Source organism: Alsobacter sp. R-9, from assembly GCF_054612375.1.
Window position 1 is genome coordinate 1 of sequence record NZ_JBTSWJ010000017.1, and the last position, 55,451, is coordinate 55,451.

The window sequence follows — 55,451 nt, forward strand, 5'->3', positions numbered from 1 at the left end:
TACGACAAACTCGCACGCAACTACCTCGCAGGCGCACTCATCGCCGCCACTTGTGCTTACTGGATCAATTGAGTCCGGACCCTAGGGCGTCAGCCGCCCCGCTTCAGCATGGCGACGAAGAAGCCATCCGTGCCGGTTCGCCGGGGCGTGAGCTGAAGTGCGTGCCCGCGAGGTGATCGGTGGGCCGCCAGCGCCGGCAGGCGGGCCGCGCCGGCGACCTCATCCGGAGACAGCAGCGAAAAGCCGCCGTTCCGGCCGAGGAAGGCACCGACAGCGTCGTCGTTCTCGCGGGGAAGAATGGAACAGGTGATGTAGGCGATCCGCCCGCCCGGCCTTACCAGCGGCGCGGCGCGGTCGAGCACCGTCGCCTGGTCCGCGACGCGGCCGTCGAGGCTCGACGGCCGCACGCGCCATTTGGCGTCGGGGCTGCGACGCCACGTTCCCGTTCCGGTGCACGGCGCGTCGACGACGACGAGGTCGGCCCTGCCGGCGACGTCGGACAGGGGCTCCTCCCCCCGCTCACGCGGCGTCCGCACGTCGACGATGCTCACGCCCGCGCGCTCAAGGCGTTCCCAGATGTTGGCGAGGCGGCGCCGGTCGCTGTCCGTGGCGTAGAGCGTCCCCTCGTTGCGCATCGCGGCCGCGAGCTCCAGCGTCTTGCCGCCGCCGCCGGCGCAAAGGTCGACCACCGTCATGCCGGGTGCGGCGCCGCAGAGAAGGCCCGCGAGCTGTGACCCTTCGTCCTGGATCTCGACGAAACCTCGCCGGTAGGCCGGTTCGGCGGTGACGGGCGGCGGGCGACCGTCGTCGGGCACTGCGATGCGCAGCCCCAGCGGCGAGAGCGGCGTCTCCACGGCGCCCAGCGGCGCGAGTTCGGCCTTGGCGGTCGCGCGATCCGCCTTGAGCGTGTTCACCCGCAGGTCCACCGGGGCGCGCTCCGCCAGGGCGCGGCCTTCCGCGACGCGGCCTTCGCCGAAGCCGTCGGCGAGAAGAGGGTCGAGCCATTCGGGATAGTCGCCCGCCACCCAGGCCGGGGCATCCGCGAGAATGGTGGCGGGATCCCGAGCCAGAGCAGCCTCCTCCGCGGCGGACAGGGGTTCCGACGCGAACCGCTCGCCGGAGAAGAGCGGCGCCATGCGATCCCGCGGCCATCCGCGCGCGAGCCGCAAGGCTCCGATCAGCGTGGCCCGCGGCCCTTCGGCCCCCATCAGCCACGCGGCCGAGGCCCGGCGGCGCAGGGTGTCGTAGACGAGGCTGCCGATGGCGGCCCGGTCGCCGGACCCGGCGAACCGGTGCGCGAGGCCCCAGTCCTTCAGCGCGTCGGCGGCCGGCCGGCGGCGCGTCTCGATGTCGGCGAGCACCTCGATGGCAGCGGAAATCCGGGCGGCGGGCGTCAAGGGCGGCTTCTCCGACCGGTCAGGGTAAGGACAGCGCGAGGACGATGGCTAGCGACATCCCCGCCGACGCCGCGACACCCACGAGGACGAGGCGGTAGCGCGGGATCACGAGAACCTGCGTCCGCGCAGGCCAGACGAGCGGCAACGCTCACATCCTCGTCGGGTAGTTCGGGCTCTCGCGGGTGATCGTGACGTCGTGCACGTGGCTCTCGCGCAGACCGGCCGAGGTGATGCGCACGAACTCCGCCTTCTGCCGGAACTCCGGCAGCGTGCGGGCGCCGACATAGCCCATGGCGGCGCGCAGGCCGCCGGCGAGCTGGTGCAGCACGGTCCCGACGGGGCCCTTGTACGGCACCTGGCCCTCGATGCCCTCGGGCACCAGCTTCAGCGTGTCCTTGATGTCCTGCTGGAAGTAGCGGTCGGCCGAGCCGCGGGCCATCGCACCGACGGAGCCCATGCCGCGATACGCCTTGTAGGAGCGGCCCTGGTAGAGGAACACCTCGCCCGGGCTCTCGTCCGTGCCGGCCAGCAGCGAGCCGATCATCGCGCATTCCGCCCCTGCGGCCAGAGCCTTGGCGAGATCTCCTGAGAACTTGATTCCGCCGTCGGCGATGACCGGCGTGCCCGTGGCGGCCGCAGCCTCCGCCGAGTCCATCACTGCCGTGAGCTGCGGCACGCCGACACCGGCGACGATGCGCGTGGTGCAGATGGAGCCCGGGCCGATGCCGATCTTCACGGCGTCGGCGCCGGCGTCGATGAGGGCGCGGGTCCCCGCCGCCGTCGCCACGTTGCCGGCGATCACCTGAACGGCGTTCGACAACTTCTTGATGCGGCCCACGGATTCCAGCACGCGCTGCGAGTGTCCGTGGGCGGTGTCGACGACGATGACGTCGCATCCGGCGTCGATCAGGAGTTCGGAGCGGAGGAAGCCCTGCTCGCCCACCGTGGTCGCGGCGGCCACGAGCAGGCGGCCGGCCGTGTCCTTGGAGGCGTTGGGGTGGGCGACCTGCTTCTCCATGTCCTTCACGGTGATCAGGCCGATGCAGCGATAGTGGTCGTCGACGACGAGCAGCTTCTCGATCCGGAACTGGTGAAGGAGGCGCTTGGCCTCGTCCTGGCTCACGCCCTCGCGAACCGTGACGAGCCGGTCCTTCGTCATCAGCTCGGAGACGGGCTGCTGCGGGTTGGTGGCGAAGCGCACGTCGCGGTTGGTGAGGATGCCGACGAGCTTGCCGGGGCGTCCGGCCGGGCCGCGCTCCACCACGGGAATGCCCGAGATGCCGTTGCGCTTCATCAGGGTCAGCGCGTCGTCCAGGGTCTCGTCCGGGTGGATGGTGAGCGGGTTCACCACCATGCCGCTCTCGAACTTCTTCACCGCCTTCACCTCGGCCGCCTGTTCCTCCGGCGAAAGGTTGCGGTGGATGACGCCGATGCCGCCGGCCTGCGCCATGGCGATCGCGAGGCGGGCCTCGGTCACCGTGTCCATGGCCGAGGAAACGATGGGCAGGTTCAGCGAGATCGACCGCGTCAGGCGCGTGCGGACGTCGACGTCCGACGGCATGACCTCGGAATGGCCGGGCTGCAGCAGCACGTCGTCGAAGGTGAGCGCCTCGCGGATGGGCATCGCCAACTCCTTGTCGCTCCAACGAGGGAGCCATAAAGCCAAGGCGCCGGAGCCTGAAGGCCCGGCGCCCGCATCAATGGGTTGGCGCGTGCTGTTATCACGAACGCGGTCGAGTCGAAAGCGGCCCGGCCGCACAGGGCTGCTCCGCGCCGGGGGCGGAGCCGGAGCACGATTCGTCAGTCGTCGCGGGTCTCGTCCGCCGCCTTGCGTCCCCGGAACCCCGTAGCCAGCACGTAGAGCTCGGCGGAGTCGGCGCGGCTCGCGGCCGGCTTGACGTGCCGGACAACGGCGAAGTCGCGCTTGAGGTCGGCGAGCAGTTGCCCCTCGGTGCCGCCCTGCAGCACCTTGGCGACGAAGGCACCGCCCGGCGCCAGAACGTCACGGGCGAACTCGGCCGCGAGTTCGGCCAGCGCGATGATCTTCAGGTGGTCGGTCTTCTTGTGGCCGGTGGCGTTCGCCGCCATGTCGGACATCACCACGTCGGCGGGGCCGCCGAGCATCTCCGTGAGCCGGGCCGGCGCATCCTCCGCGAGGAAATCCATCACCGTGAACTCGACGCCGGGCAGCGGGTCGATGTCGAGCAGGTCGATGCCGATCACCCGCCCCTGCCCTTCCGCGGACTTCACCTTGGCGGCGGCGACCTGCGACCACCCGCCCGGCGCGGCGCCGAGGTCGACGACCTTCTGCCCCGGCCGGAACAGGCGGAACTTCTCGTCCATCTCGATCAGCTTGTAGGCGGCGCGCGACTTGTATCCCTCGCGCTTGGCGCGGGCGACGTAAGGGTCGTTGAGCTGGCGCTCCAGCCAGCGCGTCTGCGAGACGGTGCGCTTGCGCGCCGTCTTGACCCGCTGCTTCAGCGAGCGTCCGCCCTCTCGCCCCGATCCGCCGGTCGGCCCGCTCATGGCGCGCTCCCCCGGCGAGGGCTCCAGGTGCCATCCTCGCTCATCAGTTGCATCAGGATTCCTTCCCGCAAGCCGCGGTCGGCGATCCGAAGGCGGTCGGACGGGAACGCGCGGCGGATCGCCTCCAGGATCGCGCAACCCGCCAGCACGAGGTCGGCGCGTTCCGGGCCGATGCACGGGTTTGCCGCCCGCTGGCGAAAACTCATGTCGAGCAAACGCTCCAGCACCTCGCCGACATCCTCGTCCTCCATCCAGAGGCCGTCGACCCGCCGCCTGTCGTAGCGGGGCAGGCCGAGATGCACGCCGGCGATGGTCGTGACGGTTCCGGACGTGCCGAGCAGGTGGAATCGCCCGCAGGCCTGCACCCCGTCGAGTCGCTCGACGAACTCGGCCAGGAGTCCCTCGACCTCGCGGACCATCCCCTCGAACGACGCCCGCGTCACCTCGACGCCGCCATGGCGTTCGGCCAGCGTCACGACGCCGACCGGCAGCGACGTCCAGGTCCTGACGCGCTCGGACGGTCGCGCGCCACCGCGCGGGCGTTCCAGCCAGACGAGTTCGGACGACCCGCCACCGATGTCGAAGAGCAGGACGCCGTCCGCCTGGGGGTCGGCCAGACCCGCGCAGCCGGCCACCGCGAGATGGGCCTCCGTCTCGCGGTCGACGATCTCGAGGTCCAGTCCGGTTTCGTCCCGGACCCGGGCGATGAACGCCTCGCCGTTGACCGCGGCCCTGCACGCCTCGGTGGCGATCAGGCGCGAGCGCGTGACGCCCCTCGCCTGCATCTTGCCGCGGCACACCCTCAGCGCGTCGATCGTGCGGTCGATGGCCCCGTCCCGCAGGACGTTCGACGCGCCGAGTCCCTCGCCAAGCCTCACGATCCGCGAGAAGGCGTCGACGACCCGGAACCCCTCCGAGGAGGGGCGCGCCACCAGCAGCCGGCAATTGTTCGTGCCGAGGTCCAGGGCCGCGTAGGTGGGGCCGTGGGCACGACGCTCCGGCCGTCGGATCCGCTGCGGGCCGGCGTCGTGGGTTCCGTTGCTCACCTCAGGCGCGGCCCGTGCGGACGTCTCGTCCAGGACCGGAGTCGCCTCGGCGGCATGGTCGTCGACCGGCGACACGAAAGCCTCTCGTACTGTTCGGGGAAAGCTTATCAACCCCGTCACCCGAATGCCAAGCTTGGCGGCAGCGCGAAGGCGGGCCGGGAACGGACCCGGTCAGGCCGCGTTGGCACTCCCGCACCTGGAAGACGGGAGTTTCAACATGCGTTTCATGATCATCCTCGCCACCGGACTGGCCTTCGCCTCGCCGGCCGCCGCCTCGGTCGCGGCACCGGGAACGGCGCGGCCCGGCCTCGCCCCGGTGACGACCACCAAGGCCCAGGTCATCATCCGCGAGCGACGCGGCTGGGACGACCGCGACCACCGGCGTTACGAGCGGCGCTATCGTCGCGGGTGGGACGGGACGACGGGGCAGATCTGCCGCGAGCGGGTCACCTACCGCCTGAACCGGTTCGGCGAGCGCGTGCGGCGTGTCGTGCGGGTGTGCCGCTAGGCTCAGTCGGCCGAGGGCTTCCCGGTCCTCATCCGCTTGACGTCGGAGCGGCGGCTCTTGCTCTCGAGCCGCCGCTTCTGCGACCCCAGCGTCGGCCGCGTCGGCCGGCGGACCTTGGGCCGCACGGCGGCCTTCCGAAGCAGTTCGAACAGCCTCTCTCGCGCATCCTGCCGGTTGCGGTCCTGCGTGCGGAACTGCTGGGCGATGATCACGATGACGCCGTCGGCCGTCATCCGGCTGCCGGCGAGGCCGCGCAACCGCTCCTTGACGTCGTCGGGAAGCCCGGGCGACGCCAGCGCGTCGAAGCGAAGCTGGACCGCCGTCTCGACCTTGTTCACGTTCTGGCCGCCGGGACCAGACGCGCGCACGAAGGTTTCTTCGAGTTCGCGCTCGTCGATCACGATGCGGGGAGCGACGCGGATCAAGGCACCCTCCCCGCCCCTGCGGCGTCACATCACGATGACGCGCGTCCCCACGCCGACGCGGTTGTAGAGGTCGATCGCATCCACGTTCCGCATCCGGATGCAGCCAGAGGAGGCGGCGCGACCGATCGTCTCCGGCTCATTGGTGCCGTGGATGCGGTACAGCGTGTCGTGGCCGTTCTGGTAGAGGTAGAGGGCGCGGGCGCCGAGCGGATTGTCCGGCCCGCCCTTGGTGGGACGCACGTGCGGCCAGCGCTTCACCATTTCCGCCGGCGGCGTCCAGTTGGGCCACTCGGCCTTGCGCGCGATCTCCGCGACGCCGGTCCAGCCATAGGCCTCGTCGCCGGTGGCGACGCCGTAGCGGATCGCCTTCCCGCCGGGTTCCACGAGGTAGAGGAACTTGTTGCGCGTATCGACGATGACCGTGCCCGGCTTCTCGGAGGTCTGGTAATCGACGCGGTAGCGCTCGAACGGGAGGTGGACGTCGAACGTCGGCACGAGCGCCATGTACTCGACGTCGCGTGCGCTCATCTGCGGGCCGGGCACCGGCTCGTACTTGCAACCCGCGGCCGTCAGGCCGGCGACGAAGGCGAGGGTGAGCGCGGCGAATCGCATGCCAAATCCGTTCTTCGCAACAGGAGCGTCAGGACACTCAACGTCGAGATGGTTAATGTGAGGCTAAGGCCTCGAGTTGCGGGCCTTGACGAAGCCGGCGGCCCCGCTTTAGGCGCCGCCATGATCGACGTCAATGCTGCCGGGAACCATTGGCGAATGGACGCATCCCGTCACTTCGTCGACAATCATCGTCCCGAACCAGAAACGCCGGGCCGGAAACGCAGTGTCAACGCTCTACATCTCGCACCCCTGCTTCGTCCGCCACCAGACGCCGCCGGGCCACCCCGAGCGGCCGGACCGGATCCGGGTCGTGGAGCGCATTCTCGAGCATGAGCGATTCCAGCCGCTCGCCCGCGAGGCTTCGCCGATCGTCGATCCCGCCGCCGTCCTGCGGGCCCACCCGGAGAGCTATGTCCGCGCGCTCGAGGAGGCAGCGCCCGCCGAGGGTCTTATCCAGCTCGATGCCGACACGACCATGTCGGCGGGAACGCTCGAGGCCGCGCAGAGGGCCTCCGGCGGCGCGGTGCTGGCTGTCGACGAGGTCATGACAGGCAAGGTCGCGAACGCGTTCTCCGCCGCGCGCCCGCCGGGGCACCACGCCGAACGGGCAACGGCGATGGGCTTCTGCTTCTTCAACCACGCGGCGGTCGCCGCACGCCACGCCCAGGCCGTGCACGGCGCAGAGCGGGTGGCGATCGTCGACTGGGACGTCCACCACGGCAACGGCACGCAGGACATCTTCTGGTCCGACCCCTCGGTGATGTACTGCTCCACCCACGAGATGCCGCTCTATCCCGGCACCGGGGCGTCGAGAGAGACGGGCGAGCACAACACGGTGGTCAACGCGCCTCTGCGCGCCGGCGACGGCAGCCACGAATTCCGGGAAGCATTCGAGGTGGCGATCCTGCCGCGGGTGGAGGCGTTCCGTCCGGACCTCATCATCATCTCGGCTGGATTCGACGCCCATGTGCGCGATCCGCTGGCGAACCTCAATCTCGTCGAGGCGGACTTCTCCTGGGCGACGGCCCAGTTGATGGACATCGCCGACAAGTCCTGCAACGGGCGAATCGTCTCGCTGATGGAAGGCGGCTACGACCTCGAGGGGTTGGCGCGCTCCGTCGCGGCCCACGTCATGACCCTGATGCGCGGCGGCTGAGGCGCCCGGACCACGCTCCCGCGACCGCACGGCCTCCCATCGCGCCCCACCGCGCGCTGATCCCAACGCTCCGCTCTCGCTGCGTGAGGCGCGCCCGTCACACGGGCGGCGCCTGCGTTTTCCGAACCTTGCTGCACCGCAGCACCGCTCTCCCGAGGCGCCCTGCGACAGTGGCGCGGTGGGACCCATCATGAATTGAGTTGCGCCCCTCAGAGTTGCGCCTATCATGCGGCCAACGACAACCTGGGGAGGATGGCCCATGAGGCTGATCAGGACGCTTGCGGCCGCGACCGCCGTGACTCTCGCCGGTCTGACCGGCGCCCTCGCGCAGACCACGGTGAAGTGGCTGCACATCGAGGTGAACCCCAACCACGTGAAGTTGTGGGAGGAAGCCGCCCGTGCCTACGAGGCGAAGAATCCGGGCGTGAAGATCGAGATGTCGTTCCTGGAGAACGAAGCCTACAAGGCGAAGGCTCCGACGCTCCTGCAGTCCAAGGACCGGCCGCACATCATCTACAGCTGGGCGGGCGGCGTCCTGCAGTCGCAGGTCGAGGCCGGCGTCATCGAGGACATCACCGAGGCGACGAAGGGGTTCACGGACACCCTGCCCCCGGCGGCCGTCAACGCGTTCAAGGTCGACGGGAAGCTCTACGGCATCCCGATGAACGTGTCGCAGGTCGGGTTCATGTACAACAAGGAGCTCTTCGCCAAGGCCGGTGTGGATGCGACCAAGATCAAGACCTGGGACGATTTCCTCGCCGCGGTGAAGCAGATCAAGGCCGCCGGCATCACGCCGATCATGGTCGGCGGTGCCGACAAGTGGCCGCTGCACTTCTACTGGACGCATCTCGCCGTCCGCCTCGGCGGCAAGAACGGCATCGTCTCGGCCATGAAGGGCGAGAACGGCGGCTTCGAGTCGGAGACGTACGTGAAGTCGGCAGAGCTCTACAAGCAACTCGTCGACCTGCAGCCGTTCCAGAACGGCTTCCTCGGCTTCAAGAACCCGCAGGCGGTCGGCGCGTTCGGCGACGGCAAGGCGGCGATGATCCTCGCCATCAGCAGCTTCTACCACACGCAGAAGGCGCTGGCGGCGGACAAGGTCGGCCTGACCGACGACAAGATCGGCTGGTTCGACTTCCCGACCGTTCCCGGCGGCAAGGGCGAGCCCACCGACACGCTCGGCGGCATCAACGGCTGGCTGGTGACGAAGGGATCGCCGAAGGAAGCGGTCGACTTCCTGAAGACGCTGGTTTCACCGGAGGTCCAGACCAAGGCCGCCGCTGCCAACTTCATCATCCCGGTCGCCAAGGGTTCGGAAGCCGGCATCGTCAGCCCGTTCATGAAGAACATCTCGGCGAACCTCGCGAAGTCCGGCTACCACCAGAACTTCTACGACCAGGCTCTCGGCCCGAACGTCGGCCGCGTGATCAACGACGCCTCGGCCGAGATCGCCGGCGGAAGCATGACGCCCAAGCAGGCCGCCAAGGCCGTCAACGACGCCTGGAAGCAGGGCAACTGACCAGCCCCTTCCCCTCCCACGCCGGGCCGCCCCCACCACGGGCGGCCCGGCACGCCTTCACGAACCCGGACGCCTGATGGCCACCACATCGATCAGCCTGCGACGGCGGGACGGCGCCTTCACGGCCGTCATCCTGTTCCTGCCGCCGGCACTCCTCCTGTTCACGATCTTCGTGGTCATGCCGATCGTGGAGGCGGCCTGGTATTCCGGCTTCAACTGGAACGGCTTCGGCACGCCCACGCGCTGGGTGGGCTGGAACAACTACCTCGCCGTGTTCGACACGCGGGCCTTCCACCTGGCTCTGCGCAACAACGGCCTCATCATCCTCGTCTCGCTGCTCGTCCAGCTCCCGCTGGCGCTGACGCTGGCCATCCTGCTGGCGGACCGCTTCACCGGGGCGGTGGCGCTGCGCATGCTCTTCTTCCTGCCCTACGTGCTGGCGGAGATCGCCACCGGCCTGATCTTCAGCTTCGTCTACGACGGCGACTACGGGCTGCTCGCTGCCATCTACCGGTTGTTCGGGGCGGAGGCGCCACACCTGCTCGCGAGCGCCGACACCTCGATGCTCGCCATCCTGATCGTCGTCGTGTGGAAGTACTTCGGCTTCCACATGATGCTGTTCATCGCGGCGCTGCAGGGCATGGACCGCAACCTCGTGGAGGCGGCGCGCATCGACGGCGCCTCGCGCTGGCAGGTGCTGCGCTTCGTCGTGATCCCCCTGCTCTATCCGACGATCCGGCTCTCGGTGTTCTTCGCCATCGTCGGCTCGCTGCAGCTCTTCGATCTCGTCATGCCGCTGACGCGCGGCGGCCCGGCCGACAGCTCGCAGACGATGGTCAGCTTCCTCTACACGCACGGCGTGATGCGCATGCGGGTGGGCTTCGGCAGCGCCATCGGCGTGATCCTGTTCGTCATCTGCGCCACCTTCGCCTTCACCTACAAGCGCTGGATGATGCGCGATGAATAGCGCCTCCGAAGCCGGGTCCCGCGCCGACCTGACGACCCTCTACAAGGGCCTGTTCCTGACGGCGGTCGTCGTCTTCGTCGCGGTGCCGCTCATCGCCACCGTGCTCGGCGGGTTCAAGAGCCTGGGCGAGTTGCGCTCCAATCCCTTCGGCCTGCCGCAGGTGTGGGAGTGGTCGAACTACGCCGACATCCTTTTCTCGCAGCGCTACTGGCAGCTGCTGCGCAACTCGACGATCATCGCCACGCTCAGCGTGATCCTGACGCTCATCGTCGCCTCCATGGCGGCGTTCGTCTTCGCCCACATCCAGTTCTTCGGCAGCCGGATGCTCCTGTCGTACATCACGATGGGACTGCTGTTCCCGGCTTCCACAGCGATCCTGCCGCTGTTCATCCGTGTCCGCGACTTCGGCCTGCTCGACACCTACCTGGGCGTGGTGCTGCCGCAGGCGGCCTTCAGCCTCGCGATGAGCATCCTGCTGCTGCGGCGGTTCTTCAAGGACCTGCCGGAGGAACTGCTGGAGGCCGCGCTCGTCGACGGCTGCAGCTACCTCAACTTCTTCCGCTACGTGACGCTGCCGCTGTCGCGGCCGATCCTCGCCACCGTCGGCACCATCGCCTTCGTCAACAGCTGGAACGCCTATCTCCTGCCGCTGGTGATGCTGAACACCGATAGCCTCTACCCCTGGCCGCTGGGGATCATGGTCTACCAGGGCGAGTTCTCGGCCGAGTGGAACCTGATCCTCGCCTTCATCACCCTCACCATCCTGCCCACCATCATCCTCTTCCTCTTCGCGCAGAAGCACATCGTCGCGGGCCTCACGGCCGGCGCCGTGAAGGGCTGAGCGCGGGAGCACCCGGAGACACAAACCATGAGAAAAGTCGGCTTCGGCGTCATCGGCTGCGGCGTCATCAGCACCGCCTACCTCACCGCGGCCAAGGCGTTTCCGCACCTCGAGCTCAAGGGCGTCGCCGACATGCGCTCCGATGCCGCCCGCAAGAAGGGCGAGGAGTTCGGCGTGCCCGGCATGCGCGTGGACGACCTGCTGAAGCGCGACGACGTCGAGATCGTGCTGAACCTCACCGTCCCGCTGGCCCACACAGACATCAGCATGGCCGTGCTGCGGGCCGGAAAGCACGTCTATTCGGAGAAGCCGCTCGGCGTGAACGTCGGCGAGGCGCGCAAGGTCATGGACCTCGCGGCGGAGAAGGGCCTGCGGGTCGGCTGCGCTCCGGACACGTTCCTGGGCGGCGGCCACCAGACCGCCCGGCGCCTGATCGACGAGGGCGTCATCGGCACGCCGATCGCCGGCAGCGCCTTCTTCATGTGCCCTGGCCACGAGCGCTGGCACCCGGCGCCGGGCTTCTACTACCTGCGCGGCGGCGGGCCGATGCTCGACATGGGTCCCTACTACATCACCGATCTCGTCCAGTTGCTCGGCCCGGTGGCGAGCGTGATGGGCTCGACCTCCCGGTTGCGGAAGGAGCGCCTCATCACCTCCGAGCCGATGAAGGGGACGATGATCCCGGTGGAGGTGGACACCCACGTCGCCGGGACGCTGGAATTCGAGAGCGGTGCGATCGTCTCCATCGCGATGAGCTTCGACGTGCCCAAGCACCGGCACACGCCCATCGAGATCTACGGCTCCGGCGGCTCCATCTGCGTGCCCGATCCCAACCGCTTCGGCGGCGAAGTGAGCGTCGCCAAGCCCGGCGGCGAATGGGAGACGGTGGAGCTCAGCCACGGCTATGCCGACGGCAACTACCGCTCGCTGGGGCTTGCCGACATGGCCGCCGGCATCGTCTCCGGCCGGCCGCACCGCGCCAGCGGCGCCCTCGCCTTCCACGCGCTCGAGGTGATGGAAGCCTTCCAGCGCTCCTCCGACGAAGGCCGCCGCGTCGCCATCGAGAGCCGCGTCGAGCGGCCCGCCATCATGCCCGCCGGCCTCGCCACCGGCCAGATCGACTGAGAAAAGGAGCCTCACCCATGCGCAAGGCCATGATCGTCTATGGCGGCTGGGCGGGCCACGACCCCGACCTGTGCGCCTCCATCGTCCGCGGCTGGCTGAAGGCCGCGGGTTTCGACGTGCGGATGGAGACGCAGACCTCCGCCTTCCTCGACCCGGACCTGCCGAACTACTCGCTGGTGGTGCCGATCTACACGATGTCGAAGATCGAGAAGCCCGAGGCGGCTGCGCTGTGCGCGGCGGTCGCCTCCGGCGTCGGTCTCGGCGGCCACCATGGCGGCATGTGCGACGCCTTCCGCGACGCGGTCGACTACCAGTTCATGTGCGGCGGGCAGTGGGTCGCCCACCCGGGCAACATCATCGACTACCGGGTGAACGTGACGAAGCCGGACGACCCGATCATGCAGGGCATCGCCGACTTCGACTACCGCTCCGAGCAGTACTACATGCACGTCGACCCCGCTAACGAGGTGCTGGCGACGACGACCTTCACCGGCGACCACGCGGAGTGGATCGACGGCGTGGTGATGCCGGTCGTCTGGAAGAAGCGCTTCGGCAAGGGCCGCGTCTTCTACTGCTCGCTCGGCCACCGGGCCTACGAGCTCGACGTGCCCGAGATGAAGACGATGATGCAGCGCGGGCTGCTCTGGGCCGCCCGCTGAGGCGAGCACCGGCGCGGCCCGGGCCGCGCCGGCCTTCTCAGGCCTCGACCGGCTCCGTGCCGGCGATCTCGATGCCGAAGCCGGCGAGACCGACGTAGTTTCGCGACCGGGACGACAGATTCACGATGGAGGACACGCCGAGGTCGCGCAGAATCTGCGCGCCGAGGCCGACCTCGCGCCACTGCTGCTGGCGGACGCCCTCCGCGGAATCGTCATCTCCGAGGCCCTGGACCGGGACGCCGGCGGTGCCGTCGCGCAGGTAGACGAGCACGCCGCGGCCGGCGGCGCGGAAGCGGGCGAGCGCCGCCTGCAGCGTCTTGCCGCCGCCGATCGTGTCGGCGATCACGTTGGCCCGGTGCAGGCGCGTGAGCACCTCCCGCCCGTCGCCGATCTCGCCATGGACGAAGGCGAAGTGGTGCACGCTGTCGAACGGCGTGGTGTAGGCATAGCCCGTCAGTTCGCCCGCCTCGGTGCGCACCGGGAACGTGGCGACGCGCTCGACGAGCTTCTCGCGGGCCTGACGGTAGGCGATGAGGTCGGCGACCGAGATGCGGACGAGGCCGTGGGTCTTCGCGAAGGCCTCGATCTGCTCGCCCTTCATGACCGTGCCGTCGTCGTTGGCGAGTTCGCAGATCACGCCGACCGGTGGAAGGCCGGCGAGGCGGCAGAGGTCCACCGCCGCCTCGGTGTGGCCCGAGCGCATGAGGACGCCGCCGTCGCGGGCGATGAGCGGGAAGACGTGTCCCGGCCGGACGAAGTCCGAGGCGCCCATGTTGCCGTTGGCGAGCGCCCGCACGGTGTTCGAGCGCTGCTCGGCGGAGATGCCGGTGGTGAGCCCGTGCTTGACGTCCACCGACACCGTGAAGGCCGTGCCGAGCGGCGCGTCGTTGGCGGCCACCATGGGCGCGAGGTTGAGGCGCCGGGCCTCCCCTGTCGTCACCGGGGCGCAGACGATGCCGCAGGTGTTGCGGATGATGAAGGCCATCTTCTCCGGCGTGCACAGGGACGCGGCGCAGATGAGGTCGCCCTCGTTCTCGCGGTCGTCGTCGTCGGTGACGATGATGATTTCGCCCTTGCGCAGTGCGTCGATGGCGCGGGTCACGGTGTGCGGCACGGCTCGGTCCCCCGTGGCGGCCGACCCGGCACTGGCCGTGTCGAGCCCGATGAAGTCGTTGGGCGTGACGGCTCCCCCCGTCTCGCGGCTGATGAGCTCGGCGGTCTCGCGCGACATCCACGCCGCGTCGCTGTTGCACAGCGCCGTCACGGCCGCCGGCGACAGCCCGATCCGCCGCGCAAAGGCGACGCGGGACAGTCCCTGCTGCTGGAGCCACTCCGCCAGTCTCATGCGGGGGTCTTAGCAGAGCAGATCGAATTCAGCCATACTGAAAGAACGTGGCTGACATTCTTGAGCATTCAGCGCCGCTGAATGTCGATGTCAGCCGACCTGCGCCCGGTGGCGGAGCCAGTGGTCCGCGAGCACGCAGGCCACCATCGCCTCCCCCACGGGCACGGCGCGGATGCCGACGCAGGGGTCGTGGCGGCCCTTGGTCATCACGTCCGTCTCGTGGCCCGCCTTGTCGATGCTGCGGCGCGGCGTGAGGATCGAGGACGTCGGCTTCACCGCGAAGCGCGCCACCACGGCCTGCCCCGTCGAGATGCCGCCGAGGATGCCGCCGGCGTGGTTGCTGAGGAACAGCGGCCTGCCGTCGTTGCCCATGCGGATCTCGTCGGCGTTCTCCTCGCCGGTCAGTTCCGCCGCCGCGAAGCCGGCGCCGATCTCGACGCCCTTCACGGCGTTGATGCTCATCAGCGCGGCAGCGAGGTCGGAGTCGAGCTTCCCGTAGATCGGCGCGCCGAGGCCCGCGGGGACGTTTTCCGCCACCACCTCGATGACGGCGCCGATCGACGATCCCGACTTGCGGATGCCGTCGAGATAATCGGCGAAGAAGGCCGCCGCCTCGGCGTCAGGGCAGAAGAACGGGTTGCGGCCCACCTCGTCCCAGTCCCACCGGCTGCGGTCGATCCGGTGCGGTCCCATCTGCACCAGCGCCCCCCGCACGACCACGCCCGGCATGACCTTGCGGGCGATGGCCCCGGCGGCGACGCGGGCCGCCGTCTCGCGCGCCGAGGACCGCCCGCCGCCGCGGTAGTCGCGGATGCCGTACTTCGCCTCGTAGGTGAAGTCGGCGTGTCCCGGCCGGAACGTGTCGCGGATCTCCGAGTAGTCCTTGGAGCGCTGGTCGACGTTCTCGATCATCAGGGCGATCGGCGTGCCCGTCGTCAGCGGACCGCCGGTCCGCTCGTCCTCGAACACGCCGGAGAGGATGCGCACCTGGTCCGGCTCGCGCCTCTGCGTCGTGAAGCGTGACTGGCCCGGCCGGCGCCGGTCGAGCTCGGCCTGGATGTCGGCCTCCGTCAGCGGAATGCGCGGGGGGCAGCCGTCCACCACACAGCCCAGCGCCGGCCCATGGCTCTCGCCGAACGTGGTGACACGGAAAAGGTGGCCGAAGCTGTTGTGCGACATGATGGTGACCGGACAGGAGTGCCGCCACTTGCGGCGAAAGCGCCCTGCCGGTCAAGCCGCTACTGGACCGTGATCTCGTAGGTATAAGTCAGCGCATTCATCGGTGCGTGCTCGTAGGGCTGCCAGGGGATGTCGACGCTCAGCCGATCGCTCCCCTTGAACCCCTTCTTCGGCGTGTAGACAAACACGAGGAACTGCTGCTCGGTGCCCTGACACCGTCCCTGCGACGCCTTTCCCCGCTGCACCTCGATGCGAAGGTCGCCGTTGACGGGCTTCTCCCGTGGCCTGGCGTCGGGCAGGCCGACACTGAGGCAGGTGCTGACCACGTAACCGCCGAACGACCCGACGACGCTCGGGCGGTTGGCGGGAACGGTCTTGGCGACCGTCTCGGCCAGGGCTGGGGACGCGGAAACGCTGACCGCCGCGACGAGCGGGAAAATCCTGAAAGACATGGATGAAACCTCGTGCCTGAAATGACCCGAGCGTTCATCCGATGAGGGAGCTTCTCAAGTCCGCAGAAGGACTTATGCATCAAGAGTTGCGAAACCGATTCACGGCTGTCGCCAAAAGTTGAGGGGCCGGCGACTGCCGACCCCCGTTGGTCTCTCCTGCTTGCCGGGCCGCTCAGGCCGCGTGGCGGGACAGGGGCACGACGTTGCTCGCCGCCGGCACGGGCATCGCCGTGGCGGCCGCATCGGCCTGGGCCTGCGGCACCGCGGGCGCCCCCACCCAGGCGGTGCCGGCCGGCAGCGACTCGCCCTTCATGACGAGGGTGAGCGGGCCGAGGCGGGCGAAGTCACCGACATGGGTGTCGTAGAGCACGGTGGAGGCGGCACCGATGGTGACGCCGCGGCCCACCCGCACCCGGCCGACCTTCATGACCCGATCCTCGTAGAGGTGCGTCTGGAGGGACGACATCTCGTTCATGGCCACGAAGTCGCCGATCTCGACGCAGTCGAACTCGGTGAGGTCGGTCATGCCGAGGTAGCAGCCCTTGCCGACCTTCACGCCGAAGAGGCGCAGGACCCAGGCGAGCATCGGCGTGCCGCGCAGGTGGTCGAGGAGCACCTTGCCCGCGAGGCCCCAGTACATCACGGCGACGGCCTCGGTGCGCAGCGCCCACCACGACCACATCGGCTTCATCGTCGGGACGTAGCGGCCCATCAGTGCCCACTTCACGCCGACCACGACCAGCGTCATGGCGACCGAGATGGCGACGCCGGCGGCGAGGAACAGGGCCGCGAAGGTCAGCCACTCCCGGTTCTCGACGGACGGAAGGAAGAGTTCCACCGCCAGCGTGCCGAAGGTGATGAACAGCATGGTGGGCAGCGAGAGGTTGAAGGCCTCGAACACCGCGCGGCCCACGCGCTTGAGCTTCGACGGCGCGTAGGTCCAGTTGGCGGCGATGCCGTCGACCTTCTGGCGCGTCGGCAGCTGGATCGGCGGCGAACCGAACCACGTGTCGCCAGCCTGGATCACGTCGTTGGCCGGGGGCTTCGACTTGATGCCGATGAGGCTGCCGTCGGGGATCGAGGCGCCGGCCGGCACCACGGCGTCGTTGCCGACGAACACGCGGGCGCCGGTGCGCACCGGATGGAGGGTCATCCAGCCGTCGCGGATCTCCTCGTCGCCCAGCACCACCTCGTCGGCGATGAAGCACTTCTCGCCGATCTCGGTGAGGTCGTAGCGCCCGGCGAGGTTGGACGAGATCTCGGCGTCCTTGCCGATCTTCGCGCCCATCAGGCGGTACCAGTTGCGCATGTAGACGGTGGCGTAGAGCGACGACAGCGTGTCGAGCGTGACCTCGGTCGCCAGCGCCACGATCCACTTGCGGACGTAGAACCAGCTGTGGACCGAGTACGTCCCGGCCCGCACCCGCGGCAGGACCGTCCAGCGCACCGCGGCGATGAGCAGCACGGTGATGGCGATGAGGGCCATCGCGGTCGGCCACGCGAGCAGCGGCAGGTAGGTCAGGTAGCTGGCGTCGGAGACCGTCGCGATGATCGCGTCGATCTGGTCGAAGACGTAGAAGGCCGGGAAGATCGGCAGCAGGCTGACCGGCGGCAGCAGCAGCAGCGCCAGCACGTAGACGGCGGCCTGCAGGCGGCGCTTCGCCTGGGAAGCCGGCAGCGGGATGGCGAGCTGGTCACGGTCCACCATGCCGACGCGCCGCGCCGGCGAGCCGTCCCACTTCTCCCATGCGCCGACCGTGACGCCGGGCCCCACCGCCGTGAGGTCGGCGAGTTCCGCGCCGCGGCCGATGGTCGCGCCGTGGCACACCACGCAGGAGGTGCCGACGTAGGCCCGCGCGCCGATCTCGACCGGGCCGATCACCAGTTCGTTGCCGATGACCTCGGCCGTGGACAGCGCCACCTTGCCGCCGATCGAGGCGCCCTCGCCGATGGTGACGAGGTCCAGCGCGCCGGACTCGATCTCGCAGACGATGGCGTCGTCGCCGACCCGCGCGCCCAGCGCCCGCAGGTAGGCGCGCATCACCGGGGTGCCCTGGAACCACTTCATGTGGGTCAGGCCGAGAACGCGGGTCACCAGCCACCAGCGGTAGTAGTAGGCGCCCCAGAGCGGATAGCGGCCCGGCTTCGTACGGCCGAGCAGGATCCACTTGGTCGCGATGGCGATGGCGACGGTGGCGACGTTGATGCCCATGTAGACGCCGAGCAGCAGCGCCACCTCGGACCAGAACGACCAGCCCTCGCCCACCAGCAGCATGTAGGTGACGAAGACGCCCAGCCACTGGGCGGTCATGAGGCCGAGGATGAAGGGAAGCGCCGCCGCCTGCGCGACGCCGCACCAGAAGCGGCGGGAGACGGGCGGCGGCGTGAAGGCGAGGTCCTCGGCGGCCGGCGCCTCGATCGCGAGGCGGGCGTCGAGCCGGGCGGCCATGGCCCGCAGCGTGCGCGCGCCGTAGACGTCCTGCAGCGTGATGCCGGCGAGCGCCGGCGTCTGGCGGACGGCCGAGATGAAGCACGCGGCGATGAGCGAATGGCCGCCGAGGTCGGTGAAGAAATCGGCCTCGAACGGCAGGGCCTGGCCCGGGAACACGGTTTGCGCGGCCGCGAGCAGCAGCGCCTCGGTCTCGCTGCGGGGAGCCTCCTGCTCGCCCGCCCCGTCGACGGGAGCGGCCAGCGTCATCGCCTTCAGGGCCTTGCGGTCGATCTTGCCGGACACGAGGCGCGGCAGCGTCTCCATGACCTCGAAGCGCGAGGGCACCATGTAGGGCGGCATCTGCTCGGCGAGGGCCGCGCGAAGCGCCCCGCGGTCGAGCTGGGCCGCGCCGGGCTCCGGAACGACGAAGGCGACGAGGCGGTCGAGGCCGTCGTCCTGGCGCAGCACGACGGCCGCCTGTCCGATGCCCGGCAGCGCGTCGAGGCGGGTTTCGATCTCGCCGAGCTCGACGCGGAAGCCGCGGATCTTCACCTGGTCGTCGATGCGGCCGTGGAAGACGATGTTGCCGGCGGGGTCGATGCTCACCGCGTCGCCCGAGCGGTAGAGCACGGGGTCCCCGCCCTCCCCGCCGAACGGGTTGGCGATGAACTTCTCCGCGGTGAGCTCGGGGCGCTTCAGGTAACCCTGCGCGACGCCGGGGCCTCCGATCAGCAGTTCACCCTGCTCGCCAGGGGCCGCGAGGGTCATGTCCTCGCGCACCACGTAGCAGGAGTAGTTCGGGACGGGGCCGCCGATGGTCACCGTTTCACCCGCGACCACCTCGCAGGCCGTGGCGACGACCGTGGCCTCGGTCGGGCCGTAGGTGTTGAAGATGCGCCGGCCCGGACGGGCCCAGCGCTGGACCACGGACGGGGGCAGCGCCTCGCCGCCGAGCAGGATCAGGCGCAGGCTCGGAACGTCGCGCGGGAACAGCGACAGGAGCGTCGGCACCATGTCGACGGCAGTGATCCCGGCCTCGGCGATCACATCGGCGAGCCGGTCCGTGTCGGCGAGCACCTCCGGCGTCGCCACCCAGAGGGTCGCGCCGACGAGGTAGGGGATCCAGATCTCCTCCATCGACAGGTCGAAGGCGACGGAGGCGCTCTGGAACATCACGTCGTCCGGCCCGAGGCCGTAGAGCGCGTTGCCGGAGCGCAGGTAATGGCAGATGTTGCGATGGCTGACGACGATGCCCTTGGGCGTGCCGGTCGAGCCGGACGTGTAGATCAGGTAGGCCGGGTGGTCCGGCGTCAGCCCGGCGGCGCGCACGTCGGGCGCGGGACCGGGACGGGCGGCCGTCGCCTCCACGAGGGCTTCGAGGCCCGTCTCGTCGAGCCGGGGCAGCAGGTCGGCGCTGGTCAGGATGAAGCGCCCCCCGGCGTCGCCAAGGCAGGTCACGATGCGCTCGACCGGGGTCTCGGCGTCGAAGGGCAGCCATGCGGCCCCGGACATCGTGATGCCCACCTGGGCGGTCAGCAGGTCGGCTCCGCGGCGCATCCAGAGGCCGACGACGTCACCGGGGCCGATGCCGCGGGCGGAGAGGCCGGCGGCGATGGCGCCGGCGCGGGCGGCCATGGCCGCGTAGGTGACGCGCTCGTCGCCGCAGATCAGGGCGACGTGGTCTGCGCGCGCAGCCGCTGTGGCGGAGAACAGTTCAGGCAGCGTCTCGTCGCGGAGCAGGTCCGGCCGTTTCGCCCCCCGCAGGATGGTCGCGGGACGAGCCGCCTTGATGATCTGGTTCATGGACCCACTCTTCCGGCCGGACGTCCCGCGCGGCAGGTCTCTGCCGCATCCCGTCGTCCGCCCGCCCCCTCGTCGGCCGACGGCACCCCCACGGCGCCGCGGCGCGCCCCCGCGCTGCATGGCTGGTGGTTTGCCAGTCGGGAACTGAACCGTGCATGAACATCCGGCGCAGCCGGCGTTCAGGTCCAGGAATAGCGCCCGTTCTCGAAGAGGAGGATGCGGCCCTGCCAGATGTCGGCACCCGACACGCGCTCGGGCGGCAGGTCGCAGAGCAGGCGCATCAGCGCCCGGGCGACGCCCCCGTGCGACACGACGACGGCCTCGGCCGGCGCGGTGGCGACCCAGGCGCCGATGCGATCCGTCAGGCGCTCGTAGCTTTCCCCGCCGGGGGCGACGAAGCGCCACTTGTCGGCCTCGCGCTGGCGGGCGAGTTCCGGCTGCTCGCGGCGGACTTCCTTCCAGGTCTTGCCCTCGAGGATGCCGAAGGACAGTTCCTTGATCTGGGGGTCGAGATCATAGCCGTCGCGCGGCAGGCCAGCGGCTGCGCGGGCGATCTCGGCCGTTTCGCGCGTGCGCCCGAGCGGGCTGACGATCCACGGAAGGGAACCGGCGTCCGAACGCAGGGAGGCGAGGCGCTTGCCCGCAAGCGCGGCCTGCTCGCGGCCGCGGTCGTTGATGGGAATGTCCTGCTGTCCCTGGAGCCGCCCCTCGGCGTTCCAGTCGGTCTCCCCGTGACGGATGAAGAACAGCCGCGGACCGCGGGCCTCTCCCACGGATCAGCCCTTGTCGAGGTGCAGGTCCGGCGCGTCGGGGTTCTTCATGCCTACGACGTGGTAGCCGGCGTCGACATGGATCACCTCGCCCGTGGTGCCGCGGCCCATGTCGGAGAGCAGGAAGACGGCGCTGTCGCCGACCTCCTCGATCGTGACCGTGCGGCGCAGGGGTGCGTTGTACTCGTTCCAGCGCAGGATGTAGCGGAAGTCGCCGATCCCGGACGCCGCGAGCGTCTTGATCGGGCCGGCGGAAATGGCGTTGACGCGGATGGCCTGCGGGCCCAGGTCGGCCGCGAGGTAGCGGACGGAGGCCTCGAGGGCGGCCTTGGCCACGCCCATGACGTTGTAGTGCGGCATCCACTTCTCGGCGCCGTAATACGTCAGCGTCAGCAGCGAGCCGCCATCCGTCATCAACTTCTCCGCGCGCTGGGCGACGGCGGTGAAGGAATAGCAGGAAATCAGCAGCGACTTGGTGAAGTTGCCCTCGCTGGTTTCGACGTAGCGGCCCGTCAGTTCGTCCTTGTCCGAGAAGGCGATGCAGTGGACGACGAAGTCGAGCTTGCCCCAGAGCTTCTGGACCTCGGCGAACACGGCGTCGATGCTGGCGCCGTCGGTGACGTCGCAATGGCCCACGACGTGCGCGCCAAGTTCAGCCGCCAGAGGCCTGACGCGCTTCTCGAGAGCCTCGCCCTGGTAGGTGAAGGCCAGTTCGGCGCCGTGCAGGTGCGCGGCACGGGCAATGCCCCACGCGATCGAGCGATTGTTCGCCACGCCCATCACGAGCCCGCGCTTGCCGGCCAGCAGGGATGACGTGAGCTGAGGGGTATCGGGCATCGGGGGTCCGTCGGTTGCGCTGGCGTCCGCCTGTTTCGCCCTCAATAGCCGAAGGGCTGAGTCACGGGAAGCACGATTGCGCCCACTTTTCGCCCCCCTCCCCCGGAATGATTCGCAAGGGCCGGTGTTTCCCATCCCGGGAAGCGCTGGTCGATGATGTCGTGCTCGGGTACATTGCGGGCTGTCGGGGTGGGGACCGCGAGGTCCGCTGCGCGACGCGTGCCAGGGTTCTCCATGTCGGACCTTCGCCACCAGATCGGCGACGAGATCCCCCGCCTCCGGCGTTTCGCGCGAGCCCTGACGCGGGACCGCGAGACGGCGGACGATCTCGTGCAGGACACGCTCGTGCGCGCCCTGCGCTCGGAAGCGCGCTGGGCCGGGACCAACCTCAGGGTCTGGCTGTTCGCCATTCTCGCCAATCTCAACAAGAACCGGCTGCGCGGGTTGGCCCGCCGGCGCGACGATGCCGGACTCGATGCGATCGACGAAGCCGAGCGCGTGCCGGCGACGACCGGGGAAAGCCGCGACATCGTCCGCGCGCTCGATTCCCTGTCGGGTGAACACCGGGAGGTCCTGCTGCTGGTGGCGGTCGAGGGGCTCAGCTACGACGAGTGCGCCCGGGCGCTCGACATTCCCATCGGCACTGTCATGTCGCGCCTGTCGCGTGCGCGCGCTCTCATGCGGGACCGGCTCTCCGGCCAGGGGCCGCAACTGCGGGTGATCAAGTGAGCGGCCGGCCCCACGAGCACGAGCTGCACGCGCTCGCGGACGGCCAGTTGCCGGACGAGCGGCGCGACGCCGTCGAATCGTGGCTTGCGTCCCATCCGGAGGACGCGGCCGAAGTCCAGGCCTGGCGGACCCAGAACGACGCCCTGCGCCGGGCCTTCGACGGCGTTCTCGCCGAGACCGTGCCGCCCCGCCTCGATCCGACCCGGATTGCACGCTCCCTCTCGTGGCGGACGAGCCGGCGCCTGCCCCTGGTCGCATCCATCGCGTTCCTCGCGGGGGTCGGGATCGGGGCCCTCGGGCTGTCCCTCGCGCTGGTGGCGCACCCCGTCCAGACGGCGTCCGAGGACCCCTCCGCCACCCTCGCGATGCTGTCGGCGGACGCCTACCGCGTCTTCGCCCCGGAGGTGAGGCACCCGGTGGAGGTGCCGCGGACGGAGGAGGCGCACCTCGTTCAGTGGCTGTCCAAGCGGCTCGGATACACGCTGGGCCTGCCCGACCTCGCCCCGGAGGGCTTCCACCTCGTCGGCGGACGGCTTCTGTCCAATGCGCCCGGCGCCGCAGGCCTGATCATGTTCGAGAGCGAGGACGGCAAGCGCATCACGGTCTACTGCAGCAGGGTGCAGGGCGGCCGCGACACCGCCTTCCGGTGGCGGGAGGCGGACGGGATCGGCACCTTCTACTGGGTCGACGACCAGGTGGGCTTCGCGGTGTCCGGCCCGCTGGAGAAGGACAGGCTGCTGCGGCTGTCGCGCCTGATCTTCGAGGCCATGGAACGTCACGCATCGGCCCCGATCTGAGGGCGTCTGCCCAAGCCTTGGGCAGCGATGCTGCAGTGCAGCGCTGTCATGAATTGGACGGATGCCTTGGCGTCTGGCTGGTGCTATAAGCCGCCCGCGCGCAAGAGGGTCGGGCGCGTCCGGTTCCGGCCCAGCAGACGTCCATGACCTCCACAGAGCCAACCTCCCCCGGTCCGGGCGAAACGCCCCCGCCGGCCCCCGAAGCCGCCGGGGCCGCCGCCTCCGCTGCGGGCGGCAAGACCGCCGCGACGGCAGGCCAGGGTCATGGACAGGGCGGCGACCACCACGGGCACGGGTCGTCCAGCCTTTTCGCGCTCACCCTCGGCTCGATCGGCGTCGTGTACGGCGACATCGGGACGAGCCCCCTCTACGCCTTCCGCGAGGCCCTGATCGCGGCGTCCGGGGAGCACGGCCACCACACGGACGGCATTCCCGCCGTCCCGCGCGAGGCTGTGCTGGGCGTGCTGTCGCTCATCGTGTGGGCGCTGGTCCTCGTCGTCACCGTGAAATACGTGATCATCCTGCTGCGTGCCGACAACAACGGCGAAGGCGGGACGCTCTCCCTCATGGCGCTCGCCCAGCGGGTGCTGGGTCGCAACAAGGCGTGGATCGTCGCGCTCGGCATCGTCGGCGCCGCCATGTTCTACGGCGACAGCGTGATCACGCCGGCGATCTCGGTGCTCTCCGCCGTGGAGGGCCTCAAGCTCGTCACCCCGCGCTTCGAGGGCTACGTGATCCCGATCACGGTGGGCATCCTCGTGGTGCTGTTCGCCGTGCAGAGCCGCGGCACGGCCAAGGTCGCGGCCTTCTTCGGCCCCGTCATGGCGGCGTGGTTCGTGCTGCTGGCCGTCGGCGGGCTCCTGCACGTCAGCGACGACCCGGGCGTCGTGATGGCGCTCAACCCCATCTACGGCCTGATGTTCCTCGTCGAGCACAAGATCATCGGCCTCGTCACGCTCGGCGCCGTCTTCCTCGCCGTCACCGGGGGCGAGGCGCTCTATGCCGACCTCGGCCACTTCGGCCGCCGGCCGATCCAGATGGCGTGGCTCGGCCTCGTCCTGCCCTCGCTGGTGATCAACTATTTCGGCCAGGGCGCGCTGGTCCTCGCCAATCCCGGCAAGATCGACAACCCGTTCTTCCAGCTCTACCCGGACTGGGCCCTGATCCCGATGGTGGGCATGGCGACGGCCGCCACGGTGATCGCCAGCCAGGCGGTGATCACCGGCGCCTTCTCGCTCACCCGGCAGGCGGTGCAACTCGGCCTGCTGCCGCGCATCGACATCCGCTTCACGTCGGAGACGCATTCCGGGCAGATCTACATCCCGCGCATCAACACGCTGCTGCTGATCGGCGTGCTGATCCTGGTGTTCCTGTTCCGCTCGTCGGGCTCGCTCGCCTCCGCCTACGGCATCGCCGTGACGACGACGATGGTGGTGGACGCGACGCTGGCCTTCGTCGTCATCTGGCGGCTGTGGGGCTGGAAGCCTTGGGCAGCGGCACTCCTCGTCATCCCCTTCCTGCTCATCGACGCGACCTTCCTCGCCTCGAACCTTCTGAAGCTGTTCGACGGCGCCTGGGCCCCGCTGCTCTTCGCCTCGTTCCTGATCCTGCTGATGTTCACGTGGCGGCGCGGCACCCGCATCCTCGCCGAGAAGACGCGGCGCGCCGAGGTGCCTCTCGACATGCTGGTGCGCAACCTCGAGAAGAAACCGCCGCACCGCGTGCAGGGAACGGCCGTGTTCCTCACGAGCGACCCGGACTACGCTCCCACGGCCCTGCTCCACAACCTGAAGCACAACAAGATCCTGCACGAGAAGAACGTGATCCTCACGGTGGCCACGGCGGACACGCCGCGCGTGCCGGAGGACGAGCGCATCTCGATCCTGCCGGTGAGCGACCACTTCTCGCGGGTGAAGATGAAGTTCGGCTACATGGAGAGCCCGAACGTGCCGCGCGGCCTCGCCATCGCGCGCAAGCTCGGCTGGACGTTCGACATCATGTCGACGTCGTTCTTCGTGTCGCGCCGCTCGATCAAGCCGGCCGCCCAGTCCGGCATGCCGCTATGGCAGGACAAGCTGTTCATCGCCCTGGCGCGCAACGCCAGCGACGCCACGGACTTCTTCCAGATCCCGACCGGCCGCGTCGTGGAAGTGGGAACGCAGGTCACCGTCTGACGGTGGCGGGAGGGTCGTCGGGCGCTCCCGCGACCCTCCTGCCCTGCGAGGTCTTCCGCTCAGAGGTCCTTGCGCGGATCCCAGCCGGGCTTCGTCGCGGCCCAGTCCTTCACCAGGTCCTCGAGACCCTTGTCGGCGTCCGGCGGCAGCACGACGTCGAGCGTCACGAGCAGGTCGCCCCTTTGCGAGCCCGCCGGCATGCCCTTGCCGCGCAGCCTGAGCGTGCGTCCCGTCGATGAATTGGCAGGGATGGTCAGCTCGACCACGCCTTCCAGCGTGGGAACGCGCACCTTCGCGCCCAGGACCGCCTCGTCGAGGCGCACGGGAAGCCGCAATCGCAGGTCGTTTCCTTCGACGGCGAACCGCCGGTCCGGCCGGACGCGGACGGTGACCAGCACGTCGCCGGGAGGCCCGCCGCCCGGAGCGGGATGCCCCTGCCCCTTCAGGCGGATCGTCTTCCCGTCGGTGATGCCCGCCGGCACCGCCGCCTCGACATCGCGACCGTCCGGCAGGGTGATGCGCAGCGTCGTGCCCTTCACCGCTTCCTGGAGCGTGATCATCGCCTCGGCGCGCACGTCCGCGCCGCCCCGGGCCCGACGGGTGCCCCCGCGGCCGCCGAGATCGCTGCCGAAGAAGTCGGCGAAGATGTCACCGGCATCGAAACCGGGGCCGCCCCGGCCCTGCCGGAAGCCACCGGCGTTGTCGAAGCCGAAATGGAAGTTCTCGAAACCGCCGCGCGGGCCACCGCCGCGCCCGCCGGCGCCGAAGCCCTCGAAGCCCGTGAAACGGGGCTTGCCCTCGGCATCGATCTCGCCGGCGTCGAACTTCTTGCGCTTGTCGGCGTCGCCGAGGATCTCGTAGGCGTTGTTGATCTCGGAGAACTTCTCGCGCGCCTTGGGATCGTCCTTGTTGCGGTCGGGGTGCCATGTCTTGGCAAGGCGCCGGTACGCCTTCTTGACGTCGGCCTCGCTGGCCGAGCGCCCCACCCCCAGCACGTCGTACGGATCACGCATGCGTCCCATCCTCTCGTGGCGCGTGACCTAGCACGCGCCATGCCGGCCCGCCCCATGGCACAGGGTGCCCGCGGAGCGAATCCGGGCTTCTTCCGTCATGTGGTACGCCTGTTGCCGTTTCGCAACGGTGTTGTGCGGCGGTGTCAGGCCGTCTCGGGCTTGATCTTGCGCAGTTGCCACGGACCCGCACCCGTGCGGCATGCGAAGCCGGACATCTGCTGCGGGCCCGCGTCGAGCGAGACGTTGGCCTTGAAGAAGCGGCACACTTCGTCCTGCCGCACGAAGGCCTCGCCCACGGCGAGGAAGCTTCCGTTCCGGCCCGTCGACGGATTGGTCCAGCGGGCCGGGACAGTGGTGCGGCGCAGGGGATCGAGCGCCGTCGACATGGCGTCCTCGGCGAAGACGAGATCCTCGCCGCTGAGATCGGCCGAGAGGACCGGCAGCGGCGCGGCGACGATGCTGCCCGTCGTCTCGGGCTCGGCCAGCGGCCCGATCGGGAAGGTCATGGAGCAGGCGGAGAGCGAGAGACCCGACAGGACGGCAAGGACGGAAGCTCCAGCCATGCGCCAGACGCATCGTGGCGCGACACCAGTGCTTCCTTCGGCGCGCGTCTGTCCCATATAACGGCGTCGATCCCTGTGGCGGTGCAGGTGGCTGCACTCTCTTGAACGGGTGGATCGCATTAATGGCTTGGAAGCGTTAATGGCTGGTGACTTCACCGGGTCCGAGGACCCGTTCGCGCTGTGGGAGGAGTGGTTCGCGCAGGCGAAGGACTCCGAGCCCAACGACCCCAACGCCATGGCGCTCTCGACCGTCGACGCCGATGGCCTTCCCGACGTGCGGATGGTGCTGCTGAAGGGCGCCGACCGTGACGGGTTCGTCTTCTACACGAACACCCAGTCGGCCAAGGGACAGGAACTGGCGGCCAATCCGAAGGCCGCGGTGGTGTTCCACTGGAAGAGCCTGCGCAGGCAGGTGCGGGTGCGCGGCCCGGTGCAGCAGGTGAGCGCCGAGGAGGCTGACGCCTATTTCCAGAGCCGGCCGCGCGACAGCCGGATCGGCGCATGGGCGAGCCAGCAGTCGCGCCCGCTGGAAAGCCGCTTCGCGCTGGAGAAGGCCGTCGCCACCTATGCCGCGAAGTACGCCATCGGCGAGGTGCCGCGTCCGCCTCACTGGACGGGGTTCCGGATCCGGCCCGTCTACATGGAGTTCTGGCAGGACCGGCCCTTCCGCCTCCACGACCGGGTCGTGTTCCGCCGCCCCGACCCCGTCGGCGCGTGGGATCGCAGCCGACTCTACCCCTGAGCGCGGCCCCTTCCCGGCCGCCGATGCTTGACCGACTCCCCACGACCTGAGCTTATCGCATGATGCCCAACTCTGCCGCAGCCTCCGCCAACGGCCCGCGCCGCGTCATGCTCCTGACCGGGGCGAGCCGCGGGATCGGACATGCCACCGTGAAGCGCTTCTCGGCGGCCGGATGGCGGGTGATCACCTGCTCGCGCCAGCCTTTTCCCGAGAACTGTCCCTGGGAAATGGGCCCGGAGGATCACATCCAGGTCGACCTCGCCGACCCCGAGAACACGATCGAGGCCATCGCCGAGATCAAGCGGCGGCTGGAGAACGGTCGCCTCGACGCGCTGGTGAACAACGCCGGCATCTCTCCCAAGGGGGAAGGCGGCTCGCGGCTCGGGACCATCGAGACGGGGCTGAAGGACTGGCAGAAGGTGTTCCAGGTGAACTTCTTCGCGCCGGTGATGCTCGCGCGCGGCCTGATGGACGAATTGAAGGAGGCGCGCGGCTCGGTCGTCAACGTCACGTCGATCGCCGGATCGCGGGTGCATCCCTTCGCCGGCGCGGCCTACGCCACGTCGAAGGCTGCGCTGGCGGGGCTGACGCGGGAGATGGCCTCCGACTTCGGGCCCCACGGAATCCGCGTGAACGCCATCTCGCCCGGCGAGATCGACACGTCGATCCTGTCGCCCGGCACCGAGAAGATCGTCGCCCAGATCCCGATGCGTCGTCTCGGCACGCCCGAGGAGGTGGCCAAGGCCATCTACTTCCTGTGCACCGACCAGTCGAGCTACGTGCACGGGGCGGAGATCCACATCAATGGCGGCCAGCACGTCTGACGCCGCGGCCGCGGACGGGCGGCTCTATCCGCCACGCCCCATCCTGGCGGCGAGCGTCGCCGTGTTCCGCGACGGCCGCGTCCTGGTGGCCTCGCGCACGAAACCTCCCGCCGACGCGATGTTCTCCCTCCCCGGCGGGGTGGTGGAGATCGGCGAGACGCTGTCGCAGGCGGCTCTGCGGGAGCTGGACGAGGAGGTCGGCGTCCAGGCCGAGATCGTCGGCTTTGCCGGGCACGTCGAGGTGATCGAGCGCGACGAGGCCGGCCACGTGCGCCGCCACTTCGTCGTGAATGCCTTTGCCGGGCGTTGGCTGGCAGGCGAGCCCCGAACCGGACCCGAGGCCGGGGCAGTGCTGTTCATCCCTCCGGCCGAACTGGGTCGCCTCAAGACGACGCCGGGCCTCTCGGGCATCATCGAGAGGGCCCGGCGCGTCATCGAGGAGCAGGGAGCATGAAGCGGGCGGGAATTGCAGGGCGCATGCGACACGTCGCCGCCGTGTCCGTCCTGTCCGTTGCGGCCGCGCTCGCCATGCCGGGCCTCGCCGACGCGCAGTTCTACTGGCCCTGGCAGCAGCGCCCCGCTCCGCCCCCACCGCCGCCGCCCCCGGCCCAGCCGGCACGCCCTCGTCCCGCGGCGCCCCGTCCGGCGACGCCGAAGCCGCCGGAACCATCCAAGGCCGAGGCCGAGCAGCCGGAGCCCCCGCCCCCGCCCTACGAGCCGAAGCTGCTGCGGCTGTCGGAGATCCTCGGGGCGCTGGCCTTCCTGCGGCCGCTGTGCGGAGGGAACGACGAGACGGAGTGGCGCGGGCGAATGACCCAGCTCATCGACGCCGAGGCGAGCACGACCGGGCGCCGCGAGCGCCTCGCCGGGGCCTACAACAAGGGCTACCGGGAGTACGCCCTCACCTATCGCCGCTGCACGCCGGCCGCCGAGGTCGCGATCACGCGCTTCGTCGACGAGGGCGGCAAGCTGGCGCGCGAACTCGCCAGCCGCTACGGCGGATGACGCTAACGCGGCTCAGGACGCCGGCAGCGTCTCGAGGAACTCCACCGGCACGCCGGTCGAGGGCGTGACGAGGTCCCCCTCCCACATCACCACGGCGCCCCTGACCAGCGTGCCGACCGGCCAGCCGGTGACGGTCACGCCGTCATAGGGTGTCCAGCCGCACTTCGAGGCGATCCAGCGGTTGGTGATGGTCTCCCGGCGCTTGAGGTCGACGACGGTGACGTCGGCGTCGTAGCCGACGGCGATCCGGCCCTTCCGGGCGATGCCGAAGATGCGGTTGGGGCCCGCGCTCGTCAGGTCGACGAAGCGCTCAAGGGTCAGGCGGCCGGCGTTGACGTGGTCGAGCATCACCGGGACGAGGGTCTGGACGCCGGTCATCCCCGAGGGAGACTCCGGATAGGTCTTCGCCTTCTCCTCGAGCGTGTGGGGGGCATGGTCGGAGCCCAGCACGTCGACGACGCCCTCGCGCAGGCCCCACCAGATGCCGTCGCGGTGCGCGGCGTCGCGGACCGGCGGGTTCATCTGGGCGAGCGTTCCAAGGCGCTCGTAGCAATCCGGCCCGGCGAGCGTCAGATGGTGGGGGGTCGCCTCGACGGTCGCGACATCCTTGTTGGCGGCGAGGAAGGGCATCTCCTCCGCAGTCGAGATGTGCAGCACGTGGATGCGTGCGCCGCAGCGCCGGGCGATGTCCACGAGGCGGCGCGTGCAGTTCAGCGCCACTTCGGGCGACCGCCAGACGGGATGCGAGCGCGGGTCGCCGGGGACGCGCAGGTCCTTGCGGGCGCGCAGCATCGCCTCGTCCTCGGAGTGGAACGCGGCACGCCGGCGCGTCTGGCGCAGGACGCCCTCCACGGACGCGTCGTCCTCGACGAGGAGCGAACCGGTCGATGAGCCCATGAACACCTTGATCCCGGCCGCTCCGGGCAGCCGCTCGAGATCGCGCAACTCGGCCGTGTTCTGGCCCGTGGCACCCACCCAGAAGGCGAAATCGCAGTGCATGCGATGGCGGCCGCGGCGGATCTTGTCGGCCAGCGCCTCGGGCGTCGTAGTCTCCGGCTTGGTGTTTGGCATCTCGAACACCGCCGTGACGCCCCCCATGACCGCAGCGCGTGAGCCCGTCTCCAGGTCCTCCTTGTGGTCGAGGCCGGGCTCCCGGAAGTGCACCTGGCTGTCGATGACGCCTGGAAGGACGTGCAGGCCCGTGCAGTCGATCCGTCGGCCGGCGGAGGTCTGGGACAGGTCCCGCAGCGCCACGATGCGCCCGCCGCGGATGCCGACGTCGAGACGGGCCCGGCCGTCCTGGTTGACGACGGTGCCTCCGGAGAGGATGACGTCGAAGGTCTCGGCCATGGGACACTCCATCGGTTGTCGGCGGACGACTTGATGTCGCCGCCACAGCGCATAGGTAACGCCCAGCCGTCGCGCAAGCGCGCCGACGCGATTCGCACCAGGAGATGCCGATGCCCTGCGCCGCCCTCGCCGACCGCGGCGTCGTCCGCGTCACGGGAGAGGATGCCCGCGGCTTCCTCGACGGCCTCGTCACGAGTTCCCTCGAGCCGGTCCGACCGGGGACGGCCCGTTACGCCGCCCTGCTGACGCCGCAGGGCAAGATCCTGTTCGATTTCCTCGTCACAGAGGTGCCGGAGGACGCGGGCGGCGGCTTTGCCCTCGACGTCGCCCGCGGCCTCGCGCCAGACCTCACCCGCCGGCTGGGCTTCTACAAGCTTCGCGCGAAGGTCGCGGTCGAAGACCTGTCCGACGACTGGACCGTCGCCGCCGGCTGGTCGGAGGGCGAGCCCGCCGGGACCGACGGATTCGTCTTCGCCGATCCCCGCCACCCTGACCTCGGCTGGCGGGCCGTCGTGCCGCGCGACGAGGCGCTGCGGCTCGCCTCCGCCCCGGCCGACGCGTGGCACGCCCACCGCATCGGCCTCGGCGTGCCCGAGGGCGGGCTCGACTTCGCCTATGGCGAGACGTTCCCGCACGAAGCCGACATGGACCAGTTGGGCGGCGTCGACTTCGACAAGGGCTGCTTCGTCGGCCAGGAGGTCGTGTCGCGCATGGAACATCGCGGGACCGCGCGGACGCGCATCGTCCCCGTGGACTTCGTCGACGGATTCAGCGCGCCCGGCGGCGCGGACGCGGTGGCCGGGGACAGGTCGCTCGGCCGCATCGGCTCGTCCGCGCCGGGCGGCCACGCGCTCGCGATGCTGCGCCTCGATCGGCTGGAGGACGCGCTCGCGGCGGGCGTGACCCCGACGGCGGGCGGCCTCGCCTTCGTCGCCCGCAAGCCCGGCTTCGCCCGCTTTCCGTTCCCCGGCGATGCGGCTAAACCGGTCGGATGACCGGTTCGCTCATCCTCCATCCCGACGGCAAGGCCCGCTGCCCCTGGCCCGGCACCGACCCGCTCTACGTCGCCTACCACGACACCGACTGGGGCGTGCCGGAGCGCGACGACCGCGCGCTCTTCGAGAAGCTGCTTCTCGACGGCTTCCAGGCCGGGCTGTCTTGGATCACCATCCTGCGCAAGCGGGAGAACTTCCGCACCGCCTTCGACGGCTTCGACGCCGAGCAAATGGTGCGATGGGGGCCCGACAAGCTGGATGGGCTGATGGCCGACCCCGGCATCGTCCGCAACCGGGCCAAGATCGAGGCCTCCGTGCGCTCGGCCCGCGCCTACCTCGACATCCAGGAGCGGCGGGGATTCTCGACGTTCCTGTGGGACTTCGTTGACGGCCGGCCGGCGCAGAACCGGTTCCGCTCCCCCTCCGAGGTGCCGGCCGAGACGGAGGTCTCGCGCAAGATGTCGAAGGCGCTGCGGGCGGAAGGCTTCAACTTCGTCGGCCCCACCATCGTCTATGCCTTCATGCAGGCGGTGGGGATGGTGAACGACCATCTCGTCGGCTGCTTCCGGCACGACGAGTGCGCGGCGCTCGGGGCCCGGCTCGGATGACCCGCGACGCGGCCTCGAGGACCGGCGCCCGAGTCACGGCCAAGACCGCCCCGCCGCGGGCGTGGCAGCGCATGCTGTCCGGCCGCCGGCTCGACCTGCTCGACCCCTCCCCCCTCGACGTCGAGATCGAGGACATCGCCCACGGGCTCGCGCGCGTCGCACGCTGGAACGGCCAGACTCGGGGAGAGCACATCTATTCGGTGGCGCAGCATTCGCTGCTCGTCGAGGCGATTGCGCGGCAGATCGAGCCGGGGCTGGAGACCGAGCATGCGCTGGTGGTGCTGCTCCACGATGCGCCGGAATACGTCGTCGGCGACATCATCTCCCCGTTCAAGGCGGTGATCGGCGACGGATACCGGGCCGTGGAAGCGCGACTCCTGGCCGCCATCCACCTGCGCTTTGCGCTGCCCCCCGTGCCGGGGCGCCTGCTCACGAGCCTCGCCAAGACGGCCGACCGCGCCGCCGCCTGCCTCGAGGCGACACGGCTCGCGGGCTTCTCCACGGACGAGGCCCTGAAGTTCTTCGGCCGGCCCGCGGCGGTGCCGCGCGACGTCGACCGCCTGATCGAACCCTGTCCTGCCGAGGAGGCCAAGGCGCGCTTCCTCGCCCGCTTCCGGGCGCTCGACGCCGCCCGCCCCGCGCCCTGAGGCCCCATGCCCGCGATCCACGTCACCCCCCTCTCCCGGCTCCACGAGACCGTCGAGCGCAGTGGCGCGCGGCACGTGGTGACGCTCATCAACGCCTCGACCGTCGTGGAGCGGCCGCCCTCCATCGCGCCCGAGCGGCATCTTTTCATCGGGGTCAGCGACATCACCGCCCAACTCGACGGCCACATCCTGCCGGCGGAGGACCATGTGGGGCGGCTGCTGCGCTTCGTGCGGGATTGGGATCGCGAGGCGCCGATGGTCATCCACTGCTGGGCGGGGATCAGCCGCTCGACGGCCGCCGCCTTCATCACCGTGTGCGCGCTGCGGCCGGAACGCCGGGAGGACGAGGTGGCGCGGCTACTGCGCGAGGCGGCACCCTCCGCGACGCCCAATCCGCGCCTCGTCGGCATCGCCGATGCCATGCTCGGGCGAAACGGCAGGATGGTGGACGCCATCGCGGCCATCGGGCGCGGCGCCGACGCGTTCGAGGGGACGCCGTTCCGCCTCGGCCTCGACGGCTGACATGGCGCGGCCCGCCCCCGAAGCCTCGATCGAGATCGGCGTCGCCGCCGCGGTCGTGGCGATGGAGGGCAACGCGCCGCGGATCCTCGTCTCGAAGGGCGCCGGCGACGAAGGTCCCGGGCTTCCGGCCGGCCGGTTCGACCCGCTGTCGCACCGGACGCTCGAAATCGGCCTGCGCGCCTTCGTGACCGACCAGACGGGGCTGTCGCTCGGCTATGTCGAGCAACTCTACACCTTCGGCGACCGCGGCCGGAATGCCGTGCCGGGCGACGAGGCGCCGCACGTGGTCTCGATCGGCTATCTCGCCCTGACGCGGCTCGGGGGCGCCGCCGGGCTGCCGGAAGGCGTCCGGCTGCGCTCCTGGTACGAGTTCTTCCCCTGGGAGGACTGGCGCGGGGGACGACCGGCCATCCTCGACCGCACGGTCCTGCCCGCGCTGAAGTCCTGGGCGGCCGACCGTGCCGCCGAGCAGGCGGAGGGCGCGCGGCGCCCCTTTTCGCGGGCCGAGCGGCTGCGCCTGTGCTTCGGAGTGCCGGATGGCGGGTCCGAACCGGGCGTCTGGGACGAGGAGAAGGTGCTCGAACGCTATGAGTTGCTCTACGAGGCCGGTCTTCTCGACGAGGCGGCCCGTGACGGGCGCGAGGCGGCGCTGACCCGCCGGCGCCTGCCGGCGCTGGGCGAGGCGATGCGCTTCGACCACCGCCGCATCCTCGCCACCGCCATGGGGCGGCTGCGGGCGAAGCTGAAATACCGGCCCGTGGTGTTCGAGCTCCTGCCGGAGACCTTCACGCTCACCACCCTGCAACAGACGGTCGAGGCCATCTCGGGTCGCCACCTGCACAAGCAGAACTTCCGCCGCATCGTCGAGGGCACCGCCCTCGTGGAGCCGACAGGCGCGACGGCCACCACCCGGGGACGTCCCGCCGCCCTGTTCCGCTTCCGGCGGGAGGTCCTGCAGGAACGCCCGGCGCCCGGCCTGCGCTTCGGGGCCCGAGGCTGAGGCCCCAGCCCGACGACAGGCGACGCATGAACCACGCGGCCAGCGCCACGGAGGGGCCGACCCCGAGCAGCAGCAGCGCGATCAGGCCACGTTGACCCGACGGCCGCGGTTCCAGAGCCAGAACGGGACGCCGCTCATCAGGACCTCGAACTGGTCGAGGCGCTGGAAGAGGCCGTTGAGGGAGACACGCGGCAGCGCGGTCGGCACCAGCGAGTGCTCGGAGAAGAGCATGCCGGGGCGGGTCGTCACGGCGGTGCGGAAGCCGAGGCGGTCGGCCATCTCGAACTCGCGCGGGCCAGCCGAGGTCGGGTCGCCGACCGGATAGGCGAGGTGACGCACCTCGGTCCCGAGTTCGTGCTCGATCACCGCCCGTGACTCCGCGATTTCACGGCGCGCCGTTCGCCCGTGGTGCTTGGCGAGCATCGGGTGCGTCATGGTGTGGGCGCCGATGGTGACCAGCGGGTCGGCGGCGAGCCGGCGCACGCCCTCCCAGTCGAGGCAGAGCGCGTCGACGGTTGCCCTGCTGTCGACCCCGGCCTTACGGGCGAGGTCGGCAATGACGGAGCGGAGCTGGCGCTCGGGGCCGGACCGCAGGGCCCAGTAGATGCGGCCGAAGGCGCCCTCCTTCTCCTTCGCCGTACGGCACGAGAGGGTCTCGCAGCCATCCCCGAGCGGGACCTCGACCTGGTCGAGCCGCGCGATGGCGTGCTCGAGGTCGAGCCACCAGAGCGGCGCGCTGCGGTCGGCGAAGCCGGGCGTGACGTAGACCGTCGCCGGCGCGCCGTGTCGCCGAAGGATCGGCAGGGCCACGTCGAGCGTGTCCTTGTAGCCGTCGTCGAACGTGACGACGGCGAAGGGCGACGCGTCCGGGTCCCCCAGCCGCCGTGAGGCCTCGTCCATGTCCACGAGGTCGAGGCCGGCCTGCCGGCAACGGTCGAGCACGCCGTCGAGAAACGCGGGCGTCACCTCCAGCAGCCGGTTCGGCGCGAAATCCCGCGGTTCCCAGGGTCGGACATGGTGCAGCATGAGGATGGCGCCGCGCCCGCGCAGGCCCGTGCCGAACAGGCGGTGCGCGCCCGTGGTCGCGAGCGCCGCGAAGACCGCGCGGAAGACGTCATGCTTCACCGACATGCGCGGCCGATCCCCTGGTTGCGCGCGGCTCCCTGCCCGAAGCCCGGAGCGGGAGGGCCGAAAATTAACGGCATCCGCGTAAAGACACCCTGAAAGTAGGGCCGCGCGCCCGCTCACCAAGCCCGGAAGGACGACCTTGCCCGCCAGCCCGACACCGTCGCCACGCTCCCGGCCGGCCGTCGCCGTCCACCGGGACGTCGCGGCCGTGGCGCAGGACTGGCTGCGGTTCGAGGCGCAGGAGGGGTGCACCCCCTACCAGCGCATCGGGTTCGTTTCGACATGGTTCAAGATCATGTCGACGGCCCGTGACGCCGAGCCTGCCGTCGTCGAGATCCGGCTCGGCGGCACCCCCGTCCTTCTCGTGCCGCTGGAGATCGCGCGGCACGGAATCGCGCGTGTCGCGCGCTGGCCCGGCGGGCGGCAGGCCAACCTGGGCGGCCCGATCCTCGATCCCGGCAGGGTCCCCGCGCTCGACCCGCGCGAGCTCGGCGACCGTCTGGTGGAGGCCGGCGGGATGCTGGGGATCGACGGGTTCGCATTCTGCAACCAACCCGCGATGATCGGAGGCATCCCCAACCCTCTGGCGGCCATGGACGAGAGCCGCCCCGGTTCAGCCCCCTACAGCGCGTTGCCCCTGCAGCGGGATCCGGAGGCGCTTCTCTCGTCGCTGCTGAGCCCCTCGACCCGAAAGACCTTCGGCAAGAAGCGGCGCGGCCTTGCGTCGCTCGGGGAGGTGCGGATCGAGCGTGCCACGGAGCAGGCGGGCGTAGAGCGGCTTCTTTCGGCCTTCCTCGCCCAGAAATCCGAGCGCATGGCCTGCCAGGGCATTCCCAATCCCTTCGCCGATCCCAGGCTGCAGGATTTCCTTCGGGCGATCGCGCTGCCTGGCCGCGATGGGGAGGCGCCGGTCCTCGAACTCTACGGGCTGTGGTGCGGAGACCGGCCTGCGGCAGTCTTCGGCGCGGTCGCGACGGGGCAACATCTGAGCGGCAGCTTCGTCTCGTTCTCCGCCGATCCGGCGCTGTCCCGCGGCAGCCCGGGAGAACTCCTGATCATGGAGGTGATCGCCCTCGCGGCCCGGCGCGGCCTCGCGACGTTCGACCTGGGGATCGGACGGGGGTCACTGAAGGACCGCTTCTGCAGCGACGCCGTGCCGCTCGTCGACACGTGGCTTCCCGTGACGCAACTGGGTGGGGCGGCGCTGCTCTCCCTTCGCGCCACGGCGGCGCTGAAGGCGCTGGTGCAGCGCGACCCGCGGCTCATGCGCCATGTCAGGCACATGGCGGCCTGGGCGGGCCTCCATCCCGCCGATTGAGCGGCCTCAGGCCGTGGCGGCGAGAGCCGGCCCCGTCGTCGCCTCGATCATCGTCGGCTCCGGCGAGCCCGGCGGCAAGGCCGCGGCCAGCGCAACGGGATCAACCAGGGCGTCCGGCGAGGACACCACGAGCAGACAGTCCGCGGAGGCGGCAAGAACCTGCGCCTCCCTCGATACCTCCGGCGACGGCGCGCAGACGAGCAGCATGTCGTAGGTGCGCCGAAGCGCATCGACGCAGCGCTCCATGCCGTCCGGTCCGGCCTCCGTGGAAAGAGGCGCGCCCGGCGCGACGAGATGCAACCGGCTGCCGGGATCGCGATGCAGGACGTCGACGAAACCCGCGGTGCCGGCGACCACATCGCCAAAGCCCGGAAGATCGCCGTCGGGCCGGCCGCGGACGAGGTCGACGAGAACGACACGTCCGGTCGCGGCACACCGACGGCCCAGCGCGAAGGCCTCGCTGCGGGCGAGCGCAGCGCTCGGCGACACGACGAGCCCGAAGACAGCCTCGCCGGGCGCGGTGCCGATATCGCGCAGGAGCTGTACCGCATCAGCCGTCCCGAGCATCGGAGCCGGACGTGCGGGGGTCTCGACAGAAGACGCAGGTTCAACGTGGTCGGCCTCCTCGGCCGGGACCGACGCATCGGCTTCATCCGGGGCCGGCCCGGCGACGCTTTCGGATGGCTCCCTGTCCCCAGCGCCTTCCTCCTCGGGCCTCATCGACGGGATCGCAGCAAAGGCCGGTGAGGCCGGCGCGACCGGCAGGGACGGAACGCCCCGCCCGGCGCCGACATAGGCGCGCCCCGACAGGAGCTCCCGGGTCACCACGATGGTGGCCCCGACCAGCAAGGTCGAGACGGCCGAGACAAGGATGATCGGCAGCTTCTTCGGGAAGGACGGCACGCCGGGAACCGTCGCCGTCGAGATGACGCGCGCATCCGGCGGAACCGCATCCTTGGCATCGCGGGCGATGGCGTCGCGGTAGCGGGCCATCATGGCCTCGAGTTGCTCGCGCTGCGTGCGCGCCTCGCGCTCCAGCGCCCTGAGCTCGACCTCGTCCTCGTTGGCCTGCGCGCTGCGCTGCTTCAGGGCATCGAGTGCCGCGGAGATCTGGTCGACGCGGGCGCCCTGCACCCGGGCGTCGTTCTCCAGCGTGCGCACCGCCTTCTCGGCGCTGGCGCGGATGTCGGCGTCCACGGCGGCGAGCTGGGCCTGCAGCTCCTTCATCCGCGGGTGCTGCGGCAGCAGGGTCCGGGATTCGAGCGCGATCTGCGCACGCAGCGTCGCGCGGTCGGCGACGAGCTTGCGGACCAGTTCGTTGTTCGCCACATCCGAGATTTCGAGCGGCCGGCCCTGGGCCAGCGCGTCCTGGATCAGCCGGGCCCGCGCCTGTGCGTCAGCTTGCGCGGAACGGGCCGTCGACAGCTGGGTATTCATCTCGACGAGCTGCTGCTGCGGCAGCGTCGCGTTGGGGCCCGCGGCGAGCAGGCCCTTGCGGGCGCGGAACTCCTCGACGCGCGCTTCCGCGAGGGCCACCTTCTCGCGCAGCGGCTCGATGGTGTTCAGGAGCCAGGCGCCTGCGGTCCGGGCCGCCTGCTTCTTGCTCTCCGCCTGCGCCTCGAGGAAGAGCTGAGCCACCGTGTTGGCGCCTCGCGCCGCCAGCTGCGGGTCCGCGGCGCTGAACTCGATCGTCATGACGCGCGACAGCCCGGTGGTGAAGGCCAGGACGCGTTCGCGGTAGCGGTCGATCAGCGCTTCCTCGCGCTCGGCCTCGGTCGGCGCCCGGGCCAGTCCGAAGCCGGCGAGGATTCCGCGCAGGCCCGATGGCTGGGCATAGCGATCGAAATCGGGGTTTCCGCGCAGGCCGAGTTGCTCGATGGCGGCTCGGGCAACGTCGCGCGAGGCTGCAACGAGGACCTGGCTGCCCAGATCGCGCTCGTCCAGCACGCCGCCACCGGCATCCGTGCCGCTGACCGGTCGGGTGAAGGGGGTGTCGCCGCTCTGCAGGATCAGCTTCGTCTCGGCCGTGTAGCGCGGCGTGACCATGTTCACCGCCACGGCGGCGCCCGCAGCGACGACGGCAGTGGGCACGAGGATCCACCAGCGGGCACGCGACAGGGCCGTGCTGAGCTGGGCGAGATCGAGATCGCCCGCCCCTTCCGCCGCCGTGCCCGTCTCCGGTGCCTGGGTTGCCATGGCCCGCTCCGCGTGAACCCGAAAATCGAGTCCGCAGAATCGTTTGGTGAGGTTTCGATAAGGTTAAGGGTGAGTTCGCCAGCACGGGCAGAAGTCAGGGTTTGTTAACCATGATCCACCCAAGGTGGCCGAAGTTCCGCTCAGCAACCGCTCATGAATCGCCGCCACGCTCTCGTCCTCCTTGCAGCCACCGCACTTGGCGGTTGCGCCACCGTGTCGCCACTCCCGCCCGGTTTCTCGGACGGCACGGAGGGCCCCTACACGCTGGCCGCCGGGGATCGGCTGCGTGTGATCGTTTTCGGGCAGGACAACCTGTCCAACAGCTACGCCGTCGACGGAGCAGGCCGGATCTCGATGCCGCTCATCGGCTTCGTGCCAGCCGCGGGCCAGACGACGGCGCAGCTGGAACGCTCCATCGAGGCGCGGCTTCGCAACGGCTTCCTGCGGGAGCCCAAAGTCGCCGTCGAAGTGGAGCAGTACCGCCCCTTCTACGTGCTGGGCGAGGTGACGACGTCGGGACAGTTTCCCTTCGTCAACGGACTGACCGTGCAGAACGCGGTCGCCATAGCGGGCGGCTTCACGCCCCGCGCCCAGCGCGACGTGGCCTCCGTGACGCGCAACGTGCGAGGCGCCCTCGTCTCCGCCAACGTGCCGATGACCTACCCCGTGCGGCCGGGCGACACGATCACCGTCCACGAGCGGTGGTTCTGACATGGGCCTGCCCGTCGAGGCCGAACCCGGGCCGCTGCGCATCCTCCACGTGTTCCGCGCGCCGATCGGCGGGCTTTTTCGCCACGTGCTGGACCTGTCGGGCTGGCAGGCGGCCCGTGGGCACGCGGTCGGGATCATCTGCGACGTCGGCGGCGGGGAACGTGCCGACGCGGCGCTCGAGCACCTCCGCCCTTCGCTGGCCCTCGGCGTCCACCGGCTGCCGATGCGGCGGCAGCCGGGCCCCTGGGACCTGGCGCCGCTGCTGGAGATCCGACGCCTCGTGCGCAAGCTCGACCCGCAGGTCCTTCACGGGCACGGAGCCAAGGGTGGACTCCTTGCCCGCGCGTGGTCCGTCATCGGGCTGCAGGGCCGCGTCGCCACCGCCTACACGCCCCATGGCGGCACCTTGAACTTCGGCCCCGGCACGCCGGGGCATGGGCTCTACATGGCGGTGGAGCGGATGCTCGGGCGCGGCACCGACGTCTTCACCTTCGAGAGCCAGTTCGCCGCCGACCGCTACGGCGCCTTCGTCGGGCGTCCGCGCGGGCTTGCCCGCGTGGTCCGCAACGGGGCCCATGCGTCGGAGTTCGAGCCGGTCGAGCCGAGGCCGGAGGCAGCCGACCTCGTCTTTCTCGGCGAGTTCCGGGAGGCGAAAGGCCTCTTCGTCCTGCTCGACGCGCTCGACCTCCTGCGCAGGCGACAGGGCTACGAGGTGTCCGCCAACCTGATCGGCGGCGGGCCGGAGGCCGATGCGGTCGCGAAACGGATCGCAGCCCTCGGATTGCGCTCCGTGACGCTGATGCCGGCGATGGCCGCGCGCGACGCGCTGGCCCTTGGCCGCGTCTTCGTGCTGCCGTCGCTGTTCGAGTCCCTGCCCTACGTGCTCATCGAGGCCGCCGCCGGCGGTCTCGACATCGTCGCGACCCGCGTCGGCGGCGTCGCGGAGGCGATGGGCCCGGCCGCCGACCGGCTGGTTCCACCCGGCGATCCGGCCGCGCTGGCCGCCGTCATCGCCGCGACCCTCGATGACGACCGCGGAAGGTCCGAGTCCCGGCGGGAGGCCGTGCGCCGGCACGTGCGGGAACACCTCAGTGTCGACACCATGGGCGCAGGCATCGAGGAAGCCTACCGGGCCGCTCTCGCCGCCCGACGAGGTTAAGGCTTCCGTTAGGTCGGGCTGCTAAACCTCTGATTGTCAATTAAATCGCCTGCAATCAGAGGCTCCTCATGGCCCAGTCGCAGAACGCGAAATCCGCCGCCGTGGACGCGGCCGCCCCGGATGCATCGGAGAGGCCCGAGCGGGCGAGCCTGCGGAAGCTCGCGACCCTCGCGGAAGAGTTCGCCGGCCAGAACTACAGGCCGTCGATCCCCCATGCCGTCCTGGGCGGCGCGGTGGCGATGGCCGAGGCGGCCGGCATCCTGGTCTCCGGCCTGCTCGTCCACTGGATCTGGACCGGGAACGCCCTTCCCCAGCCCTGGGACGCAGGGATCATCGCCGCGGCATCGCTCGCGGCGGTCGTCGCGTTCCAGGCGCTCGGCATCTACGACCTGCCGAGCCTGCGGGCGCCGCTGGCTCAGAGCATCCGGCTGTTCGCGGCGTGGTCGGCGATCTTCGTCGCCGGGCTCGGGACGGCCCTGTTCGCCGGCCTCGCCGACCAGGCCTCCCTCATGTGGTTCGCCAGCTGGTACCTTGCCGCCGGTCTCGTCATCGTCCTGCTGCGTGTCACGTCCGCCGCCTACATCCGCCGCCTCGTGCGCGCGGGGCGCCTCGACCGCCGCACGGCCATCGTCGGCGGCGGGCCGGCGGCCGCGGAGCTTCTGCGCGCGCTCGATGCCGAGACCGATTCAGAGGTTCGCGTCTGCGGCATCTTCGATGACCGCGACGAATCCCGTTCGCCGGACATGGTCGGCGGCTACCCGAAGCTCGGCACGACGGACGATCTCGTCGACTTCGTGCGCAGGACCCATCTCGACCTCGTCATCTTCACACTGCCGATCACGGCCGAGGAGCGCATCCTCGAGGTGCTCAAGAAACTGTGGGTGCTGCCGGTCGACATCCGGCTCGCCGCGCACCAGAGCAAGCTGCGGCTGCGCCCGCGAAGCTACTCCTACATCGGCTCCGTCCCCGTCCTGCCGGTCTCGGACCGGCCGATCGCCGACTGGGACGTCGTCACCAAGTGGCTGTTCGACAAGATCGTCGGCACGCTGGCGCTGATCGCCGCCTCGCCGATCATGCTGCTCACGGCGCTGGCGGTGAAGCTCGATTCCAAGGGCCCCGTCTTCTTCAAACAGGTCCGCTACGGCTTCAACAACGAGAAGATCGAAGTCTACAAGTTCCGGTCGATGTACACGGAGATGACCGACCACCACGCCAAGAAGCAGGTCACCCGCGACGACCCCCGTGTCACCCGGGTCGGCCGGATCATCCGCAAGACCTCCCTCGACGAGTTGCCGCAGCTGATCAACGTCGTCTTCAAGGGCAACCTGTCCCTCGTCGGCCCGCGTCCGCACGCCGTGAACGCCAGCGCCGCGAACCGCCGCTACGACGACGCCGTCGACGGCTACTTCGCCCGCCACCGGGTGAAGCCCGGCATCACCGGCTGGGCGCAGATCCACGGCTGGCGCGGCGAGACCGACACGGTCGAGAAAATCCAGAAGCGCGTCGAGCACGACCTCTACTACATCGAGAACTGGTCGGTGCTGCTGGACCTGTACATCCTCGCGGTGACGCCCTTCGCCCTGACCAAGACGGAAAACGCCTATTGACGGACGCCGCGCTCGCCTCCCCGTCGCCACGGGCGCGATCGCTCGTCCCCGCGCACGGGCTGCAGCGGGCGCTGCTGTTCGCGCTGACGGGCTCGAGCTTCGTCGCCTTCATCGAGCCCTCCCCCTACGAGGGGATGTTCGTTCTCTGCGCCCTCGCCTTCATGGCGACGGGCCTGCGCATGGTGCGCGAAGCGGTGCTCATCGTCGCTCTGCTGATGGCCTACAACGTCGGCGGCCTGTTCTCCCTGCTGCCGTTCTTCGACGAACAGAAGTCCGTGATGTTCGTCGCCATCTCCTTCTATCTCAGCGTCACGGCCGTGTTCTTCGTGCTGATCATGCAGGAGGATACGGCGGGGCGACTGCGCGCTCTGGAACTCGGCAGTATCGTGGCGGCGGTGCTGGCGTCGATCACCGCCATCATCGGCTTCTTCGACATTGCCGGCCTCGGGCCGATGCTGACCCGCTACGAGGGTTCGCGCGCCACCGGCACGTTCAAGGACCCGAACGTGCTGGGGCCGTTCCTGGTGCTGCCGGCGATCTTCCTCGTCAACCGCCTGCTGACGGGCACCACGCGCCGGTTCCTGCTGGCGATGTCCGTGCTGGGTCTCGTCGCGGTGGGCCTGCTGCTCACGTTCTCGCGCGGCGCGTGGGGCGTTTTCGCCGCAGCGGTGCTGCTGACGGTCGGGCTCAACTTCCTCGTCTCCCGCACGCACCGGCTGCGGGTGCGCATCGTCTTCTTCACCGGGCTCGGGCTGGCGGCCATGGCGGTCGCGGTCACCATCGCGCTGTCCTTCGAGAAGGTGAGCGAGATGCTGGAGACCCGGGCGTCGCTGGTGCAGTCGTACGACACGGGCGAGACCGGTCGCTTCGGGCTGCAGAAGCGGTCGATCCCCCTGCTGCTGGAGGAGCCGAACGGTTTCGGACCCCTGCAGTTCTCGCGCGTCATGGGGCACGACCCCCACAACGTGTACATCAATGGCTTCGCGTCATACGGTTGGCTCGGCGGCTTCGCGTACCTGGCGCTCATCGCCGCGACGTTGTTCGTGGGGTGGCGTGGCGTGTTCCAGAAGACGCCCTGGCAGCCATGGTTCATTCCCGTCTGGGCGAGCCTGTTCCCGCAGATCGTGCAGGGACTGCAGATCGACAGCGACCACTGGCGCCATTTCTGGTTGATGTTCGGTCTGACGTGGGGCCTCGCCATCGCCAACGAGCGATGGCTGCGGCGCAGGTCTCAGGCCGCGGCGCGGATCCCGGCGGCACGCGCGCCGGCATAGACCGCCTCGATCCGGTCGAGATGCCGGTCGAGCGTCAGCGGATCGGCCCAGTATCGCGCATAGGCGGCCTGCCCCATCGCCCGGGCGACCGCGTCGTCACGCAGCCGTGACAGGGCGTCGGCGAGGGCATCGACCGAGCCTCCCTGGACATGCAGGCCACTCTCCCCGTCGACCACGGACTCGCGGCCGGCGCAGATGTCGCTGACGATGACGGGCGTGCCCATGGCCAGCGCCTCAAGCACCGTGAGCGGCTGGCCTTCGTACCAGACCGACGGGAAGACGAGTGCCCGTGCCTTCCGCATGGCCTCGCGCACCGCCTCGCCGGATTGCCAGCCGAGGAAACGCGCCTCGGGATAGGCCCCGCGCAGCGCCGGGCCATCCTGGCCGTCGCCGACGACGACCGCCGTGACGCCCACCCGCCGGGCCGCCTCGAGGAAGAGCGGCGCCCCCTTCTCGGGAGAGAGCCTGCCGACGAAGAGGAACTCCCCCACCGCGGAATCCGGGTCGCGGGGACCCGGATCGGAGACCGGCACCGGGTTGTCGACATGGTGCCAGCGCAGGCCTTTCGGCAGGAGCGGCTCGGCCACGCTGCGCTGCAGGTGGCTGATCGTGATGACGTCGCCGAAGGCGTCGTGAAGACCGCTGAGACGATCGATCACCCCCTGCCGCACCACCCGGTAGGCCTTGTGGACGTAGGAGCGCGAGTCGCAGTTGTGGGTGATGCAGGCGAGCGACATCGGCGTGCGCCGGCAGGCGGCGTTGCGCGGGAAGTCGAAGAACCCGCCGTTCGGACAGACGAGAAAGAACTCGTGCAGCGTGATGACGGCCGGAAGCCGGCTGCGGGTGATCACGGGGCCGATCGCCGGCGACAGCGCCTTGGCGAAGCCGTGCACGTGCACGACCGTGGAGGCGGGATCGCACGTGGCCAGAAGCGCAGCGAGCCGTGCGGCGGCCGTCCGGTTCCACATTGCCTGCAGGGAATAGGCCAATGTCGAGGTCGCGGTGTGGGCGTCGGGCTGCCCGGTGAGCACGACGGAGACGCCCGCATCGGCGAGCGAGGGATCGGCTGGCGCGACGGCGGCGAAGAGCGTGACACGGTGCCCGCGCCGGGCGAGGCCGGCTGCGCTGTCGATGGCCACCTTGGCCTGGCCGCCGTTGACGTGCGCGTGGTCGACGACGACCACGACGTGCAGGGGACGGGATGCGTTCAAAGGGCCTCCGCGCGCTCGGGCGTGAGCCGGCCGGCCAGCACGTCGGCGCAACCGATCAGGTTGCCGCGCAGACGTCCCCGGCGGTCGATGTGGGGTTCCGGAGCCAGGGCCCCGAGAAGGTTTCGGAGGACGTTGCGGCCGATGAGCGACAGCCCGAAGACCGGCGGCATCGTGCCCTTGCGCATCAGGTACGCGACGTTCGAGACCTGCGAGTAGCCGAGCTTGGTCCCCGGGACGCGTCCGCGCTTCAGGCCGAGATGGACGCCCCGCAGGGCCGGGGACCTGACGATCCTGCCGCGTCGGCCAATCCGGCTGCCGAAGTCGGTGTCCTCCTGCCAGCCATACAGGACGAGGCGCTCGTCGAAGCGCTCCTGCCCGACCGCCTCCATCCGGAACATCATGTTGCAGCCATACGGTCGGGCATTGGCCACGGGCTCGCCAGGCGCATGGGTCCCCGCGGAAGCGGCCTCGACCAGGTTCACGCCTTCGTCCCACGGGATGCCGGGGCCGTGGATGCCATCCGCAAGGACGCTGCCCGTCACGCCGGCGACCGTGGGATCGGCGTCGAGAAGGGCCGCACCCTTCTCCAGCCAGTCGCCCGCCGGGACGAAGTCGTCGTCGAAGAAGGCGACGTGGCGGCACCGCCCCGCCAATGCGTCGAGGCCGCGGTTGCGCTGGGCGCTGGAGCCCGCCCGATCGTGCAGGATCGCATCGACGAGCGGCGACGGGACAGCCGGGAGGTCGGCCGGGTCGGTCGCGACGACGGCGATGCAGGCCGGCGGCAGCGTCTGAGCCAGAAGGCGCAGGATCAGAGCACCGGCAACGTCCGGCCGCCCCTTGGTCGCGATCACGACGCCGACGGTCGCTGGAGGAACGTGGGTCATGCGGGCCGGCGTCCCAGCCGTTCGAGGAGAAGGCGGCGCGTCCCGGCGACGTCTCCGGCAAGGGCCACGGCCGCGTAGAGTGCCGCACCGAGGGGCACGGCGAGCAGCAACGTCGGCAGCGGCGAAAGCGCGCCCCGCCACCAGCCGAGAGCGGCGACCATGAGCATGACGCCCAACGAGACCACGGCGAGATCCCTCCAGGGCACCGCGCGGCGCAGCACCGGCAGCGTCATGACCGCGGTGACCGCGAGCGCGACCAGCAGGCCGCCGACCTGCGCCAGCACGAAGCGATCCGGCCCGAGACCGGCCGGCAGCACTGCCGCAAGGAGCAGGTTCGCCGCGAGCGCGGCGGCCGCGGCGGCGACGGCCGGCGCCGTACGCTTGTCGATCTGGAAGACGCCGTTCAGGGCGCTCGTGATCGCGGCCTGCGCGACCACTGCCGGCAGCAGCAGCGTCGAATAGGCGATGAACGCATCGCGGAAGGCCGGCGGCACCAGCGTGCCGGCAACGGCCGGCAGGACGAGCCAGAACCCGGCCGCCGCCGGCAGGAGCACGGCGAGCACGATGACGACGTTGCGGCCGAGCTGCTCGACGGCTGCGGCACGCCCGTGACGCTCCTCCGCCCGGACGGCCATCTGGAACAGGATGAACTCGAACGAGGCTCCGAGCGCGAAGAAGATCCGGCTCAGCGTGTCGTAGGCGAGCGAAAATTGACCATTTTCCTCAAAGCCGTAGACGGCGGCGATGAGAGATCGATTCAGGAACGGTATGGCTTGGTAGACGACGAGCGAGAGGATCAGGGGGATGCTGTAGCCGAGGCACGCCCGCAGGAGGTCCGGGTCGATGCGCGTCTCCCGCAGCGGACCGTCGGCCAGTGCCCCGCGGACGGCGGCAACGCCGATGCAGGCGGCCACGATGGACGCCGCCATCACGGCGCCGGCATCCGACCAGAGTTGCGCGGCGGCGAGCATCAGCAGGAAGCCGCCCACAGTCCGGATCAGGACGAGCCGTACGTACAGCCGATCGAGGAAGCGCGCGCGCGCCAGCGTGCAGGCGAAGTCGAAGAGCCCCTGCATGAGACCCGCCAGGATGCCGAGGCCGACCAGAGTGCCGGTCAGCCCGCCGACAGACGGGAGAAGGGCCACCGCGACCGCGGCGACGACCGCCAGCGAGGCGAGGATCGCGAGCACCCGGTCGAGAGTGGCGCGGACAGCCGGCTTCTCGGTCCGGACGGTCTCGGAGTAGAAGCGTGCTGCGGAGAAGCCGAGCCAGTAGAAGAAGACGGCGTTGACCAGCACGGCCACAGCGCCGGCCATGGCGTAGCGCCCGAACTCCGCCGGCCCCAGCAGGCCCGCCACGGCGAGGCCCAGGACGAAGTTGAACCCCGCATTGGCAAGGAAGGTGAGCGTGAACACCATTCCGTGCAGCTAGCACGGCGGCCGGCAACAATTCGTTACGCGAGGTTCGCCGCGACGAGAGCGACGTCGCCGAAGCCTTTGAAGTTCCACATCTTGCAACAAGGGCGGCCGGCCCAGGGACCGACCGCCGAAACGTCGGGAAGGCGTCGGCTCAGCCGACCTTGAGCAGTTCGACGTCGAAGACGAGCGTCGCGTTCGGCGGGATCACGCCGCCGGCGCCGCGCGCGCCATAGCCGAGTTCCGGCGGGATCACGAGCTGGCGGCGGCCGCCGACCTTCATCGACATCACGCCCTCGTCCCAGCCCTTGATCACCTGACCGCGGCCGATCGTGAACGTGAGGGGCTCGTTGCGGTCGCGGGAGGAATCGAACTTCTTCCCGTCCTGCAGGGTGCCCGTGTAGTGCACCGTGACGCGCTGGCCGGGCTGCGGCGACGGGCCGGTGCCCACGACGAGGTCGGTATAGGTCAGGCCGGAAGGAGTGGTCATCTTGGTCTGGGCCCAGGCTCGGGTGGAGAGGACGGCGAGCGCGGGAAGGCCTAGAAGGGCCAGAGCGCCGCGGCGGTTGGTGGACGGCATCGGGATGTCTCCGGATCAGTCGATCGGCGACGTGTCTAGACGACGACGCGCCCGACGGGAAGCGCGGCCGGCCGTCAGGGGGCGGGATGCCACTCCCGGTAGGCGGCCTTCTTCAGGCGTTTCACCGTGGCGCAGCGCGCCAGGATCGGTTCCGTGAACTCGGCCAGCAGGCGCCCTTCCCGGCTGTCCGACGGATAGTGGACGCCCAGCACCTCGCGGTTGCGGGCGACGCGCACCGCAAGAGCCTCCAGCGGGTCGGCGGCGACGGCGGGCATCACCTGCTTCAGCACGAGAGCGAGCAGCTTCGACTCCGTTGCGTGGCCGCTCGGATAGGCGGCGTGGCCGGGCGGATCGAGCGGCGGCATGAGCGCAGGACTCAGGTAGGAGGGCCGCGGACGTTGCGCCTTGTACTTGTAGTGCATTACCTGGAACTCGGCGATGCGCATCGTCACCCAGCACAGCCGGAACGTGGCGGGATGCGAGGACTGCGAGAAGGTCAGCAGGCCCCGGAAATAGTCCATGTATGACGGGGCCTGCCCGAAGGCCTCGCCCATCACTCCTGCCCGGTACTCCATCAGGTGGTGGAGCTCGTCCAGTTCCTTCTTGAGGTCGACGCCCGTCGGGTAGGCCGTCATCGCGAACTGGTTCCAGCGCTTCCCGTTGGCACTGGCTCGGACGAACTCTCCGAGCGCGACGGTGGACAGATGGTTCGTCGACCACGCGGACAGGGGAAAGTCGACTCCATCCCGCGTCGCGAAGGTGGCGTCGAGCGGCGGCCAGGGGTGTCCCTTCCACCACGGGTCGTCCTGCGTCGACGCGGGGTCGCGCACCGGGTCGGGCGAGATCCCGACGGGACGCACGAGGCTCACCTCCGCGCCCGGCCCGCCTCCTCCGGCAAGGCCGGATAGTCCCGAGAGCCCTGAGAGTCCGGATAGGCCCGAAAGACCGGACAGCCCAGAGAGCCCCGATAGTCCGGAGAGCCCCGAAAGGCCGGACAGTCCCGATGCCGCACCGATACGCCCCGCCATGACTTGCCTCCCGCGCCGCTCTTGGTTGCCGGCGCCAAGTGTTTCATCATGAGTTGCCGTCGATCAAGGCGAGGCCCGGGAGACCGGGCGCATGGAGAACGGATCCTTGATGCGCTCCTTCGTCGTGCTGCAGGCCGAGGCCGATCTCCTGCGCCTCTACGAGACCGCACCGCTTGCCGACATCTATGGCGCTTTCGTCGCCCGGCTGGGCGGAACGCTTCGCCAGCCGGTCATGCAACCGGTTGCAGCGCCCTCGCGCAGCGCCGTCCTGCCGCCGGGCACGCCGGATCCGGACCAGCCGCGGCGCGACGAGGCCCTTCAGGGCCGGAGGGGGCCGCCGCTGAATGCGGCCCGGGCGAGCTGGGAGCGACGCCGCCCGTTCGTGAGCCGGCTGGTGCTCGCGCTCGACACGGACGCCGCGACGCTGGCGCAGCTGCAGGATGCCGCCGCGGCCGGACGGGGCGGCCTCGTGAGCGCGGGCGTGGACGTGCCCGTCCAGGCGGCGCGACCGCTCGTCGCAGGTGTCTCCGACGAGCCGTTCTCGGTCCGCACGATGGCGCATGCCCGGATCGGGGCGGCGGCGCTCTCCGACCCCACGCGTCCCGGCGGCGCGCTCACCGGGCGCACGGTCAACGTCGCGCTGTTCGACCACGGGCTCGACGCGACCCGCCTGCCGCACTTCGGGGGCGGCTGGGCCCGACCGCCCCGGCTGCCGGGAACGACGGAGGGCGGGCACGGCATGGACATGGCACGCAACGTCATGGCTCTCGCTCCCGACGCGACGCTGCACGATTTTGCGGTGCTTCCCGACAGGCTCCTCGCCATCCAGGGCTTCGCCAGCGACATTGCCGATGCCTACGCGGCGCTGCTGGCTGAGATCGACGCGGGTCGCACGCGCGGAAGGCCGCAGCCCTGGGTTGCCCTCAACGCCTGGGCCGTCTTCCGGCGCGCATGGGACCCGGGGACCGGCCTCGACGATCCGCTGCATCCGCTCAGCCTGCTGATCGACGAGGCGGCGAGCCGTGGCGCCGACCTCATCTTCGCCGCCGGCAACTGCGGCCAGTTCTGCCCCGATCCGCGATGCGGACCGCTGGACCGGGGTCCCGGGGCGAGCATCCTGGGATCGAACGGGCATCCGAAGGTTCTCACCGTGGCTTCGGTCCGGGCCGACGGGCTGTGGATCGGCTCGTCCTCGCAAGGGCCCGGGCTGCACACCGGAGCGGCCGAGAAACCCGACATCAGCGCTCCGAGCGCGTTCCGCGAGGACGACGACGGCGCGCGGCTGAACACGGGAACGTCCACTGCCGCGGCGGTCGCCGCGGGAGCACTGGCCGCCCTGCGGCAGGGCTGGCCCGCAGTGCCACCCGCCGACCTCAAGCAGGCCCTGATGGAGACGGCGTCGCCACCCGCCGACGGGAGCACCGGGTGGTCTGCCCGCACGGGACACGGCGTCATCGACCTCGCCGCCGTCCGGACCCGCCTCGCCGCCCTGCCCTGAGCCTCACTCCGGGACGCCGGCGATCCGCAGGGCCTGCGCCAGGCGGTCGCCGATCGCGAAGGCGCCGCTCGGGTGGCGTTCGCGATAGGCCGAGACCGTCAGGTCGGGCTGAAGCGTGAGCAGGTCGCGCGCGGCCTGCCGCGCCTCGTCGACCCGCCCCGCGAGGCTGAGCGCGATGGTCAGTGCGCGGAAGGTGGAGCTGTGCGTCCGGTTGGCCCGGATCGACCGGCGCGCGAGTGCGACCGCCCGCTCGTAGTCCTGCGCGGAGACGGCGGCCGACGCCGCCAGCGCATCATAGTACCAGCGCCGTGGATCGAGCGGCGACAGCAGGAGAGCCCGCTCGGCGGAGTTGAGTGCCGGCTCGCCTTCCCCGCGAAACGTGTGGAGCGTGCTCTTCAGCAGCCACGCGAGCGCGTCGTTGGGACCGGCCTCGACGGCGAGTTCGAACCGGCTCTCGGCGATGTCGAAGCGGCGCAGGTAGTGCGTGTTGACGTGGCCGTCGACCGCGAGGGCCAGCGAACAGTCGGGCTCGGCGTCGAGTGCCCGCGCGGCATGGTCGGCCGCCAGGCGCGCATCGCGGGCCAGGTCGGACGACCAGCCCTGGCTCGTGCGCAGCACCGACAGCATCGCGAGCCACGCATGCGGCGCAGCGCGGCGGGGAGCCCGGGCCGCGAGGGCTTCCAGCATCTCGCGGGCGAGTTCGAACTTGGGCAGCGACAGCTGGTGCATGAGCGCGATCGCACCGATCAGCAGCGTCGAATCCTCCAGCGTGGCGATGCTGCCGGCCCGCGCATGACGCACCTCGGTCTGCGCGACGGTGGTCGCGACCCGCGCGGCGACCGCGTCCACGATGCCGTCGGGCTGGAGGACGTCCTCCACGCCGACGACCTGCGAGTCCGCCCACAGGACCTCGCCGGTGCGCGTGTCCGTGAACTCGATCGCGATGCGCAGCCTGGCCCCCAGCACATGGCAGCGCCCCGACAGCACGTAGTTGGCGTGAAGCAGTTCGCGGATTCGACCCGGCGCCAGCGCGCGGGACCGCAGCGCGCCCGTCGACAGCCGCGAGATCACCGTCAGTTCGCCGCTGCGGGCGAGCGATACGATGATCTCGTCCGCTAGCACGTCACCGAGCCCGGCGAGGCCCGCGTCGCCGCCCGTGGTCTCGAACGGCACGACGGCCACCGCCGGCCAAAGAGGCGGGGGACCGGAGCGGCCCATGGCCTGCGTCGCCTGCTCCAGCCGGTAGGCCCGCACGGCCTCCCCTCCCCCGACGGCGCCGAGGTCCTCGATATCGGCGTCGACGTCGGCGAAAAGCCCCGCACGGGCGTCCTCCGAGGCCAGCACGGTCCCCGGGGGCGCGACCTGCGCCAGGAGGCCCGCCCTCTCCTCTCCCCCGTCTCCTCCCGGCACGTCGAGCCCCGCGGCGAGGCCACCCTGCCCTCCGACGAGCGAAAGCGCCGCAGCGGCGGCCGCGCGGAGGTCGGGAAAGGCCCACAGCGTGCCACCGCCCGACGTGTGGACGATCCGCGCGCCGAGGCGGGCGGCGGCCTCCGCCGCCTGTCCGGCCCCGTGGCCGTCCCGGCTCAGCGCCACGAGGGCCGCGCTGGACGTGCCGGCCGCCCTCAAGGTCGCCTCGATGGCGGGGGCGGACGGTCGCGGCGGCGCCTGCTCCCCGCGCCGCAGGCCCGTGGCGAGAGCCAGCGTCTCGGGATCGGGCTCGACCTTCAGCTGCGACCGCAGAAGGCCGGCGATGACCTCCACCTGCCGCAGCGCCTCGGCCCGGCGCCCACTGGCCGCCAGCGCCCGGATGACGAGGCGATGGGCGTCCTCCCGCAGCGGATCCAGTTCGACCGCCCGACGGCCGGCAGCCAGCGCCCTGTCGAGATCGTTCGCCGCCAGCCTTTCGCTGCCGCGTGCCACGAGGGAGTCCAGCAGGCGCGTCTCGAGACGCGCCTTCTCGTCGCGGGCCCAGTCCGACCAGCCCGGTTCGCGGATCACGACATCCGTGAGGAAGCCGCCGTAGAGACGCATGGCCTCCTCGACGGCATCGGCACCGCCATCCGCGAGGCACGCCTCGAACCGGGCCGCATCGCAGGCGACTGCTCCCGGCGCCAGGCCGACCTGTCGCAGGTCGGCCACGAGCACGTCGGGGCCGAGTGCGGTGCGCAGGCGGGCGATGGCCTGTCGCAGGTTCTGCTGCGCCTGCAACTCGAAGTGGGATCCCCACAGGAGGGACGCCAGGGCCTCCCGGGGACGAGATCCGCCGCCCATCGCGAGGGCCGCCATCAGGCCGCACAGCTTTCCTCGCCCGAGATCCACCGCGCCGCGGGGACCGACGAGCTCGAATGGACCCAGCACGCGCAGGTGGTACCGCGCCCCGGACCGGTCGCCGCTGCCGCCCGCTTCCCAGAACTCCGACATTCCTGCCCCGGCCGAGGTCCTTGCAACCCAGACTAGCGAAGCCGCCGCCGCGGGGCCAGCACGCGATGTCACGCACTTTTCACGCCGCGCCGCGGTCTTCCGTCACGCCGACGTTCGCTAGATGGGGTCTGGTGACCTCGACGACGCAACACCGACATCGAGGGAGCGAGACATGATCGCGACCGAGCTGCGAGCCTCCCATTCCGCGCGCCACGCCGGCGCTGCCGGTCCCGGCCCTGCGCGGCCCATCGCCCGGCGGCTGCCGGAACGCCGTTCCGACGTCACGCCCCGCCCCGTGCCCTCTCCGGCCAAGCCCCCCGAGGGGGGCCAGCCCGGGTCCGGCGGGCCGACGCCCCTGCCGGGTGACGACGCCCGCATCCGCAGGCTCTGGCGGATGGTCGTGCTCTAGCCGCCCCCCTCCCGTCAGTTCCGCGAGCGCGCCATGACGATCGAAGGCATCGAGATCATCGGGTTCCTGGCAGCCGCCGCCACCGTGGCCGCGTTCTTCTGCCGGGACATGCTGGCCCTGCGGGCGTTCGCGATCCTCGCGAACGTGCTGTTCCTGGCCTACGGCCTCGGGCTCTCGCTGCTGCCGGTCGTGGCCCTGCACGGAGTGCTCCTGCCCCTCAACGTCCTGCGGCTCTCCGCCTGCCAGACCCGGGCCGACGCGCCGGTCTCCCGGCAGGCGAGCGCGGAGAGGGGGATGGCGCCATGACGCTGGCCGACGTGTCCCTCGCGCTGTTCTCTTTCTTCAACGTCGTGCGGCTCGGCTCCTATGTGCCGCAGATCGTGCGGATCGCGCGCGACCGGCGCGGGGCCGAGGCCATCGCCTGTTCGACCTGGGCGATGTGGTTCCTGGCGAATGCAAGCACGGCGCTCTACGCGCAGGTAAATGTCGCCGACCCGAAACTCGCCGCCATCAACGCCCTGAACGCAGCCTGCTGCGCGACCGTCATCGTGCTGACGCAGGTCAAGCGGCATCGCTGGCGGCAGCAGTCGGCAGCGGCACGTCTGCATCCCTCGACCGAAAGGAGAGCCGCGGCGCCTTCGTCGCTGCAGGACGCCGCCTGAGGCGCGGCCCTTTCGAACCGATCCGAGGGTGCCCTTCTCCCACGGGGCCCCTCTGCCTCGGGCGCCGGCGAAGAGACCCCGCCGGCGCCCCTTTTTTTGCCTTTTCCGACCTTGAGCGCGGGTGTTCCACGCGGTCACGACACCGTGAACCCTGCGGTTCACCATTGCGGGTCGTCGGACGGCCGGACTGCACAATATGAACGCCTTGTAACTGTCAAAACGTCTCGGACGGTTGTATAACAACGGCGTCCAGCGCGGGGCACCGCCACCGAGCTCGTTCCTTTTTGCCCGGTCCACGGAGTCCCATGCATGCCGTCGAAGGCGTCCGTCCTGACAGTGGTCATTGTTGGCGCCGTCGCGGCGTTCTACGTCGCACCCAAGATCTGGCCCGGCCTCGAACCCCGGCGCGACGCTCTCGTCGCCCAGCTTCCCCCGAACGTCGCCGCCCTGATCCCCGGCATCAAGCCGCCGGCGGCACAGACGGCCGCGGCCCCGACCGCCGGCGCGCCCGGACCGGGAGCGCAGCAGGGCGGCCCCGGGCGCGGTGGGCCCGGCGGCGGCCCCGGTGGAGCCCAGCGTGTGGTGCCCGTCGTCGTGGGCAAGGCACAGCGCCAGCCCATGCCGGTCCGGTTCGACACGATCGGAACGGTCCAGACGATCGCGGCCGTCACGGTGCGCTCGCGCGTTGAGAGCCAGATCATCAAGGTGAACTTCGAGGACGGCGCCCAGGTGAAGCAGGGCGACGTGCTGTTCGAGCTCGACAGCCGCGGCATCGAGGCGCAGATCAAGCAGGCGGAAGCCAACCTGATGCGCTCGCGGGCGCAGCTCGAGCAGGCCGAGCGCGACGTGCGCCGCAACGAGCAGCTCGCGGCCCAGGAGGTCGGCTCCAAGGTCGTCCTCGACAACGCCCGCACCACCGTCCAGACCGTCACGGCCCAGATCCGCGCGGACGAGGCGGCGCTCGAGAACCTGCGCATCCAGCAGAGCTACTACACGATCAAGGCTCCGATCTCCGGCCGCGTTGGCGTGGCCGGCATCAAGGCAGGCAACATCGCCAAGACCGGCGACGGCAGCACGCCGCTCGCCATGATCAACCAGATCAGCCCGATCTACGTGTCCTTCAACGTGCCGCAGCGCCTGCTTCCCGAGCTGCGCGAGGCGCTCGCCAAGGGCACGGCCAAGGTGCAGGCGACGCCACAGGGCCTCACCGAGGCGATCGACGGCAAGGTGGCCGTGATCGACAACACGGTCGACCCCACCTCGGGCACCATCGCCCTGAAGGGCGTGTTCGAGAATGCCGACGAGGTTCTGTGGCCGGGCGCGCTCTGCGACGTGCGCCTCGTCATCCGCATCGAGCCGGACGCCATCACCGTGCCGCGCGAG

The 55,451-nt window shown here is 70.4% G+C and carries 53 protein-coding genes (1 of these 53 running past the window's edge); 29 read left to right on the forward strand and 24 right to left on the reverse strand.

The features are described from left to right. Positions 1-89: 89 nt before the first annotated feature. The 5 genes from ACX9GQ_RS21795 to ACX9GQ_RS21815 form a co-directional block, all read right to left on the reverse strand. Positions 90-1,397 carry an RsmB/NOP family class I SAM-dependent RNA methyltransferase gene (locus tag ACX9GQ_RS21795; protein ID WP_459631708.1) on the reverse strand — a complete coding sequence of 436 codons (1,308 nt, stop codon included), beginning with the start codon at positions 1,395-1,397 and terminating at the stop codon, positions 90-92. Positions 1,398-1,416: 19 nt separating this feature from the next. Then, positions 1,417-1,542, reverse strand: coding sequence for a hypothetical protein (locus ACX9GQ_RS21800; protein WP_459631709.1), 126 nt, complete (start codon positions 1,540-1,542; stop codon positions 1,417-1,419). A 3-nt stretch (positions 1,543-1,545) separates the two neighbouring features. Next, a complete protein-coding gene (gene guaB, locus ACX9GQ_RS21805) occupies positions 1,546-3,021 on the reverse strand; it encodes an IMP dehydrogenase (RefSeq protein WP_459631710.1) in 1,476 nt (491 codons plus the stop codon). 176 nt (positions 3,022-3,197) lie between these two features. Next, positions 3,198-3,923, reverse strand: coding sequence for an RlmE family RNA methyltransferase (locus ACX9GQ_RS21810; RefSeq protein WP_459631711.1), 726 nt, complete (start codon positions 3,921-3,923; stop codon positions 3,198-3,200). Then, complete coding sequence (locus ACX9GQ_RS21815) at positions 3,920-5,044, reverse strand: Ppx/GppA phosphatase family protein (protein WP_459631712.1); 1,125 nt, start codon at positions 5,042-5,044, stop codon at positions 3,920-3,922. Before ACX9GQ_RS21815 ends, ACX9GQ_RS21810 begins: the two co-directional genes overlap by 4 nt. Before the next feature lie 142 nt (positions 5,045-5,186). Here ACX9GQ_RS21815 and ACX9GQ_RS21820 point away from each other — a divergent pair, with 142 nt between their 5' ends. Next, positions 5,187-5,477 (forward strand): hypothetical protein, encoded by a 291-nt coding sequence (locus ACX9GQ_RS21820; RefSeq protein WP_459631713.1) that lies wholly within the window; start codon positions 5,187-5,189, stop codon positions 5,475-5,477. A gap of 2 nt (positions 5,478-5,479) precedes the next feature. On the opposite strand, the gene arfB is transcribed toward ACX9GQ_RS21820, so the two are convergent. Further along, a complete protein-coding gene (gene arfB / locus ACX9GQ_RS21825; protein WP_459631714.1) occupies positions 5,480-5,902 on the reverse strand; it encodes an alternative ribosome rescue aminoacyl-tRNA hydrolase ArfB in 423 nt (140 codons plus the stop codon). A 24-nt stretch (positions 5,903-5,926) separates the two neighbouring features. Beyond that, on the reverse strand, positions 5,927-6,514 hold the full coding sequence (locus tag ACX9GQ_RS21830; RefSeq protein ID WP_459631715.1) for a L,D-transpeptidase: 588 nt from the start codon (positions 6,512-6,514) through the stop codon (positions 5,927-5,929). Between the two features lie 223 nt (positions 6,515-6,737). On the opposite strand from ACX9GQ_RS21830, the gene ACX9GQ_RS21835 reads away from it, so the two are divergent. From ACX9GQ_RS21835 to ACX9GQ_RS21860, 6 genes are all read left to right on the forward strand, one after another. Beyond that, a complete protein-coding gene (locus ACX9GQ_RS21835; protein WP_459631716.1) occupies positions 6,738-7,670 on the forward strand; it encodes a histone deacetylase family protein in 933 nt (310 codons plus the stop codon). A gap of 259 nt (positions 7,671-7,929) precedes the next feature. Next, positions 7,930-9,189 (forward strand): extracellular solute-binding protein, encoded by a 1,260-nt coding sequence (locus ACX9GQ_RS21840; protein WP_459631717.1) that lies wholly within the window; start codon positions 7,930-7,932, stop codon positions 9,187-9,189. 76 nt (positions 9,190-9,265) lie between these two features. Beyond that, positions 9,266-10,156 (forward strand): carbohydrate ABC transporter permease, encoded by an 891-nt coding sequence (locus ACX9GQ_RS21845; protein ID WP_459631718.1) that lies wholly within the window; start codon positions 9,266-9,268, stop codon positions 10,154-10,156. Next, positions 10,149-10,997 carry a carbohydrate ABC transporter permease gene (locus ACX9GQ_RS21850; RefSeq protein WP_459631719.1) on the forward strand — a complete coding sequence of 283 codons (849 nt, stop codon included), beginning with the start codon at positions 10,149-10,151 and terminating at the stop codon, positions 10,995-10,997. The genes ACX9GQ_RS21845 and ACX9GQ_RS21850 overlap by 8 nt, the downstream gene beginning before the upstream one ends. Positions 10,998-11,024: 27 nt before the next feature. After that, positions 11,025-12,122 carry a Gfo/Idh/MocA family protein gene (locus tag ACX9GQ_RS21855; RefSeq protein WP_459631720.1) on the forward strand — a complete coding sequence of 366 codons (1,098 nt, stop codon included), beginning with the start codon at positions 11,025-11,027 and terminating at the stop codon, positions 12,120-12,122. 17 nt (positions 12,123-12,139) lie between these two features. Next, positions 12,140-12,781, forward strand: coding sequence for a ThuA domain-containing protein (locus ACX9GQ_RS21860; RefSeq protein WP_459631721.1), 642 nt, complete (start codon positions 12,140-12,142; stop codon positions 12,779-12,781). Between the two features lie 37 nt (positions 12,782-12,818). Here the strand turns inward: ACX9GQ_RS21860 and ribB are convergent, their stop codons facing one another. The 6 genes from ribB to fabI all read right to left on the reverse strand — a co-directional run bounded on the left by ribB (position 12,819) and on the right by fabI (position 21,598). Further along, the gene (ribB, locus tag ACX9GQ_RS21865) at positions 12,819-14,126 is read right to left on the reverse strand and encodes a 3,4-dihydroxy-2-butanone-4-phosphate synthase (protein ID WP_459631722.1); all 1,308 of its coding nucleotides are present in this window, start codon (positions 14,124-14,126) and stop codon (positions 12,819-12,821) included. Between the two features lie 90 nt (positions 14,127-14,216). After that, on the reverse strand, positions 14,217-15,305 hold the full coding sequence (gene aroC / locus ACX9GQ_RS21870; RefSeq protein WP_459631723.1) for a chorismate synthase: 1,089 nt from the start codon (positions 15,303-15,305) through the stop codon (positions 14,217-14,219). A 59-nt stretch (positions 15,306-15,364) separates the two neighbouring features. Beyond that, the gene (locus tag ACX9GQ_RS21875) at positions 15,365-15,757 is read right to left on the reverse strand and encodes a hypothetical protein (protein ID WP_459631724.1); all 393 of its coding nucleotides are present in this window, start codon (positions 15,755-15,757) and stop codon (positions 15,365-15,367) included. Between the two features lie 172 nt (positions 15,758-15,929). Beyond that, positions 15,930-19,991 carry a Pls/PosA family non-ribosomal peptide synthetase gene (locus tag ACX9GQ_RS21880; RefSeq protein ID WP_459631725.1) on the reverse strand — a complete coding sequence of 1,354 codons (4,062 nt, stop codon included), beginning with the start codon at positions 19,989-19,991 and terminating at the stop codon, positions 15,930-15,932. A 179-nt stretch (positions 19,992-20,170) separates the two neighbouring features. Next, a complete protein-coding gene (locus tag ACX9GQ_RS21885; RefSeq protein ID WP_459631726.1) occupies positions 20,171-20,764 on the reverse strand; it encodes a histidine phosphatase family protein in 594 nt (197 codons plus the stop codon). A 3-nt stretch (positions 20,765-20,767) separates the two neighbouring features. Then, on the reverse strand, positions 20,768-21,598 hold the full coding sequence (fabI, locus tag ACX9GQ_RS21890) for an enoyl-ACP reductase FabI (RefSeq protein ID WP_459631727.1): 831 nt from the start codon (positions 21,596-21,598) through the stop codon (positions 20,768-20,770). A 234-nt stretch (positions 21,599-21,832) separates the two neighbouring features. Between fabI and ACX9GQ_RS21895 the strand changes: the two genes are divergently transcribed. The 3 genes from ACX9GQ_RS21895 (at position 21,833) to ACX9GQ_RS21905 (ending at position 25,298) form a co-directional block, all read left to right on the forward strand. Further along, positions 21,833-22,327 (forward strand): RNA polymerase sigma factor, encoded by a 495-nt coding sequence (locus tag ACX9GQ_RS21895; protein ID WP_459631728.1) that lies wholly within the window; start codon positions 21,833-21,835, stop codon positions 22,325-22,327. Then, on the forward strand, positions 22,324-23,124 hold the full coding sequence (locus ACX9GQ_RS21900; protein WP_459631729.1) for an anti-sigma factor family protein: 801 nt from the start codon (positions 22,324-22,326) through the stop codon (positions 23,122-23,124). The genes ACX9GQ_RS21895 and ACX9GQ_RS21900 overlap by 4 nt, the downstream gene beginning before the upstream one ends. 143 nt (positions 23,125-23,267) lie before the next feature. Further along, complete coding sequence (locus ACX9GQ_RS21905; RefSeq protein WP_459631730.1) at positions 23,268-25,298, forward strand: potassium transporter Kup; 2,031 nt, start codon at positions 23,268-23,270, stop codon at positions 25,296-25,298. 59 nt (positions 25,299-25,357) lie between these two features. On the opposite strand, the gene ACX9GQ_RS21910 is transcribed toward ACX9GQ_RS21905, so the two are convergent. Together ACX9GQ_RS21910 and ACX9GQ_RS21915 are read right to left on the reverse strand one after the other, a co-directional pair. Next, the gene (locus tag ACX9GQ_RS21910) at positions 25,358-26,311 is read right to left on the reverse strand and encodes a DnaJ C-terminal domain-containing protein (protein ID WP_459631731.1); all 954 of its coding nucleotides are present in this window, start codon (positions 26,309-26,311) and stop codon (positions 25,358-25,360) included. A 143-nt stretch (positions 26,312-26,454) separates the two neighbouring features. Next, positions 26,455-26,874 carry an RT0821/Lpp0805 family surface protein gene (locus tag ACX9GQ_RS21915; RefSeq protein ID WP_459631732.1) on the reverse strand — a complete coding sequence of 140 codons (420 nt, stop codon included), beginning with the start codon at positions 26,872-26,874 and terminating at the stop codon, positions 26,455-26,457. A gap of 139 nt (positions 26,875-27,013) precedes the next feature. Here ACX9GQ_RS21915 and pdxH point away from each other — a divergent pair, with 139 nt between their 5' ends. The 4 genes from pdxH to ACX9GQ_RS21935 are packed head-to-tail and all read left to right on the forward strand — an operon-like array spanning position 27,014 to position 29,445. Continuing rightward, the gene (gene pdxH / locus ACX9GQ_RS21920; RefSeq protein WP_459631733.1) at positions 27,014-27,616 is read left to right on the forward strand and encodes a pyridoxamine 5'-phosphate oxidase; all 603 of its coding nucleotides are present in this window, start codon (positions 27,014-27,016) and stop codon (positions 27,614-27,616) included. 59 nt (positions 27,617-27,675) lie between these two features. After that, a complete protein-coding gene (locus ACX9GQ_RS21925; RefSeq protein WP_459631734.1) occupies positions 27,676-28,440 on the forward strand; it encodes an SDR family NAD(P)-dependent oxidoreductase in 765 nt (254 codons plus the stop codon). Then, on the forward strand, positions 28,421-28,894 hold the full coding sequence (locus ACX9GQ_RS21930) for an NUDIX hydrolase (RefSeq protein ID WP_459631735.1): 474 nt from the start codon (positions 28,421-28,423) through the stop codon (positions 28,892-28,894). The genes ACX9GQ_RS21925 and ACX9GQ_RS21930 overlap by 20 nt, the downstream gene beginning before the upstream one ends. Beyond that, on the forward strand, positions 28,891-29,445 hold the full coding sequence (locus tag ACX9GQ_RS21935; RefSeq protein WP_459631736.1) for a TIGR02301 family protein: 555 nt from the start codon (positions 28,891-28,893) through the stop codon (positions 29,443-29,445). Before ACX9GQ_RS21930 ends, ACX9GQ_RS21935 begins: the two co-directional genes overlap by 4 nt. A 12-nt stretch (positions 29,446-29,457) precedes the next feature. Here ACX9GQ_RS21935 and ACX9GQ_RS21940 read toward each other — a convergent pair whose 3' ends face one another. After that, positions 29,458-30,795, reverse strand: coding sequence for a dihydroorotase (locus tag ACX9GQ_RS21940; RefSeq protein ID WP_459631737.1), 1,338 nt, complete (start codon positions 30,793-30,795; stop codon positions 29,458-29,460). Between the two features lie 110 nt (positions 30,796-30,905). Here ACX9GQ_RS21940 and ygfZ point away from each other — a divergent pair, with 110 nt between their 5' ends. Genes ygfZ through ACX9GQ_RS21965 form a run of 5 tightly spaced genes read left to right on the forward strand, consistent with a single transcriptional unit; the run spans position 30,906 to position 34,567 of the window. Beyond that, positions 30,906-31,790 carry a CAF17-like 4Fe-4S cluster assembly/insertion protein YgfZ gene (gene ygfZ / locus ACX9GQ_RS21945; protein WP_459631738.1) on the forward strand — a complete coding sequence of 295 codons (885 nt, stop codon included), beginning with the start codon at positions 30,906-30,908 and terminating at the stop codon, positions 31,788-31,790. Further along, entirely contained in the window at positions 31,787-32,398 is a 612-nt protein-coding gene (locus tag ACX9GQ_RS21950) for a DNA-3-methyladenine glycosylase I (RefSeq protein WP_459631739.1), read from the forward strand. Before ygfZ ends, ACX9GQ_RS21950 begins: the two co-directional genes overlap by 4 nt. Then, a complete protein-coding gene (locus ACX9GQ_RS21955) occupies positions 32,395-33,045 on the forward strand; it encodes a hydrolase (protein ID WP_459631740.1) in 651 nt (216 codons plus the stop codon). The genes ACX9GQ_RS21950 and ACX9GQ_RS21955 overlap by 4 nt, the downstream gene beginning before the upstream one ends. 6 nt (positions 33,046-33,051) lie before the next feature. Continuing rightward, the gene (locus ACX9GQ_RS21960; protein ID WP_459631741.1) at positions 33,052-33,567 is read left to right on the forward strand and encodes a tyrosine phosphatase family protein; all 516 of its coding nucleotides are present in this window, start codon (positions 33,052-33,054) and stop codon (positions 33,565-33,567) included. Position 33,568: 1 nt separating this feature from the next. Then, on the forward strand, positions 33,569-34,567 hold the full coding sequence (locus tag ACX9GQ_RS21965; RefSeq protein WP_459631742.1) for an NUDIX hydrolase: 999 nt from the start codon (positions 33,569-33,571) through the stop codon (positions 34,565-34,567). An 81-nt stretch (positions 34,568-34,648) separates the two neighbouring features. Here ACX9GQ_RS21965 and ACX9GQ_RS21970 read toward each other — a convergent pair whose 3' ends face one another. Then, on the reverse strand, positions 34,649-35,698 hold the full coding sequence (locus ACX9GQ_RS21970) for a polysaccharide deacetylase family protein (protein WP_459631743.1): 1,050 nt from the start codon (positions 35,696-35,698) through the stop codon (positions 34,649-34,651). A 136-nt stretch (positions 35,699-35,834) separates the two neighbouring features. Between ACX9GQ_RS21970 and ACX9GQ_RS21975 the strand changes: the two genes are divergently transcribed. Next, on the forward strand, positions 35,835-37,013 hold the full coding sequence (locus ACX9GQ_RS21975; protein WP_459631744.1) for a GNAT family N-acetyltransferase: 1,179 nt from the start codon (positions 35,835-35,837) through the stop codon (positions 37,011-37,013). Positions 37,014-37,019: 6 nt separating this feature from the next. Here ACX9GQ_RS21975 and ACX9GQ_RS21980 read toward each other — a convergent pair whose 3' ends face one another. Then, on the reverse strand, positions 37,020-39,209 hold the full coding sequence (locus tag ACX9GQ_RS21980) for a GumC family protein (protein ID WP_459631745.1): 2,190 nt from the start codon (positions 39,207-39,209) through the stop codon (positions 37,020-37,022). Positions 39,210-39,362: 153 nt separating this feature from the next. Here ACX9GQ_RS21980 and ACX9GQ_RS21985 point away from each other — a divergent pair, with 153 nt between their 5' ends. The 4 genes from ACX9GQ_RS21985 (at position 39,363) to ACX9GQ_RS22000 (ending at position 43,960) form a co-directional block, all read left to right on the forward strand. Then, complete coding sequence (locus ACX9GQ_RS21985; RefSeq protein WP_459631746.1) at positions 39,363-39,920, forward strand: polysaccharide biosynthesis/export family protein; 558 nt, start codon at positions 39,363-39,365, stop codon at positions 39,918-39,920. Between the two features lies 1 nt (position 39,921). Next, a complete protein-coding gene (locus ACX9GQ_RS21990) occupies positions 39,922-41,079 on the forward strand; it encodes a glycosyltransferase (protein WP_459631747.1) in 1,158 nt (385 codons plus the stop codon). 68 nt (positions 41,080-41,147) lie between these two features. After that, positions 41,148-42,686 carry an undecaprenyl-phosphate glucose phosphotransferase gene (locus ACX9GQ_RS21995; protein ID WP_459631748.1) on the forward strand — a complete coding sequence of 513 codons (1,539 nt, stop codon included), beginning with the start codon at positions 41,148-41,150 and terminating at the stop codon, positions 42,684-42,686. Further along, positions 42,683-43,960, forward strand: coding sequence for an O-antigen ligase family protein (locus ACX9GQ_RS22000; protein WP_459631749.1), 1,278 nt, complete (start codon positions 42,683-42,685; stop codon positions 43,958-43,960). The genes ACX9GQ_RS21995 and ACX9GQ_RS22000 overlap by 4 nt, the downstream gene beginning before the upstream one ends. Here ACX9GQ_RS22000 and ACX9GQ_RS22005 read toward each other — a convergent pair. The 5 genes from ACX9GQ_RS22005 to ACX9GQ_RS22025 form a co-directional block, all read right to left on the reverse strand. Continuing rightward, positions 43,918-45,171, reverse strand: coding sequence for a glycosyltransferase family 4 protein (locus tag ACX9GQ_RS22005; RefSeq protein WP_459631750.1), 1,254 nt, complete (start codon positions 45,169-45,171; stop codon positions 43,918-43,920). The two genes, ACX9GQ_RS22000 and ACX9GQ_RS22005, sit on opposite strands and share 43 nt — an antisense overlap. Then, positions 45,168-46,055, reverse strand: coding sequence for a glycosyltransferase family 2 protein (locus ACX9GQ_RS22010; RefSeq protein WP_459631751.1), 888 nt, complete (start codon positions 46,053-46,055; stop codon positions 45,168-45,170). Before ACX9GQ_RS22010 ends, ACX9GQ_RS22005 begins: the two co-directional genes overlap by 4 nt. Next, complete coding sequence (locus ACX9GQ_RS22015) at positions 46,052-47,473, reverse strand: lipopolysaccharide biosynthesis protein (protein ID WP_459631752.1); 1,422 nt, start codon at positions 47,471-47,473, stop codon at positions 46,052-46,054. The genes ACX9GQ_RS22010 and ACX9GQ_RS22015 overlap by 4 nt, the downstream gene beginning before the upstream one ends. A 151-nt stretch (positions 47,474-47,624) precedes the next feature. After that, positions 47,625-48,050 carry an FKBP-type peptidyl-prolyl cis-trans isomerase gene (locus ACX9GQ_RS22020; protein WP_459631753.1) on the reverse strand — a complete coding sequence of 142 codons (426 nt, stop codon included), beginning with the start codon at positions 48,048-48,050 and terminating at the stop codon, positions 47,625-47,627. 74 nt (positions 48,051-48,124) lie between these two features. Further along, positions 48,125-48,910: a phosphatase PAP2 family protein gene (locus ACX9GQ_RS22025; RefSeq protein WP_459631754.1), complete on the reverse strand. Its 786-nt coding sequence runs from the start codon at positions 48,908-48,910 to the stop codon at positions 48,125-48,127. A 259-nt stretch (positions 48,911-49,169) separates the two neighbouring features. Between ACX9GQ_RS22025 and ACX9GQ_RS22030 the strand changes: the two genes are divergently transcribed. After that, positions 49,170-50,576, forward strand: a complete 1,407-nt coding sequence (locus ACX9GQ_RS22030; protein WP_459631755.1) for a S8 family serine peptidase — start codon at positions 49,170-49,172, stop codon at positions 50,574-50,576. Positions 50,577-50,579: 3 nt separating this feature from the next. Here the strand turns inward: ACX9GQ_RS22030 and ACX9GQ_RS22035 are convergent, their stop codons facing one another. Beyond that, complete coding sequence (locus ACX9GQ_RS22035; RefSeq protein ID WP_459631756.1) at positions 50,580-52,997, reverse strand: BTAD domain-containing putative transcriptional regulator; 2,418 nt, start codon at positions 52,995-52,997, stop codon at positions 50,580-50,582. A 172-nt stretch (positions 52,998-53,169) separates the two neighbouring features. On the opposite strand from ACX9GQ_RS22035, the gene ACX9GQ_RS22040 reads away from it, so the two are divergent. The 4 genes from ACX9GQ_RS22040 to ACX9GQ_RS22055 all read left to right on the forward strand — a co-directional run. Next, positions 53,170-53,406: a hypothetical protein gene (locus ACX9GQ_RS22040; protein WP_459631757.1), complete on the forward strand. Its 237-nt coding sequence runs from the start codon at positions 53,170-53,172 to the stop codon at positions 53,404-53,406. 33 nt (positions 53,407-53,439) lie between these two features. Next, on the forward strand, positions 53,440-53,712 hold the full coding sequence (locus tag ACX9GQ_RS22045; protein WP_459631758.1) for a hypothetical protein: 273 nt from the start codon (positions 53,440-53,442) through the stop codon (positions 53,710-53,712). Then, entirely contained in the window at positions 53,709-54,068 is a 360-nt protein-coding gene (locus ACX9GQ_RS22050) for a hypothetical protein (protein WP_459631759.1), read from the forward strand. Before ACX9GQ_RS22045 ends, ACX9GQ_RS22050 begins: the two co-directional genes overlap by 4 nt. 309 nt (positions 54,069-54,377) lie before the next feature. Then, on the forward strand, positions 54,378-55,451 hold the 5' portion of the coding sequence (locus ACX9GQ_RS22055; RefSeq protein WP_459631760.1) for an efflux RND transporter periplasmic adaptor subunit. The gene runs 321 nt beyond the window's last position; the window shows 1,074 of its 1,395 coding nt (coding positions 1-1,074); it begins with the start codon at positions 54,378-54,380; its stop codon lies beyond the right edge, outside the window.

Excerpts from the sequence above, each read along its gene's own strand:
- ACX9GQ_RS21955 (WP_459631740.1), top strand. The coding sequence starts at position 32,395 with ATGACCCGCGACGCGGCCTCGAGGACCGGCGCCCGAGTCACGGCCAAG.
- ACX9GQ_RS21895 (WP_459631728.1), top strand. The coding sequence starts at position 21,833 with ATGTCGGACCTTCGCCACCAGATCGGCGACGAGATCCCCCGCCTCCGG.
- ACX9GQ_RS21860 (WP_459631721.1), top strand. The coding sequence starts at position 12,140 with ATGCGCAAGGCCATGATCGTCTATGGCGGCTGGGCGGGCCACGACCCC.
- ACX9GQ_RS22020 (WP_459631753.1), bottom strand. The coding sequence starts at position 48,050 with ATGCCGTCCACCAACCGCCGCGGCGCTCTGGCCCTTCTAGGCCTTCCC.
- ACX9GQ_RS22045 (WP_459631758.1), top strand. The coding sequence starts at position 53,440 with ATGACGATCGAAGGCATCGAGATCATCGGGTTCCTGGCAGCCGCCGCC.
- ACX9GQ_RS21905 (WP_459631730.1), top strand. The coding sequence starts at position 23,268 with ATGACCTCCACAGAGCCAACCTCCCCCGGTCCGGGCGAAACGCCCCCG.
- ACX9GQ_RS21830 (WP_459631715.1), bottom strand. The coding sequence starts at position 6,514 with ATGCGATTCGCCGCGCTCACCCTCGCCTTCGTCGCCGGCCTGACGGCC.
- ACX9GQ_RS21820 (WP_459631713.1), top strand. The coding sequence starts at position 5,187 with ATGCGTTTCATGATCATCCTCGCCACCGGACTGGCCTTCGCCTCGCCG.
- ACX9GQ_RS21880 (WP_459631725.1), bottom strand. The coding sequence starts at position 19,991 with ATGAACCAGATCATCAAGGCGGCTCGTCCCGCGACCATCCTGCGGGGG.
- ACX9GQ_RS21990 (WP_459631747.1), top strand. The coding sequence starts at position 39,922 with ATGGGCCTGCCCGTCGAGGCCGAACCCGGGCCGCTGCGCATCCTCCAC.
- ACX9GQ_RS21875 (WP_459631724.1), bottom strand. The coding sequence starts at position 15,757 with ATGTCTTTCAGGATTTTCCCGCTCGTCGCGGCGGTCAGCGTTTCCGCG.
- guaB (WP_459631710.1), bottom strand. The coding sequence starts at position 3,021 with ATGCCCATCCGCGAGGCGCTCACCTTCGACGACGTGCTGCTGCAGCCC.
- ACX9GQ_RS21810 (WP_459631711.1), bottom strand. The coding sequence starts at position 3,923 with ATGAGCGGGCCGACCGGCGGATCGGGGCGAGAGGGCGGACGCTCGCTG.
- ACX9GQ_RS21950 (WP_459631739.1), top strand. The coding sequence starts at position 31,787 with ATGACCGGTTCGCTCATCCTCCATCCCGACGGCAAGGCCCGCTGCCCC.
- fabI (WP_459631727.1), bottom strand. The coding sequence starts at position 21,598 with ATGCCCGATACCCCTCAGCTCACGTCATCCCTGCTGGCCGGCAAGCGC.
- ACX9GQ_RS21940 (WP_459631737.1), bottom strand. The coding sequence starts at position 30,795 with ATGGCCGAGACCTTCGACGTCATCCTCTCCGGAGGCACCGTCGTCAAC.
- pdxH (WP_459631733.1), top strand. The coding sequence starts at position 27,014 with ATGGCTGGTGACTTCACCGGGTCCGAGGACCCGTTCGCGCTGTGGGAG.
- ACX9GQ_RS21935 (WP_459631736.1), top strand. The coding sequence starts at position 28,891 with ATGAAGCGGGCGGGAATTGCAGGGCGCATGCGACACGTCGCCGCCGTG.
- ACX9GQ_RS21855 (WP_459631720.1), top strand. The coding sequence starts at position 11,025 with ATGAGAAAAGTCGGCTTCGGCGTCATCGGCTGCGGCGTCATCAGCACC.
- ACX9GQ_RS21985 (WP_459631746.1), top strand. The coding sequence starts at position 39,363 with ATGAATCGCCGCCACGCTCTCGTCCTCCTTGCAGCCACCGCACTTGGC.
- ACX9GQ_RS22030 (WP_459631755.1), top strand. The coding sequence starts at position 49,170 with ATGGAGAACGGATCCTTGATGCGCTCCTTCGTCGTGCTGCAGGCCGAG.
- ACX9GQ_RS21960 (WP_459631741.1), top strand. The coding sequence starts at position 33,052 with ATGCCCGCGATCCACGTCACCCCCCTCTCCCGGCTCCACGAGACCGTC.
- ACX9GQ_RS22035 (WP_459631756.1), bottom strand. The coding sequence starts at position 52,997 with ATGTCGGAGTTCTGGGAAGCGGGCGGCAGCGGCGACCGGTCCGGGGCG.
- ACX9GQ_RS21930 (WP_459631735.1), top strand. The coding sequence starts at position 28,421 with ATGGCGGCCAGCACGTCTGACGCCGCGGCCGCGGACGGGCGGCTCTAT.
- ACX9GQ_RS21845 (WP_459631718.1), top strand. The coding sequence starts at position 9,266 with ATGGCCACCACATCGATCAGCCTGCGACGGCGGGACGGCGCCTTCACG.
- ACX9GQ_RS21910 (WP_459631731.1), bottom strand. The coding sequence starts at position 26,311 with ATGCGTGATCCGTACGACGTGCTGGGGGTGGGGCGCTCGGCCAGCGAG.
- ACX9GQ_RS22050 (WP_459631759.1), top strand. The coding sequence starts at position 53,709 with ATGACGCTGGCCGACGTGTCCCTCGCGCTGTTCTCTTTCTTCAACGTC.
- ACX9GQ_RS21915 (WP_459631732.1), bottom strand. The coding sequence starts at position 26,874 with ATGGCTGGAGCTTCCGTCCTTGCCGTCCTGTCGGGTCTCTCGCTCTCC.
- ACX9GQ_RS21925 (WP_459631734.1), top strand. The coding sequence starts at position 27,676 with ATGATGCCCAACTCTGCCGCAGCCTCCGCCAACGGCCCGCGCCGCGTC.
- ACX9GQ_RS21980 (WP_459631745.1), bottom strand. The coding sequence starts at position 39,209 with ATGGCAACCCAGGCACCGGAGACGGGCACGGCGGCGGAAGGGGCGGGC.
- ribB (WP_459631722.1), bottom strand. The coding sequence starts at position 14,126 with ATGAGACTGGCGGAGTGGCTCCAGCAGCAGGGACTGTCCCGCGTCGCC.
- ACX9GQ_RS22040 (WP_459631757.1), top strand. The coding sequence starts at position 53,170 with ATGATCGCGACCGAGCTGCGAGCCTCCCATTCCGCGCGCCACGCCGGC.
- ACX9GQ_RS21850 (WP_459631719.1), top strand. The coding sequence starts at position 10,149 with ATGAATAGCGCCTCCGAAGCCGGGTCCCGCGCCGACCTGACGACCCTC.
- ACX9GQ_RS22015 (WP_459631752.1), bottom strand. The coding sequence starts at position 47,473 with ATGGTGTTCACGCTCACCTTCCTTGCCAATGCGGGGTTCAACTTCGTC.
- ACX9GQ_RS22010 (WP_459631751.1), bottom strand. The coding sequence starts at position 46,055 with ATGACCCACGTTCCTCCAGCGACCGTCGGCGTCGTGATCGCGACCAAG.
- ACX9GQ_RS21840 (WP_459631717.1), top strand. The coding sequence starts at position 7,930 with ATGAGGCTGATCAGGACGCTTGCGGCCGCGACCGCCGTGACTCTCGCC.
- ACX9GQ_RS21995 (WP_459631748.1), top strand. The coding sequence starts at position 41,148 with ATGGCCCAGTCGCAGAACGCGAAATCCGCCGCCGTGGACGCGGCCGCC.
- ygfZ (WP_459631738.1), top strand. The coding sequence starts at position 30,906 with ATGCCCTGCGCCGCCCTCGCCGACCGCGGCGTCGTCCGCGTCACGGGA.
- ACX9GQ_RS21970 (WP_459631743.1), bottom strand. The coding sequence starts at position 35,698 with ATGTCGGTGAAGCATGACGTCTTCCGCGCGGTCTTCGCGGCGCTCGCG.
- ACX9GQ_RS21965 (WP_459631742.1), top strand. The coding sequence starts at position 33,569 with ATGGCGCGGCCCGCCCCCGAAGCCTCGATCGAGATCGGCGTCGCCGCC.
- aroC (WP_459631723.1), bottom strand. The coding sequence starts at position 15,305 with ATGTCGCACAACAGCTTCGGCCACCTTTTCCGTGTCACCACGTTCGGC.